51 protein-coding genes (1 of these 51 cut by a window edge) are annotated in these 57,671 nt (G+C 39.7%); 15 read left to right on the top strand and 36 right to left on the bottom strand.

What is annotated here, in order from left to right:
• On the bottom strand, positions 1-198 hold the 5' portion of the coding sequence (gene ssb / locus AACU25_RS36070) for a single-stranded DNA-binding protein (protein WP_096585356.1). 186 nt of this gene lie to the left of the window's left edge; 198 of the gene's 384 nt are visible here — the first part of the coding sequence; its start codon is at positions 196-198; its stop codon lies off the left edge, out of view.
• A gap of 235 nt (positions 199-433) precedes the next feature.
• Here ssb and AACU25_RS36065 point away from each other — a divergent pair, with 235 nt between their 5' ends.
• The 3 genes from AACU25_RS36065 (at position 434) to AACU25_RS36055 (ending at position 3,910) form a co-directional block, all read left to right on the top strand.
• The gene (locus tag AACU25_RS36065; RefSeq protein ID WP_096585353.1) at positions 434-1,609 is read left to right on the top strand and encodes a hypothetical protein; all 1,176 of its coding nucleotides are present in this window, start codon (positions 434-436) and stop codon (positions 1,607-1,609) included.
• A 41-nt stretch (positions 1,610-1,650) separates the two neighbouring features.
• Positions 1,651-2,349: a hypothetical protein gene (locus tag AACU25_RS36060; RefSeq protein ID WP_096585351.1), complete on the top strand. Its 699-nt coding sequence runs from the start codon at positions 1,651-1,653 to the stop codon at positions 2,347-2,349.
• Positions 2,350-2,644: 295 nt separating this feature from the next.
• The gene (locus AACU25_RS36055) at positions 2,645-3,910 is read left to right on the top strand and encodes an IS701 family transposase (RefSeq protein WP_096585348.1); all 1,266 of its coding nucleotides are present in this window, start codon (positions 2,645-2,647) and stop codon (positions 3,908-3,910) included.
• Here AACU25_RS36055 and AACU25_RS36050 read toward each other — a convergent pair.
• From AACU25_RS36050 to AACU25_RS36030, 5 genes are all read right to left on the bottom strand, one after another.
• On the bottom strand, positions 3,895-4,386 hold the full coding sequence (locus AACU25_RS36050; protein ID WP_321206608.1) for a hypothetical protein: 492 nt from the start codon (positions 4,384-4,386) through the stop codon (positions 3,895-3,897). The genes AACU25_RS36055 and AACU25_RS36050 overlap by 16 nt on opposite strands.
• 78 nt (positions 4,387-4,464) lie before the next feature.
• On the bottom strand, positions 4,465-5,340 hold the full coding sequence (locus AACU25_RS36045) for an AAA family ATPase (protein WP_096585345.1): 876 nt from the start codon (positions 5,338-5,340) through the stop codon (positions 4,465-4,467).
• A complete protein-coding gene (holA, locus tag AACU25_RS36040; protein ID WP_096585342.1) occupies positions 5,337-6,296 on the bottom strand; it encodes a DNA polymerase III subunit delta in 960 nt (319 codons plus the stop codon). The genes AACU25_RS36045 and holA overlap by 4 nt, the downstream gene beginning before the upstream one ends.
• Positions 6,297-6,417: 121 nt before the next feature.
• Positions 6,418-7,200 (bottom strand): hypothetical protein, encoded by a 783-nt coding sequence (locus AACU25_RS36035; protein WP_096585339.1) that lies wholly within the window; start codon positions 7,198-7,200, stop codon positions 6,418-6,420.
• Between the two features lie 88 nt (positions 7,201-7,288).
• Positions 7,289-9,106, bottom strand: a complete 1,818-nt coding sequence (locus tag AACU25_RS36030; protein WP_096585336.1) for a 3'-5' exonuclease — start codon at positions 9,104-9,106, stop codon at positions 7,289-7,291.
• Between the two features lie 141 nt (positions 9,107-9,247).
• On the opposite strand from AACU25_RS36030, the gene AACU25_RS36025 reads away from it, so the two are divergent.
• A complete protein-coding gene (locus tag AACU25_RS36025; protein ID WP_096585333.1) occupies positions 9,248-9,874 on the top strand; it encodes a nucleoside/nucleotide kinase family protein in 627 nt (208 codons plus the stop codon).
• Between the two features lie 109 nt (positions 9,875-9,983).
• Here the strand turns inward: AACU25_RS36025 and dnaX are convergent, their stop codons facing one another.
• From dnaX to AACU25_RS35955, 14 genes are all read right to left on the bottom strand, one after another.
• The gene (dnaX, locus tag AACU25_RS36020) at positions 9,984-11,273 is read right to left on the bottom strand and encodes a DNA polymerase III subunit gamma/tau (protein ID WP_096585330.1); all 1,290 of its coding nucleotides are present in this window, start codon (positions 11,271-11,273) and stop codon (positions 9,984-9,986) included.
• A 62-nt stretch (positions 11,274-11,335) separates the two neighbouring features.
• Positions 11,336-12,706 (bottom strand): DNA polymerase III subunit beta, encoded by a 1,371-nt coding sequence (gene dnaN, locus AACU25_RS36015; protein WP_096585327.1) that lies wholly within the window; start codon positions 12,704-12,706, stop codon positions 11,336-11,338.
• A gap of 79 nt (positions 12,707-12,785) precedes the next feature.
• Positions 12,786-13,778: a DUF5895 domain-containing protein gene (locus AACU25_RS36010; protein WP_096585324.1), complete on the bottom strand. Its 993-nt coding sequence runs from the start codon at positions 13,776-13,778 to the stop codon at positions 12,786-12,788.
• Positions 13,779-13,889: 111 nt separating this feature from the next.
• Complete coding sequence (locus tag AACU25_RS36005; RefSeq protein ID WP_096585321.1) at positions 13,890-14,177, bottom strand: hypothetical protein; 288 nt, start codon at positions 14,175-14,177, stop codon at positions 13,890-13,892.
• A 220-nt stretch (positions 14,178-14,397) separates the two neighbouring features.
• Positions 14,398-15,453 carry a DNA methyltransferase family protein gene (locus tag AACU25_RS36000; RefSeq protein ID WP_242046095.1) on the bottom strand — a complete coding sequence of 352 codons (1,056 nt, stop codon included), beginning with the start codon at positions 15,451-15,453 and terminating at the stop codon, positions 14,398-14,400.
• Positions 15,413-15,763 (bottom strand): hypothetical protein, encoded by a 351-nt coding sequence (locus AACU25_RS35995; RefSeq protein WP_096585315.1) that lies wholly within the window; start codon positions 15,761-15,763, stop codon positions 15,413-15,415. Before AACU25_RS35995 ends, AACU25_RS36000 begins: the two co-directional genes overlap by 41 nt.
• Complete coding sequence (locus AACU25_RS35990; protein ID WP_096585313.1) at positions 15,760-16,443, bottom strand: hypothetical protein; 684 nt, start codon at positions 16,441-16,443, stop codon at positions 15,760-15,762. Before AACU25_RS35990 ends, AACU25_RS35995 begins: the two co-directional genes overlap by 4 nt.
• Positions 16,444-16,487: 44 nt before the next feature.
• Positions 16,488-17,345 (bottom strand): ThiF family adenylyltransferase, encoded by an 858-nt coding sequence (locus AACU25_RS35985; RefSeq protein WP_096585310.1) that lies wholly within the window; start codon positions 17,343-17,345, stop codon positions 16,488-16,490.
• On the bottom strand, positions 17,333-17,929 hold the full coding sequence (locus AACU25_RS35980) for a Mov34/MPN/PAD-1 family protein (RefSeq protein ID WP_096585307.1): 597 nt from the start codon (positions 17,927-17,929) through the stop codon (positions 17,333-17,335). Before AACU25_RS35980 ends, AACU25_RS35985 begins: the two co-directional genes overlap by 13 nt.
• Before the next feature lie 2 nt (positions 17,930-17,931).
• Complete coding sequence (locus AACU25_RS35975) at positions 17,932-18,654, bottom strand: prokaryotic E2 ligase family D protein (protein ID WP_053458036.1); 723 nt, start codon at positions 18,652-18,654, stop codon at positions 17,932-17,934.
• Positions 18,651-19,379 (bottom strand): hypothetical protein, encoded by a 729-nt coding sequence (locus tag AACU25_RS35970; RefSeq protein WP_053458035.1) that lies wholly within the window; start codon positions 19,377-19,379, stop codon positions 18,651-18,653. The genes AACU25_RS35975 and AACU25_RS35970 overlap by 4 nt, the downstream gene beginning before the upstream one ends.
• 43 nt (positions 19,380-19,422) lie before the next feature.
• Positions 19,423-19,845, bottom strand: coding sequence for a hypothetical protein (locus tag AACU25_RS35965; protein ID WP_053458034.1), 423 nt, complete (start codon positions 19,843-19,845; stop codon positions 19,423-19,425).
• 4 nt (positions 19,846-19,849) lie between these two features.
• On the bottom strand, positions 19,850-20,332 hold the full coding sequence (locus tag AACU25_RS35960; protein ID WP_096585305.1) for a hypothetical protein: 483 nt from the start codon (positions 20,330-20,332) through the stop codon (positions 19,850-19,852).
• Between the two features lie 2 nt (positions 20,333-20,334).
• Complete coding sequence (locus tag AACU25_RS35955) at positions 20,335-21,327, bottom strand: PriCT-2 domain-containing protein (protein WP_096585302.1); 993 nt, start codon at positions 21,325-21,327, stop codon at positions 20,335-20,337.
• A gap of 471 nt (positions 21,328-21,798) precedes the next feature.
• Here AACU25_RS35955 and AACU25_RS35950 point away from each other — a divergent pair, with 471 nt between their 5' ends.
• Positions 21,799-22,989 carry a hypothetical protein gene (locus AACU25_RS35950; protein WP_190445659.1) on the top strand — a complete coding sequence of 397 codons (1,191 nt, stop codon included), beginning with the start codon at positions 21,799-21,801 and terminating at the stop codon, positions 22,987-22,989.
• A gap of 283 nt (positions 22,990-23,272) precedes the next feature.
• Here the strand turns inward: AACU25_RS35950 and tnpC are convergent, their stop codons facing one another.
• The 4 genes from tnpC to AACU25_RS35930 form a co-directional block, all read right to left on the bottom strand.
• Complete coding sequence (tnpC, locus tag AACU25_RS35945; RefSeq protein ID WP_096585296.1) at positions 23,273-24,808, bottom strand: IS66 family transposase; 1,536 nt, start codon at positions 24,806-24,808, stop codon at positions 23,273-23,275.
• Positions 24,809-25,088: 280 nt separating this feature from the next.
• Entirely contained in the window at positions 25,089-25,835 is a 747-nt protein-coding gene (locus tag AACU25_RS35940) for a hypothetical protein (protein WP_096585293.1), read from the bottom strand.
• Positions 25,836-25,935: 100 nt separating this feature from the next.
• Positions 25,936-28,656 carry a DEAD/DEAH box helicase gene (locus tag AACU25_RS35935; protein ID WP_096585290.1) on the bottom strand — a complete coding sequence of 907 codons (2,721 nt, stop codon included), beginning with the start codon at positions 28,654-28,656 and terminating at the stop codon, positions 25,936-25,938.
• A gap of 322 nt (positions 28,657-28,978) precedes the next feature.
• The gene (locus AACU25_RS35930; protein ID WP_096560779.1) at positions 28,979-29,332 is read right to left on the bottom strand and encodes a four-helix bundle copper-binding protein; all 354 of its coding nucleotides are present in this window, start codon (positions 29,330-29,332) and stop codon (positions 28,979-28,981) included.
• Positions 29,333-29,653: 321 nt separating this feature from the next.
• On the opposite strand from AACU25_RS35930, the gene AACU25_RS35925 reads away from it, so the two are divergent.
• The 7 genes from AACU25_RS35925 to AACU25_RS35895 all read left to right on the top strand — a co-directional run bounded on the left by AACU25_RS35925 (position 29,654) and on the right by AACU25_RS35895 (position 41,012).
• Positions 29,654-30,370, top strand: coding sequence for a DUF305 domain-containing protein (locus AACU25_RS35925; protein ID WP_096585286.1), 717 nt, complete (start codon positions 29,654-29,656; stop codon positions 30,368-30,370).
• 284 nt (positions 30,371-30,654) lie between these two features.
• Positions 30,655-32,322, top strand: a complete 1,668-nt coding sequence (locus tag AACU25_RS35920; RefSeq protein WP_096585283.1) for an efflux RND transporter periplasmic adaptor subunit — start codon at positions 30,655-30,657, stop codon at positions 32,320-32,322.
• Positions 32,323-32,324: 2 nt separating this feature from the next.
• Positions 32,325-35,450, top strand: a complete 3,126-nt coding sequence (locus AACU25_RS35915; RefSeq protein WP_096585280.1) for an efflux RND transporter permease subunit — start codon at positions 32,325-32,327, stop codon at positions 35,448-35,450.
• A 202-nt stretch (positions 35,451-35,652) separates the two neighbouring features.
• A complete protein-coding gene (locus AACU25_RS35910) occupies positions 35,653-38,763 on the top strand; it encodes an efflux RND transporter permease subunit (protein ID WP_096585277.1) in 3,111 nt (1,036 codons plus the stop codon).
• 110 nt (positions 38,764-38,873) lie between these two features.
• Positions 38,874-39,362, top strand: a complete 489-nt coding sequence (locus AACU25_RS35905; protein WP_096585274.1) for a hypothetical protein — start codon at positions 38,874-38,876, stop codon at positions 39,360-39,362.
• A 411-nt stretch (positions 39,363-39,773) separates the two neighbouring features.
• Entirely contained in the window at positions 39,774-40,244 is a 471-nt protein-coding gene (locus AACU25_RS35900) for a hypothetical protein (RefSeq protein ID WP_096585272.1), read from the top strand.
• Positions 40,245-40,526: 282 nt separating this feature from the next.
• Complete coding sequence (locus AACU25_RS35895; RefSeq protein WP_096585269.1) at positions 40,527-41,012, top strand: DUF2808 domain-containing protein; 486 nt, start codon at positions 40,527-40,529, stop codon at positions 41,010-41,012.
• 582 nt (positions 41,013-41,594) lie between these two features.
• Here the strand turns inward: AACU25_RS35895 and AACU25_RS35890 are convergent.
• The 12 genes from AACU25_RS35890 to AACU25_RS35835 form a co-directional block, all read right to left on the bottom strand.
• Entirely contained in the window at positions 41,595-42,509 is a 915-nt protein-coding gene (locus AACU25_RS35890) for a hypothetical protein (RefSeq protein WP_096585266.1), read from the bottom strand.
• A gap of 169 nt (positions 42,510-42,678) precedes the next feature.
• Entirely contained in the window at positions 42,679-43,086 is a 408-nt protein-coding gene (locus AACU25_RS35885) for a heavy metal-responsive transcriptional regulator (protein ID WP_096585263.1), read from the bottom strand.
• Positions 43,087-43,242: 156 nt separating this feature from the next.
• Entirely contained in the window at positions 43,243-46,422 is a 3,180-nt protein-coding gene (locus tag AACU25_RS35880; protein ID WP_096585260.1) for an efflux RND transporter permease subunit, read from the bottom strand.
• Between the two features lie 36 nt (positions 46,423-46,458).
• Positions 46,459-47,769, bottom strand: coding sequence for an efflux RND transporter periplasmic adaptor subunit (locus AACU25_RS35875; protein WP_096585257.1), 1,311 nt, complete (start codon positions 47,767-47,769; stop codon positions 46,459-46,461).
• Positions 47,770-47,875: 106 nt separating this feature from the next.
• Positions 47,876-48,070 (bottom strand): heavy-metal-associated domain-containing protein, encoded by a 195-nt coding sequence (locus AACU25_RS35870; RefSeq protein WP_096585254.1) that lies wholly within the window; start codon positions 48,068-48,070, stop codon positions 47,876-47,878.
• 292 nt (positions 48,071-48,362) lie between these two features.
• Positions 48,363-48,989 carry a class I SAM-dependent methyltransferase gene (locus AACU25_RS35865; protein WP_096585251.1) on the bottom strand — a complete coding sequence of 209 codons (627 nt, stop codon included), beginning with the start codon at positions 48,987-48,989 and terminating at the stop codon, positions 48,363-48,365.
• A gap of 17 nt (positions 48,990-49,006) precedes the next feature.
• Positions 49,007-49,420 (bottom strand): heavy metal-responsive transcriptional regulator, encoded by a 414-nt coding sequence (locus tag AACU25_RS35860; protein WP_096585246.1) that lies wholly within the window; start codon positions 49,418-49,420, stop codon positions 49,007-49,009.
• 150 nt (positions 49,421-49,570) lie between these two features.
• The gene (locus AACU25_RS35855; RefSeq protein ID WP_096585243.1) at positions 49,571-50,485 is read right to left on the bottom strand and encodes an NAD-dependent epimerase/dehydratase family protein; all 915 of its coding nucleotides are present in this window, start codon (positions 50,483-50,485) and stop codon (positions 49,571-49,573) included.
• A 451-nt stretch (positions 50,486-50,936) separates the two neighbouring features.
• The gene (locus tag AACU25_RS35850) at positions 50,937-51,392 is read right to left on the bottom strand and encodes a DoxX family protein (protein ID WP_096585240.1); all 456 of its coding nucleotides are present in this window, start codon (positions 51,390-51,392) and stop codon (positions 50,937-50,939) included.
• 32 nt (positions 51,393-51,424) lie between these two features.
• Positions 51,425-51,844, bottom strand: a complete 420-nt coding sequence (locus tag AACU25_RS35845; RefSeq protein ID WP_096585237.1) for a VOC family protein — start codon at positions 51,842-51,844, stop codon at positions 51,425-51,427.
• A 10-nt stretch (positions 51,845-51,854) separates the two neighbouring features.
• On the bottom strand, positions 51,855-52,526 hold the full coding sequence (locus tag AACU25_RS35840; protein ID WP_242051343.1) for a cupredoxin domain-containing protein: 672 nt from the start codon (positions 52,524-52,526) through the stop codon (positions 51,855-51,857).
• A gap of 129 nt (positions 52,527-52,655) precedes the next feature.
• Positions 52,656-54,917, bottom strand: coding sequence for a heavy metal translocating P-type ATPase (locus AACU25_RS35835; protein WP_096585235.1), 2,262 nt, complete (start codon positions 54,915-54,917; stop codon positions 52,656-52,658).
• A gap of 359 nt (positions 54,918-55,276) precedes the next feature.
• On the opposite strand from AACU25_RS35835, the gene AACU25_RS35830 reads away from it, so the two are divergent.
• From AACU25_RS35830 to AACU25_RS35820, 3 genes are all read left to right on the top strand, one after another.
• Positions 55,277-55,792 carry a DMT family transporter gene (locus AACU25_RS35830; RefSeq protein WP_096585231.1) on the top strand — a complete coding sequence of 172 codons (516 nt, stop codon included), beginning with the start codon at positions 55,277-55,279 and terminating at the stop codon, positions 55,790-55,792.
• Between the two features lie 24 nt (positions 55,793-55,816).
• The gene (locus AACU25_RS35825; protein WP_096585229.1) at positions 55,817-56,278 is read left to right on the top strand and encodes a DMT family transporter; all 462 of its coding nucleotides are present in this window, start codon (positions 55,817-55,819) and stop codon (positions 56,276-56,278) included.
• 66 nt (positions 56,279-56,344) lie between these two features.
• Positions 56,345-57,538 (top strand): phytochelatin synthase family protein, encoded by a 1,194-nt coding sequence (locus tag AACU25_RS35820; RefSeq protein ID WP_096585226.1) that lies wholly within the window; start codon positions 56,345-56,347, stop codon positions 57,536-57,538.
• Positions 57,539-57,671: the final 133 nt, after the last annotated feature.

Raw genomic sequence — 57,671 nt, 5'->3', positions numbered from 1 at the left:
TCCTTTACGAACGTAATTTCCAATCACTTCTGCTTGATTTCCCCAAGCGACTAAATCAAACCAAAGAGCTTGTTCACTTCTGTAGGGGGGTCTTACTGCAATAGAGATTGAAGCCTTAACTGCACCGGACTCGAAATATTTCAGATCGGGTTCTTGTCCACATCTGCCAACTAGCATGACTTTGTTGATATACTTCATAACGCGAGAATTTATATATTTCTCTTATTGCTGCGTCAGCATTAGTTCTTTTAGGATTTATCATTTTGACGACTTGTTTTATTTAAAGCTCATCTTTTGCTTCATACTTATGAGTTATTTTTGATTCCTGTTTCTCATTACATTGCGGTTTTTACTAAGGAACGGCCAATTATCCTGTGCTATGGTGGGATCGCAATTATTGTCGTATGTATCTAAAAACTATAAGTAATGACTTATGCTTGAATATCTTCTCGTGAAGCGAGTAAGTATTTGTAAGCTGATACTCTTGGCTCTGATGTGGATACAGTTCGATGAAGACAGCCAAAGTCAGCTAACTCCTGACTACTCTTCACCTTTGCAAGTAGAAAATCTTACGTGGTTAGGAGAAACATATGTTGGAGAAGAGGTTGAGCATTTTTGTGATGTTTCCAATACCGCTAGGATAGGCGTTTGGAGAGAAATTCTAGAACTGAAGTTAGTAGATTTAATTGCTGATTTACCAACTTGTTTGCACGATGCTTCATGGTTTGCTCTACTGGCAATTACTATGATGTTGGTGGATAAGGAATTAGAGGGGATATGCGTACACCCACAAGATGAGTATTTTGCCCGGACTCTTGCGCTTGAAAGTTTGGCAGATTTGGGTGATTCTTACTTAGCCAAAGGTCATCCTTATTTAGATTTTCCTTTATCGTTAGAAGACGCTCAATCATTACTACCAGTTAATAGAAAGCAAGAGTTAGAAATCGAGTTAGAGAAATTTATTGTTAATACTTATGAACATGATTTTGATGATGAAGCGCCAAATATTAATGAGTTTTCATCCATCTACTTGCAAGATATTTTAAAAGAGTTTTTTGTTGAATCTGACTGGCAAGGTGATATCAATCAAGAAGCGGTTGTACAGCTTCAAGAAAAGTATGGTTCACAGTATTCAGAAGGTGCATTCTCTCCTAAAACTAAGGAACACGAACGTTGGGGCAAAACGCTTGTTTTTCTTAAACAGTTTATAGGTCTGGATTCTAATTTTATCGAAAGCCAAAGCGATTTGTTCCTTGATGAATCTCAAGCAGCTGATTTACCTGATTACTTCCGTATCAAGACCCGTTTAGAACGTTGGCAAGACCGAACAGTTGTCTTACCCCGGTTGGTTCATACTTTAGTTCATTTTTTACTGGTAGGACAAAATTATCATCCTAGTCATATACAAGATTTGATGGCTATTCCAGTTTCTTCACGGGCTATATCCAGCCTACAAGCTTGTTTAGGTGTAGCTGCTTACAGAAGTAGTTATTACATGGCTGCTTCAAATATTCCCGAATCAGAAATTGGGCGGAACTGGTTGCTACAAAAAGCTTTCCCTAACCTTCTTGAGTTTTATCAAACAGGTCGTTTGGATGGAAAACAATAATTAATATTCTGCTATCGGCTAATAAAGACAAATTTATATTTATGAAAAAATATTTATTTATAGGATTATTATTCTTAGTGGTTGGATGTTCATCTCCAGAAAAAGAAAATAAAGTTTCAGCTATAGAATCAAATCCTTCACCTACGCCTTCATTATCTTCAGCTAATATTAATAATGCTACGCCGTCGTTAAATTCAGAAGTGTTACCTGATTTATCAACTAAAGAGAAGCTTGGAGAAGTTAGTGCAGATAACGACTTAATTGACTCGTTTTATTTTGATGGTAATGGTGTAAAAGTGAGTTTGACTGTAGCGGCTGATAAAGCTTGTTTTATCTACGTGCGGCGCAGTACTCCAGACCGAGTTGGTGAGGTTGAAATTGAGTCACTACGGCGCGAAAAGTTAGGTCTATGGCGTTCGTATAATACCCAGCGTCTTCTAACTCAACCTGCTGGTAATAGACTAAGCGTTTATTCATCAAGTGAGGAACTTTATTCTACTTATGAAAATCCTGCCTTATCACCAGAAATTCTTGTAGCAGCAAAAGAATTGAAGGAGCGTGAAAAATCATTTAAATTACTTTTGCGTCAGGACTTGAGGGCAAGTGAATCAGCAAGACGAATTTATGTCAATCAGTGTCAGAAATTAGGCAATTTTTATTACAAGGAAGAACTTCCTCCTCTCACGGACAAAGAGAGGAAGGAATTTGGGAGGAGTGTTGAAAAAAGTACTAACAATTAGTTATTAAAACAGTGACAATTGCTCCATCTTAGTATTACTCTCAGTTGAAGTTGCTGTAACAGGGTGTTTGTTGTTATTTGAAGACTTCTTACCCCATCCCTCTTTCGCTGCGTGTTTGACTACACGAGAACGAATATCAGTAGCTAGAGTTTCATAATCAGAGCGAATTTTATTATACGAAACCGGAGTTGTACCAATTTTCTCCCAGAGGTTTTCGTAGCGGGACTTAAACAAAAATCAGGCTAAAAAATAGTATAATGCTTAACTAACATAGCTTTCACGTTAGAAAAAGCTCATGAAAGAAACCACTCCCACAGCGATGCCACCATGCTTTGAAAGATGGTGTCAAAGATTTGATGATGTGTTTACTAATAAAGCGCAAAAAAGAGAGTTTAGGCACTATCTAGGGGGTTTATTAGGTGAAAGTGAGAGAAAAAACCTGTTTCAAATGGCGGATAATGCTGTAGGTGTAACGTACCACCGATTACATCACTTTTTAACCGAAGCACCTTGGTCTAGTGGGGAGGTGAATGAGCGTCGATTAGAAATCATGAATAAGTGCAGTCAAACGAGAATTAGTAGAGGTTTTAGCTTAATAATTGATGATTCTGGTCACAGAAAGAGTGGTAATTTTACTGCTGGTGTGGGGAGACAGTATATTGGAGAAATCGGCAAAACAGATAATGGAATCGTAGTAGTAACAACGCATTTATATGATGGCAGAAAAAGCTTACCGTTAGATATAGAGTTATATCAACACGCTGATTCTTTAGCTCAAGGGAAACAAGACCCTCGATTTGAGAAAAAACCAGAACTAGCAGTCAAGTTAATAGATAAAACGCTTAAAAGAAAATATCAACCTGGGATAGTAATTGTAGATGCTGGATACGGCAACAATACGTCATTTTTGTTAGAGTTGGAAAAACGGCAGTTAAAATATTTAGGAGGGTTAGCTAAAAATCGAAAAGTAACAGTTAATCAAACAGATGATATTCAACAAACAATTCGGTTAGATGAATTAGCTCAGAGCTTATCTAAAGAGGCTTTCACGGAAATTCAAATAGAGTTAGATAAACCCAAAACATTATGGGTAGTAACTTGTGAAGTAGAAATATCAGGATTAAGTGGAAAGCGAAATATCGCTATCGTTATGAATGCTCCGACTTTCTCAGCAGCCACTGATATCGACTATTTCATCACCAATGTTTCACCGTCTATTGTTACACCACAATGGATAGTTGATACATATTCTCAAAGGAATTGGGTCGAAGTTTTTTATAGGGAAGCTAAGGGATGGTTAGGGCTTAAGGAATATCAAGTTCGAGAGCAAAGGAGTTTACTGCGCCATTTTATTTTGGTTTTTTGTGCCTACACTTTTATTCTTTGGCATCGGTTGACTGGAGGATTGAGACGACGATGGGCTAACAAACCTTTGAACACTTTTACTGAAGCTTTAGAGGCATTTAGAACCGCTATGTCTTTCCGATTTATTGATTGGTTGAACTTAAATCGTGACGTGTTTGCTGCTTATAAAGCTAGTTTAGGCTACATTTGGGCTTGATTTTCGTTTAAGTCCCGGTAGTTGAAATTCTTGAAAGGTCTGTGTCTGACAAGGGCATCATAACTTGCCCAGAGGTAAACATCTGTCCATTGGGATGATAGCGGCACTTCAAAAGCAATTGGCATCATCAATGCAACAACTTCGCTACTAGAGGCGAGTTTACCTACTTCTCCCTTGTCTATCTCTTGTAAAGCTGCATCTAATCTATCAACTGCGATCGCGCGCCAAACCCAGGACGGAACTGTCTGTTGCCAGCCGTTCTGCTGAGTGACAATTGGCCCGGCGATGTATTGAACAATTTCACGACTTGCGCCTGCTAGATCGAGTAGGCTGGCTGTTACAGCTTTGTTAATCCCTTGGCTGGTTAGTAGTTGAAGTATCTTTCTAGTGCTGGGGTTTAATATTTCGCTGGTTTTTTGGTTTTTACTGTTACGGATGGTTTCTTCGACATCGAATAAGCTGTGCTGCTGGTTCATATTATTTATGTGTAAACTAATACTGCCAGCTAGAAATACTTCTAACTGGCAGTGCTTTTTGATAATGAGTGTGTTTTGCTATGGCAGAAGTAGGCTATCCCAAACGCTTCTGGGCGTAACGTGATGCAGCAATTGCTGTCTTGCTTGGCTGAATTTAGCTAGTAGCTTAGTGCTTTTCAATTTCTGCCACCAGTTATATTGCAGGTAGGTAAGCAACCATAACTGCGTCTGGTGATTCCAGCTTGAGATGGAGTTACTTAAACTGAGTGCGTTGAGGATATCGTCAGGAGGCACTTCCAGTTGACTTGTGATTTCTTGTGAGATGGAAGCTAACATTTTAATATTGGCGATCGCTTGACCAGGACTGCCAGAACTGATAGCTAGTATTTTTTCTGTTACCTCAATTTGTTGGTCTTTAAGGACAGAAATAACCTCCTCATCAGTTAACCTTTGGAAAGGTATGATTTGACACCTACTCTTGATAGTGGGTAATAGCTTTTGAGGATAGGATGATATCAGAATAAACGTTCCAGTTTTAGGTTCTTCCAGCGTCTTGAGAAGTTTGTTAGCGGCAGTAGGGTTGAGCATATCTGCTTCGTGGATAATCACCACCTTTTGCTTGCCCTCGACTGCACTAGTTGAGAGAAATTCAATTACCTCGCGCACCTGTTCTACTCGGATAGCAGGGACACTTTTCTGCTGAGAGGTGTTTTCGGTATAGCTTGGTTTGATTTGTAAGATGTCTAGATGTTTAGATTCTCCTGCGATCGCGGAGCGACTTCCTCTTGAGAGTATTGCATTTGCGAATGCCAAAGCAATTTTTCCTTTGCCTACTCCCTCAACTTCGCTGCTAAATAGGTATGCGGGAGCAATTTGATTACGTTCGATTGCTTCAGTTAGTAGAAGCTTGGCGATATGCTGTCCGATAATTTCTGTAAACAAATCATTTTTCATACTGTGCAAATTTCGATAGTTCGACTAATTAAATTGTTAGTGCCGCTTTTGAGTTCCGTTTCGAGTTGTAAAAGTAAGGTAAGGCTGTTTTTCAGTTTTTGAATGCCTACAGACTTTACTTCATCTTTGAGGTAATACAATCTTTTAGGGTTTTTTAGTTCAGCTATTTCTGCAATCTTGATGTCAGATAATTTAGCTTCTACACCAGCTTTAGTTATTAGCCAAGTGCGAAAAATTGACGTAAGCGTTGCTACTATTTTGAGTGGATGTTCATTACTATCTAGTAGTTTATCCATCTGCGCTATTGCCAAGTTTAAATGATTTCTTAACATAGCCATAGTAAGCTTTTTGTAGTCAGTATTGTGATTACTAACTAATTGTTTTATCTCCTCAAGGGAAATAATTTTTTCACTTGCATAGACAGCAAGTTTAGCAAATTCGCTATCGGCTCGTGCAGTGTTATTACCAATTGCTTCAACTAGATAATCAGTCACATCCGGTGTAAGTTTAACTTGATGGATAGCTGCATACTTCCCTATTAAATTAACTATCCCCTTTTTATCCCAGCAAGGAACGAGAGGAAACTCTTCTTGTTGAGCATATTTTATGATAGTTTTTACTACTGCTCTGCGGGAATCTGGCTTTTTGTTACTAGTAATTAGAAGAATGTTACTTGCAGGTATTCGAGAAAGTTGATTTTCAAGTTCTTGGTTATTATCCTCATTTAATAAGCTTCCAATTAAATGATCGCTGTCTGTATGAACAATTTTGTTACCATCTCCAAAGGGTAAAGTCATAACCTCAGTAAAAACATTGGCAGCAATATTTTTCTCATTTCCAGATAGCTTGATGTAGTTGAAAGCTTTCCATTCAGTATGAACATTTTGATTCACCAAATGGTTTATTTTTTGATTGAGCGAATAGGTATCTTCGCCGTAGTATAGGTATACTGGCATTGCAGATTAGATAAACATCTAATTATCATGCGTTAGTTATCAGCAGTGGTTAAAAAAAGAAGAGTTAGTATTAACTCTTTCTGCTTGGTATTTATTATGTAGTGACCAGTAAATACCTTACTTAAGTTTGTGCTGGTTGTACGAAATTTTGAATTGAATCTTTATCAATATGGTTCTCTACTGGTTTATTACCCAAGTATTTGCGCCAAGAATCTAACTGTTGAAGGTACTCTATTACTCCACTATAACCAGCTACCTCGTATAGTGTAATAGCTGTTTCCCATTCCTTTAAGCTGGCTTGTTTCTCTGAGAGAATTTTGACTATAGCTTCGGGAAGTTTAGTGTCTTGACCAGTATCTAAATTTAGGTGTGATGTGTTTTCTAGTAATATTTCTTGTCCACATAGAGTAACACCATCATCTTTTATATTTGTAGTATGAATTTGAACATTAATCTCTGATAAAGGAAGAGTATATTGAAGAAATTTTTTAACTTTTTTGGTTTTAGTATTTCTCCTTTTTGATTTAATGATAACTGGGTTGTTTGGTTCTGCAACTTCGTAACATTGAGGGAGTTCTAGAGAGAGTTGACCTGTTAAGTGCCATGATGCGCTTCGTTTTTCTGGTGGGGTAATGCGATAAGAGAACTCAGCCGTTTTCCTGGGATCGCCAGACTTTCTTAGTTTAACCCACATGTTGTAGCTGATAATTCCTTGGATGTAACTTTTCGGGTCTAATATTACTGGGGTTGTGTTTTCCCACCACTCAATTTGAACTACGCGATCGCCATCCAATTCGTAGATAGTTCTAACTCTGGCATTAGGATGAGACGAAAGGAATGAGTTTACCCAAGCCCTTTGCTTTTTATTAAGCCTGGGCTTGCGAGAAGAGGATTTATTTTTCATTAGTTACAGACAAATCAGAATGTATGAATTTGAAAAACATTCATATTTATTAGCTTTGAGATTTACGTAAAATCTCAACTTTGTTCGTTTAGAAAAGAGATAACTGACGTTTGTTACTTTCTAGTGTCGCAGGAGCAGCTATCTTAAGAATTTCTTCTCGCCTTTTTTCAATTAAGTGAAGATAGTATTGGCGTGAGTAATTTTCATTACTGCTGATATTAGTTATGCCGCTAATTCCGTAATAGTAAGTTACTACATCTCCAGGTTTCCCTAATTTGAGGATTTCTTTTTCGCCCTCTTTAATTTTGCGTGTGATTGCAAGTTTTTCTTTTGGATATTCCCTTGATAAAATCTGGGATTTAATGTGTGCATAATAATCTTCTGCTGCTGATACATTTTGAATTAGCAGGGTTAAATACTCAATAGAAAACTCTTTCTCTAGTTGAGAGCGATCGCGGTTGCGCCAGTTGCCTTTAGTGATGATTTTCCCGTCTGGAAGCCATAAAAGGTAATTTTTGGTTCCCCGTTCTGGAATAAACATAGCGTCAGCGATAAACTCTAGCTTGACAGTTATCCCTTTAGGCAATTGAGATTGAAGTAAACTACGTACCTCTTCTGGGTTGGGATGGGTGAAAAACACTCCATCGGTGTCAACTTCCACAGGAGTACCACCGTGCTGAGTGATAATTTCAATCATTAGCTTGAGTACTTTTCGACTGTAGGCTGTAACTAATGCAGCAGCCTCCATATCATTGAACGCGAGTTCAGACGTGCCGAAGAATCCAAACTCAGAGTTAGCTAAAACCTTGATGGATTCTCTTTTTTCCTTAGCAGCAACATCTCCAGCAGATGCAAGTTGTTCCAGCCTAGATTTTTCATTCACCAAATATTGCAGAATACTTAGCCCAATACGTTCTGTATCTTTAATTGAGCAAATACCCTTATCTAGCATTGCCCAAGGGTGCATTGAGCTAATATCTGCATATCCAACTCTTCTATACAGTCCAGGAATAGAGTAGGCCATCCCTCCTTGGAATTTGTACTTGCGATCGGGTTTTGGTTTATAACCTGGATAATGATGCTCAAATATTCGTTCCCATTTAGTACCATTACCAGCAAGTGTTAGCTGCTGGAGATTCATTTCCGGTACAATTAGTGCTTCGTAATAGTATGAGGGTACAAGTCTATTCGCAATTAGCCGGGTGTCTTCAAGGTCGTAGACAAGATACTCTTTCAGGCGTTTCCATCCCTTACTGTTGGGGCCATCTTTCCAACAACTGAGGATTTCTTCATAGGGAAGAACTAGCCTAGTCTTCTGGCGCAGTCCCATGTCCAATACAGCCTTTTTGAGCGATCTGCCGTTAGTTAGCTTTTTGGCTATGAAATCCCACCTCAGAACGCAGATATAAATGTCTACGTGTTGGCTATTTTGGATGAACACCTCCTGAATTTTTAGTGGCTCGCCCCGTACTTGGGCAGTACGAATAGTCCGAGATTTAGATGCAACTTTAAATGGGTGTTTTATACCGTGCAAGTTGCATCGAGTAATAATAAATGGAATATCAAATGCCATCCCGTTATAGGTGAAAATGACATCTGGATTTCTTTTACTGAGATGGTTGATAAATTTGGTCAGTATTTTAGCTTCTGAGATATCCATGAAAATAGTAGAATATCCCCTTGAATCCATACAACCAATAGCATAGATACGGCTTTCAAAGGGGTTTATTCCTGCTGTTTCGATATCGACAAATATTTGTGAAAGTTCCTGATACGGCTTGAGTTGTATTTTGGGCTGCCAAGGTTTTATTGGAGAGGGGTCTTTCCAATAAATGTTTAGTTTGTCTTCATCAACAACGATTATTCCTCTAGATTTTTTTACAAAATCTCTGTGGTTATAATTCATTAATTAGAGATTTTCCTAATTCATGTTGATATTAATTTTTAACTATCAACTTAACTGCGTATGCTGCTGTGGTAGTAAATGTTAATTTATTTGGTTATTTGATTAAATAAATATAGAAATAAGTAAGGTTAATCAGTACTTATGAATGAATTAAGCAATGAAACACGAGTGATTTTAATTGGTGGCTCCTCTCATGTAGGCAAATCCACCCTTGGCCAATCTTTGGTGGCGAGGCTTGGTTGGAGTTATCGTTCTACAGACAAACTCGCTCGGCATCCTGGACATCCTTGGGTGGGTGCAAATAGAAATGCTATTCCAGAACACGTAGCAGAACATTATGGAACTTTGTCTGTTGACGCTCTTTTTGTAGATGTATTATCGCATTATGAGAAAAATGTGTTACCGCAAGTCGAGATTATCGTTCATTCTCATGCGTCTGATTTATCAACGGAATGCCTTATCCTTGAAGGCTCTGCATTATGGCCTGAATTTGTAGCGAATTTAGTTAGCGAAAATGGTGTTAAAGCGATTTGGCTTACGGCTAGTGACCAACTCTTCTCTTACCGAATCTTTAGTGAAAGTAATTTTTATAATGTAAGTGAGGATAAAAAGCACCTAATTCAAAAGTTTTTAGACCGTACCTTATTATATAATAAACGCATGAGGGAGAAGGTTGAAAATCTCGGATTTATGTGTATTGATGTAGAATCTGTGTCAGTGGCAGACGAACTTTCAAAGAAATGTATGGAATTAATGCAGGTTGCCTAAATGAGAGTATTTTAATAAATATTAAGCCCTTTAGTAGTTTGAGCATTTTAACTGTTACTAGAAAACTATAAAAGGAGGGTTATTACTATAGTTATAACCCTCCTTAAAGTTAAGCTTGCTGTAGTTGTTTTTGTTGCAGCTTTTGGACAGCTTCTACCCAAGCTGGTGCCTTTTTACCATTAATAGGTGTCAGCTTTTGCCAGTGTTCTTGTAACTGCGCTTGTGTTAAGTGGGGTAACTGTTCCTTGCCCCAGTTAATCGCATCTTGAGCAGTTTTCCAATCTTTCCAGGGTTGTGATTGGTGACTACCCTTGTTGGTTGGCACTATCTCGACAAGTGTAGCTTCTAACCAAAGGTGCGCGTCTTCATCCCGCATGAGATTTTGGCGTGCCATTAAAAGTGCGATCGCGTTTCGGATCTGGTCGATATTCCACAACTGCGAGATACTTACTAATTCCTCCCAGGTGTCCTCTTCTAGCTGTGTAAGATATCTGCCATTGGGATTAGTTTTGCACACAAGTAAGTCTTTGAGGAAGTTGACAAGACTTGTATGGATGGCAGTTGGCTGTTTACCAGATTCAATCCAATCTTGAAGGATGCCTAAATTGCCCGTAATTTCTCCTTTGATGATATTTTCACAGACGGTGAGTAAATCGTATTCGGGAATAGTGCCTGATAGTTCCCAAACCCAGTTAGAAGTAATTTCCTCTTCACCTAGTAAAGTTAACTGATCTAAAAGTTTGAGTGAGTCGCGCAGATGTCCCTTGTTTGCTTTAGCTACGGCGGTAACTGCTGATGGCGCAATGTTGATACTTTCTTGGTGAGATATTTGTTCTAGGTAGCTTGCAACTAGCGAGACAGGAACTCTCTTAAAGTCAAACTTTTGGCAACGGGAGACAATGGTTTCTGGAACTTTGTGTAACTCGGTTGTGCAGAAGATAAATACTACATGACGGGGAGGGCTTTCAATGGTTTTGAGGAGTGCTTGCCACGATTGGCTGCTTAGAGCATGACATTCATCAATAATGAATATTTTGAATCTACCTTCCACTGGTGCAAACTGGATAGTGGATATAAGCTCTCGGATCAGTTCTACTCCACTATTGCTTGCTGCATCCAGTTCGGTTACATCAACAGAAGAAGATGCTGTAATTCCCTTGCATGAATTGCATTCTCCACAGGGCTTGGTTGTCGGCTCATTGCTTGATTGACAGTTGAGGGATTTAGCGATGATGCGGGCGGTACTGGTTTTGCCCGTACCTTTGGGGCCACTAAATAGGTAAGCAGGTGCAATCTTTTGGAGAGCGATCGCATTTATGAGAGTGCGAACGATATGTTTTTGTCCAATAACTTCACTAAGAGTCTGGGGACGGTATTTGAGATGTAGTGGTTGGTACATAGTTCTTTCCAATAATTTATTTTAAATTCCTCCTACCAGTTATCTGGTAGGAGAGTTTGCTTTTATACAGAAGCAGCCTCTTTCTTAGCTCGTGTACGCGAACTTGGCTTACTTTTGTTACTAGCTTTGGCCTCAGCTGTTGATGTCTCTACTTCCGAGGTTTCACCATTGCTTTCCGTTTGAGAAGTCTGAGTATTATTTATGGCTTCTTCTAGTTCGGCTACTACAGTAGTTTCTGTTGTTTCTAATGCTTCAGGAGTTTTCTCTGCTGTTGTCGTTTTGCTTGGGGTGGATTTATTTTCAAACCCCTGCTTAATTTCTACAGGCATTACCAGATACAGCTGATTGAGCAGTCCTCCCATCGGGCAGATAATAACTGGTTGCGTGGGTTTGTTACACCGCACCACGATTTCATCAGTACTGATGTGCTTTAATCCTTCGAGAAGGTAATCGATATTTAATCCAATACTGATGTTTTCTGAATGACTAGTTGCTGGTTTCATCAGTACCGAGTCAACTGCATCCCCGATATCAGTAGCTTCAGTGTATAGTGTTGCCTGTGTAGCTTCCAATTCCCAGAGAATTTTGACAACCTTTTGCTTGCGTTCGGCTAGATAACTTACCCGCTTCAGTGCGCTCTCAAATCCCTTGCGTTCTAATGTAAATTCATACTCAAATGTTCTGGGAATCAAACTATTGATTTTGGGGTATTCTCCCTCTAAAAGTCGGGAAATGACCTTTGTATTAGGAAGACTAAACTCAATAGTTTTATTTGATAGAAGAATATTGCATACGCTTGTATCGGCACTTTGAGAGAGAATTTTGTTTAACTCGCTAAGTGACTTACCTGGAACAGTAAAGTCAATTGGGTCAGAATATTCGCTATCAAGTATTCCTGTGACTAATGCTAATTTGTGACCATTTGTACTAGCAGCTTGCCACTTGTTGGTATCAATTTTGAAGTTGACACCAGTTAAAACTAACTTTGTTTCGTCACCATTGGTGCAATAGAGTGTCCCTTCAAGTGCGGCTTGGAGTTTCTTGGCACTTAAATTTACCTCTATTGGATTTTCTCCCTTGGGAAGAGTTGGAAACTCGTCGGGTTTTCCGCCAATCAGACGGCATTTACCGCTATTGTGAGTAATTATGCAGGCTTGGTTTTCTACCTCTAAGGTAATTTCTCCTCTGACATTGTTAATAGTGTCAGTTAATAGTTTGGCTGGTAGTGCTACCTGACCTGAAGTTTCTACATTAGCGGTCGTTGTAGTATGAATTGTAAGGTTAAGGTTTGTTCCTGTTGCTGATACTATCCCATCTTCATTTGCTATCAGTAAGATATTTCCTAAAATTGGGTCAGTGGGCTTAGAACTAATTGCGAGATAAGCGGTTTCTAGAATTTCTGCGAGTTTAGATTGTTCAATGTTTAGTTTCATTTGTTACTTTGCTTTTAGTAAATGATGTTTTAACGGGTGCTAGAAATAGCACCCTTTTCGGTTAAATGAGATAGTTTTTTTAGTAGGGCAATTCTTCCATCTCAGTACTGTATGCTGTATAAGCCTGACCTGCTGTACTAGGAGGAAGTGCTGCTACTGGCATATCAGCTGCACCTACCAAGCGATTATGTTCTGCTACAACGGTTGATGTTTTACCGATGCGGTGAGAGAATTCGGGATTTGCCTGCATTGTTGTTTGGATATCGATTTCTTTTCCTTCTGAGAAGAATTCGAGAAAATCGCTTCCATCGGAGTTTGGTGATTTGTAGGAAGTGACAACTGCTACCCAAGATTTATCTCTTTGATTGACTGCTTCTTTAGGTTCAAGAGATGGCGTAAAGGTGGGTTGAAATACACCGAGGCGATGAAACTCTGCACGTTTTTCAGCGACAGTTGTATTAGTAAATCGGGCGAATGCAACCTCTAGTTCGCGTTGGAACTGTTTATAAGCCTCGCCAAATTTTGATGATGCAACGCCTTTAATTGATAGGACAATTGGTACTGAGTGCAGGTTATTATTATTTTCATCAACAAGTTGCAACAAGTAAAACCTTCTCAGTACTGCGGTATCTTTGCCAATTGCTTGGTACATTTCGTACCCATCAGGTGATTCGTACACTCCTACGATTTTGCCATCATCGCGCTGTTCAATATATCTGGGAGAAACATCAAGAATGTGCATCCTGGGCGATTGCAACAACACTCCCATTTCTGGCGTGCCACTAGAGAAGGTGTGCTTGTGTGTAGGTTCTTGTCCTTGCCAGTTAATTGCTGCTAAGTATTTATCTTTGATAAACAACCCGACTTTTTCTGCTTCCATGTGATTGATTACTTGGCAGATGCAGATATTACTAATCGGCGCATTGTACTCAGGATTTGCAAATTTAGAAATAGCTAATTTACGCTTTTGTATTTTTGTACTATTTTGAACTGTTTGTTCAGGGGGTTCAGACTGGGATACTGTGCTTTCTTCAGTAGCAGAATTAGTAGGCTTTGTTTGACTTTTTGGCATAATTTTAATTAATTGAAATCAATCTTTAATGCGTAAAGCAAAAAGTCGTTGTAAAAAATAAAAGTCGTCTGTTGTTAAGACGACTTGAAAGATTGATTGATGCTTAGTTATTTAGATGAACTTTTCATCACACTCTCCCCTTAAGTCTGTAAAGCTGTCAATGAAAGTATCTCCCTGAATAATTTCAGTTTTAGTATTTATAAGTGTCTGGTATATTTGCTGAAGACTGATGATAATTTGTCTAAGAACAGATGTGTTTTCAGTTGTGAAAGTCAGTGACACAGATGCCATGCTTGAATTATGAATTGCGACTGTTTGTTCTTCAGGAGATCCATAACTGGTTATTTGACTGTCTTTACCAGGAATAAATCTATAAGAAGCAATAGTTTCAATTGCCATATTTATCTCCTTGTTCGTTGGGGTTTAATTTCAAGCATTTTATTACTAAGTTTGGTGATATTACTGACCTTCCAACCAGCAAGCTTGCACTTATTAAGTGCTACTTCTAACTCTTGCTGTGTAAGGATTTTGTATCTCATATATTGTCCCCATATAGGGAAAATATACGTGACATATTTAGTTTGATCAATTTGGCAGTATGCCATACACTTGTAGTACACTATGGTTTAATGAGTTTAATGATTCTGGTAGCTACGTTTGTAGGATTATTTGAACTCAAGAAGGCATCTTTATCTACCATTTCCACATAGCTATTATTGGCTTGTAGCCAGCCTTTGAAGGTTTTGTACTTACGATTGAAGAAAACTGATTCAGGTATAACTGAAACTAATACACCACCCGGTACGAGTAACTTCCAAGCCTGGTAGATATGTTGGACAAGTTCACAAAATGGAGGATTCATGATACAGGCATTGTACAAATGACTGGGGTTAAACTCCAGAAAATTTTTCCCTACGAGATTAAATCCTTTGAGTTCTAGAATTTGTCGTAAATCGTAATTAATCTCAACCACCTCTAGTTGAACATTAGGATAGGTATCAGTGATATACTCAGCAATATTTCCACTACCAGCACTAGGCTCTAAAATTTGCCAATTTGGTTTAATATCTGCCAGTTGAACAAGCCGTTGACAGACTAGTTTAGGAGTAGGGAAGAAATCTCCATCTTTCATCCCAATGATTTCTAACTCAAGCTTATTGAGTAGTTGCTTGGTAGTATCAATTGCTTCAGGTTTTACTACCCGTTGAATTTCTGTTATTGCGGATATGATTTCGCTTGGTGTATGTAATCCGGCGCGACTCAAAGACTTTACCCAGTCTCGGTAATATTCGCCTGCCAATTTTTCTTGGACTTTCTGAATTGTTTCTCCCATTTGGGAAATTCTAAATAGGGCTTCTACTTGCGATTTGTGAGATATACCGCGTAGTATTGGTGCGATATTTCCTGCTTCCCACATTTGTGCGATCGCAAATAACCAAGATTGGATGATTTCAAGTTCAATTCCTTCTTGGATTATCCCTTGAGCTATAGTTTTACGATGCTTTGTTACCCTTTGATTTCCAATAGCAGGATTTTTCTTTTGGTCGATTGTTGGCTGCATGGAAGCAGCTAAATTACGGAGGGCTTCTGCTTTTTCTAAATTAGGAATATTGAAAATATCTACTATAGGTGAATTATCCTCGTTGTAGGGTAGATTGAGTAGAGATAGTTGCATTGCTTGATTCCTTTAAATCTTTGACAGCGCATTCAAGAATTAGGGAGGTTGGCACATTCCAAGCTTTTACCTCCCATTCAGTGGCTAATCGTTCTGAGTGACGGATAACTGCACTACTACATTTGTTTTTTCTGACAAGCCAATTTCTAAACTTTTCGGCTTGTTCTTTGGTATCGAACCCGAAGTAGCTGGTTTTTCTATTTCCCAAGGGGTCGGTAATGGTTGCTACCCGACGCGAGAGAATATTGAGCGTCCAACCACTGTTAGGAGTGAGTTCGATTTTCGTGATATTTAATTCTGTTGGATTCATATTTCAACTTCAGGAATTGCTGCTAAATATTCCATAGTTGATATTTCTTTTGCTAGCCATTTATCATGTGCTTCTTGAGGGGTCATTTTGTGGGTTAAAAGTTTTTTCTCCTTATCATCTTCTACAAAAGGAGCTAGTGTTTCTTCTAGCCGGGCTTTGAAATTCAAATGTTTATCTTCAGAATAAGTAAACTGGTAAATACTATCAGTGTTAACGAACAAGTAAACCAGGCTAATTTGCTCCAATGGTATTCTAGTTTGTTCGTATAGGAGAAATAACCTCAGTTGAGTTTGCCATTTGCTCTCAAGAATTTCAAATTTAGGAGGTTTTTGAATTGTCCAGTCAAAACCAACTACTTGATTTTCACCGTAGATAATCAGGTCGCACTCGCTGTAGAGAAGAATATCGTGATATAAATATTGAAGTTGGGCGTTCCATTGTTTATTGCCAGGAATATTTAGAAAAGGTTTTACCTTATCAACCCAGTTATTAATTTGGGGGTATGCCTTCAATAAAGCTTCGACTGGTAGCCCTAACCCAATTTGTTGCATAATGAGGTGAAACTGACCGCCAGCAACTTCAGATTCACTTTTGACAGTTAGATTACGATAATTTATCGTTGATAAACATTCTGGATTCTGTTCAACTAGTTCAAGTGTTTTGTGATTAAATCGATTCATGAAAATATATCCCAAATTTAGTTTTTGGGATATATATGCGTAAGCTATTTGTGGTAATTTGTTTGCGGAATATAGTATTTTTTAAGTTGGTCGATGCTTGTATATAAACTTCGGGTTGACATTGCTTTGAGGTCAAAATAACTGGCGAACTTTTTCAACCCCCCAGTGAGGGTTAATTCAAGTAAATACTGGGCTGCGATCGCACTCGTCATTTTATTGACGAATAGTGATTGATAATTCCGTGCTTGAATTTCTGCACATGAAAGGTTGTTGTCGCTAAGTTCTTCTGGCTGAGGAACTAGCAGTTCTGGGTGAACCAGCACCGGGGAGGGAAGATGCAACCAGAATTGAGGTTTGTCTGGGTTATTGGAAGCTTGGACTATATCAAAATTAGAGTGCGTTCCAATGACTACTTGTCCAGAATAGTTGCTGTTTCCACAATCCAGCCAAAATAGAGATGCTGGCTCATTTGCACTGTTTATTTTGAGAACAGAGTGAATTTTGCTCCTGGCGGCGCTGTTATCGACACAGCCAATGATTACCGTTAGAGTGTTCCACCAACTCGCCGTGCGAATCATGTCTTCTTCAAACCAGTCGCAAACAGCTGTAATTTCTATTCCATACTTGGCACTGCATCTTGCAGCCAGTGTTTCTGCCTTTGGTAGCCCAATTTCAGCTGGTTGATAATTTTGGCGGCTGATATTTTTGAGTTCGACAGTATCGCCATCAACGATCGCAAAGTTAATTTCTTTCCTAGTGCGCTGGAGTTGCAGAATAATTCGACATAAATCTTCTGCCAGAAACCCGCCTGTTCCTCCTACTCCTACTAAGACGAAGTTGATACGAGTATGATTGCGAGGTAAGACGGGTAAAGCTTGTTGGTAAGTAGTTAATTCGAGCATTTTACCTGTGGCGGCAGTTCAAAAATTTGATTGGGGTTGATATCGAAAAAGTGATTGTATATCCCGATGCGGGTATAGATTGTAGGAATGGTATTCAGTGTGCCAATAATCGCGAACACTCGAAATTTGCCTTTTTCTTCCTGATTATCTGCACTTGAAGGATAAGCAGCTAGAGTTCCATGACTGTGCATTTCCACTAAGCTATCTGTATAGTTTTTATTGAGTGCGCTTTCTAAAGATAAGACATGAGTAGAGGACGCGGTTTGCAGTGGTGTATGACACCACCATTGGTTGTTTGTCACTCCCAAGTAGAATAGGATTTCCTGTTGGGGGTTGATACTAGCAGCATTGATAATCTCGGCGATCGCTTGGCTGGGGACTTTTGGGACTTTCAGACGAAAGTAGGGTTCAAGGGGTTGGAGTCCAGCGACTTGAGTTTGAGTTAGTTGCAAGCAAATCTCTAACTCGCGGCGGTGCGATCGCAAGAAAAGCCCATTTGCAGCCAGCCAGTATTCCTGGAGTTTTTGGCTGTAAGGAGGAAAGTTATTACTTGTAGCGAGGTGATAACCGATAAAAGGATTCATGGTTAACTGAACAAATGATTGATAATGTCTTCTGGGGTTGTGACTTTCCAGCTATGAACGGGAACAAGGTCACTTGAAGGGTAGGATTTAGCTTTAGATTCGTGTAATTTGATTAGCTGATTGCAGATATTATCGGGATGAGTTTTTGACTTGCCTTGAGACAAATCCTTGTTAAAAGGTGATTTCCAGAACAGATCCCAAACTTGGCTTATGGTTGCAGCACTGCACATACTGAGAGAATTTCCCCCAAAGCAAATGCTAGAATCTTCCCAAACGTTAGGTAGAGGCGGCTTGTACAGTTGTGCGTCTGGTTTAAATACCCTCCCTTTAACTGCCCACAGGTAATATCTACTACCGCATCCAGCAAATAAGAATGCAGGCATAGGGACAGTCATTACTTCAGTTTCCTGTCCCATAATTTGAATTTGATATTTTTGGGGAGAGTAAAACTGAATAATGGCTTCTCCCTCTGGATTTTTACCCCACCAAATCGTGTTGCTAGAAAGCCATCCAGATGCGGCAGTTTTACTTGTAAAGGCTTTCTCTACTGCTTCAGGAGACAAGAATTTATATTTAGACTCTTTGCCTTCGCGTTCGACTAAAATAAACTGTCCTTTGAGGATAATTAACTGCCCTAGTAAATCATCTTGGGGAATATTGGCTAGCAGAATTTGGGAGATATTTTCTAAGTTAATTATCGGTAAGATATTTGTGTCTACATTCATGCTTTTGATGCTTGATTCCAAATTTTCACTGCTGCTTTTCGAGCAGAAAGAGATGTTTCTAACAAATGGCTAACCTCATTTGATTTCTCTATCATCGAGACGGCTTCTTGCCACTTTTGAGCGAGAAATATGATATTCTCATAAGTCCATTCCAGCCAATCGCTTGTTTCACACGTAATATCTAGCCAAATATTTTCAGTCGAGTAATCTATAATTCGTATGGCTATATCTAAATATTGCAGGGGACTTTTGTAACGACGACACAGCTTTACAAATTTCTCGAAGTAAATTTCTTCTGTTGGAGCAATGTAGTCAGGAGTAAAACCAAAATTTAGTTTCCATTGGCTGATATTGTACCCTTGCCCCATTAATGAAAGTAGGAACTTCTCCGAGTATACCAGTTCCTCAAAATCTTCATTCCACCACTCAAGTCTTTGTGGTGAAACTAGAATACTATCACGTTCGGGATTAAACTCGATTTCATCGATATATTCTACTGGAAATAGATTTTCGTTCACTAGATTAATAAATTCAATTTCTCTATCTAGGTAAGCACTAGTTGGATGTGATTGTTTATTAATAGGTATGGTTGATTCTAACCATTTTTCTGGAAATAATCTTTGATACAGACTTAAAATATTCACTCGTTCGGAAAGATTTTCTAGGTAATTAATTGCTGTTAGAGAAGTAATAGGTATTTTGAATGAGTGGATGTTGCCAAGCATAATGAATCAGCCGCTACGAGTTATAGCGGCTATAAATTTGTGATTACAGTACAGGATATTTACTCGTAATAGCAGGTTGCTGTTTAAGGCTTTGAGCAACTTTTTCGCTGTACGTTTCCCAAGATTGACCGAGCTTGATAGCTTTATCTATCTCAGGTTGTAAGGTAATTAAATTTTCGAGGCTAATTTGACTGTTTATCTCTAGAAGCTTTATCTGCCATCCTAACTTTAGTGCAGGATTTATTTCTTCAAAACTGTTTTTCAATTCTCTAAATTGACTTCCTTTAGTACCTGCTTTTTTTACTAAACGAATTGAAATTGTATCATCAGTTGTTTGTCGTTCAATTTCGGCATTAGCATACTCTGGAAAGTAGACGCTAATAGCTGTTTTGAGAGTATTGTCATCCTGGGCGATCGCCTCATCCAGAGGAATTTCTTGTCCTTCAATAATAGCAATGTACTTCATGGTATTAAAATAGTGACAGTTGGTTGTTAGGTGCAGGATTTTTATCTTTATCTTCAGGTAGGTTACGCTTTTGTACTTGTCTGGATTGCTCCTGTCGATTCTGCTCTGTAGTCTGCTTTTCCATCCTTTGTTTGCAGATATTTAACATTCCTGGGAGAGATGTTTCTAAATCCTGTAGCCAGTTATTTATGATAGGCTGAGATTTAATCTCAGCTAGAGGAATTATCTTAATAATCGGAGGTGCATCTTGAATTCCAATTGTTACAATTGCTTTCTCAGAATTTGGTGTTAACTGAATTGTTATTATGGCGGTTTTCGTAAAAACTATCCCGCTAGATGAATCTTGACTTATAACTTCAGTATTTACTGATTCATCTAATGTTTCTTCTAAACTTGTATTATCCTGAATATCAAGATTAAAATCTTTACTGCTATAGCTATCTTCAAAGCCAGTTGCATTATCGTCAGGTGATGTTTGATTACTCATGATTAAGAGAGATTAGCTAATCTAAATAAGGTGCGGATAGTGATACCTGTCTTGTTAAAAGACTGCCATTTGTAGGCGCATTCGCCTGGTTTGTACTTAGGAGAAAGTTGGCTCCAGGTGTCCCATGCCTTAAATAAAATGGGACTAACACTATGAAGTGCCATCCCGACTTGAATCCACGAATGGTAATCATCTGCAAATCGAGGGTGGATGACTTCGAGTAGCACAAGTGCGGTTTGAATATTGGTTTCTATTGACGGAATTAAATGAGCGTACCTGTCTACCCCATATCTGCGGTTATATTTTTCTTTGGGTAGGTTAAACTTTCTTGTTTTCTCCTGTTTGGCAAGCATTTGGGCAATTACCCAATCAGGAGCTATTTCTATTTGGCGTTCAGATGGACTACAGCCGGGAAGCCATTTGTAATTTCTACCTTCTGGGTGAAAGGACGGGGGGAGGATTGAAGCTAGGTTTTTGCCTCGAAATTCCAGGTGTTCGTCCTTCCCAGTTTTGATTTTGCGAGATTTGACATCGCAAGCTTTTGAATTTGGGATGAGGTATAAGCGTTGGCTGCGATATTTCCTCCCAGAGGTAAATGCAATTGTGGGAGGGAGATATTGTTGAGCGCGATCGTGTAACGATTCCGTAGGAGTTTCGCTGATGGGTGTTAGCTGGTTAAGTTCTTTTGGTTCTAAGTGTTCGTTAATTTGGATGATTTGTCGCCAGGATGTTTCCCCATCGCAGTCAATAGCTACTAAGTACCCTTGGGGATGATTGAAACCGCAAACCAAGGCTACACCAGTGGGTGTGATAAATCTGTTATTTGTCCAAACTTTTAGCCGACGGCGGATGAGTTCAGTTTGTAGTTCTTTGGGAGAGTAAGTGTTTTTTTCCCATTCTTTCCCTAGAGGACGTTTACCAAAGGTAGGGACGATTCGCCATTCTTCGGGTAAGTTGTCAAGTGAAGATACCAAATGACGGATTTGGGCGTGCATGAGTTCATAAAACTTTTTATTAAATGACTCCTGCACGCTTATTGCGTTAGTTTATGTAGTGGTTTTCATTTCTGTTGGCTCTGGTTCTACTTGAATGATGCGAACTCTACCCATCATTTGTTTTATATTTCTCTTGACGTAGAAATTACCCCCAATTGCCAGTCCTTAATGGCACATATAGCAAATTTCTTTGACAATTTTATGTTGAGCATATCTCTTGCCGATGATGCTCCCAGCACCATCCCAACAACCAGTCGTTTTTGTTGCTGAATATGTAGTATCCCTGCCTTGTTTAGTCTATTTAACTACGGAGCTATACTTAGTCGTGCTTCTTCAACTGCTGTAATATTTTGCTATCTTCATTTGTTTTTTACGTGTTTACCTGACTAGGTGCAATATCTGAGTTTAACCTTCTTTTTTGTACTCATTTTGAGTATAATAGTTCAAAATGAGTACAAAAAAGAAGTTGTTATGATGGCACTTTCACGCCCTCGCTTACAGGTTGTCCAGAATGACGAGATTGCCAAGGCAATTGAGACAATTCGCAAACACCGTCCCGGACTCATCAATGATTCGATGGTAGTTACATCAGCCTTGGTGGAATATGCGCTGGCTTTAGAGTCAGACAAGCCCCGACAAGCCAACTATCAAACCCCCTACGGCATGACGATCGTGAAAACAGGTAGTGTAACCTGTGAAACCGGAATCTTCCGGTTTCTAATTCGGAACTTCAACCGCATCGCCGCCATTTTCGCGCATATTGAGAATGAAGATGATACGTTCATGGATTACATTTCACGGGGAGATAAGCCTGTCTATACCTTTGTTTTCAAGGGAAAAGGATTTACTGATTTTGAGTTTATCCATATCGCAACTGATGGCTCGTCGCTGTTTGAGGAGTGCCTGACGCTGCTTGTATTAGATTTCAAACATCATCGCGATGATATTCGCTTTAATGTTATTTACGCTAACCAGTTTGAGGAGAGATGGGGGCATAAATCTGTTAGTGATTATGTTCCATCCCTTGATGAAATGGCTAGAGCGTTTTTTCAAGATGAGAACTACTTGTTTGGCGGTGGGGGTGGGAAAACTTCATGTACCTGGGATTTAGACTGGGAAGCTAATACCACCCCATATAAGGGGTTTGAGGTGAAAGATACACGGTATATTGACTATTCTTATGCACTCGTAGGGTTGAAACCGTCTTCCCTTGCAACAAAAAAATATGGTGTAGAAGTCTTAGTCCGTTCTGGTGTGCTAGCTGTCGAGCGAGATTTGCTACATCATCGGTATCGATGTATGTGTGATGGGTGGACAGAGGAACGACAGGATCTAGATTTTTACGAACTGGGGTGCATCTTTGGTCAACACTTTGGATATAAAGCTATTTTTTCACCTGCAAGATTTCTTAGCGAGATCGCTAGCAGCATTATCAAAACTACACCTAACGCAACTGTGTATGTTGAGAAGGGTAAGCGGATCGAAATATTGCCCATGAAGTGGGAAGATTCATGGTTTACCTGCACTGTTGACGGAAAAGCTAGCAATCAGGGATGGAGTCTCTTACATGATGACCCTAACCCTTTTAGACTCTACGATATGAATGATTTTTTCCCTGACCATTTAGAGCGGTACAAGCAAAAGAAAAAGAACCCCAAATAATTATCGGCGGGACGCTTAGCTCGACTTTATCCAAATGCTAGAACCTTTACATAACAATGGTTCTGGCTTACCAGATTTTTTCTATAATTTTCTGGATGGCGGTATAACATCACATGTGTGAAAAAGTTTAGCTCCTTGGCTGCAATCCAAACACCGTTGAGAAGTAATAGATCACGGGGATAACACAAAAAATAAAACCGCAAAACGCTTCAAAATCAAAGAGTTAAAGATGAAAAGAAGGCTGATTCAATTCGGAAAATAAATCTGTATAACTTCGTGTGTATTAAGCAGCATTTTTGACAGCAACAACCGCAACCGGGACATGAGGAAGTAAAGAAGGAGTTGGTTGACTCTGGCGTTTAGCACTAACGGCTTGAGTCATGAATTCCAAGACATTTCGACGTTGAGACTTCAGTGTTGTCACAACGGTTAACATTCGGGCGACAAAATTACTGCCCCCTTGAGTTTGAGAACCAAAACTAGTACGCCGCCAAATGACAGCAGGTCTAATGGCTCTCTCAGCAGCATTATTGGTTGGTTCGACACCTTCAACTGTCACAAACAACCACAAAGCAGGTTCAACTTTTAAAAGTTGACGACAGGTACGGACAGTTTTAGCCAGTGGAGTTTTTTCTTGAGAACTAATCTTATAATCGGCAGCCTCTTGTAGAGAAGATTTGATGGCATCACGAATCGGAGTGACTAATTGTCGAAACTCATCACGGCTCAATGTTCCATCTCGAATCCGATGCCACAGTTCAAATAGTTTTTCTTGTTGTTGAACCAGAGCATTGCCAATATCGTGGGATACTCCAGTCCGCTCCGATATTTTGATGAATTCTCTCTTCAAATGTGCCCAGCACAATTGTCGTTGTTCCAAACTAACCCAATTGTAGGATGCATATCGATCTGAGTTTAAAATCCCCCCAAATTTTTCCCCCAGTAGATTTTTTGCTGTAACCGTACAACGAGACAATGTAATTTGAAAAAATGTTACTAGTGGAGTAACTGCTACCCAGAGCCAAGCTTTTCGGTTTTTTTGATTAAATCCATCAACGTTTCCTTGGCTAAAGCTTGTTTCATCGGCTCCAACTACAGGAGAGTTTTGTACGTATGTTTTTGCTTCCCATACCGCAGATTCAATTGCATCGCTGGCTTCTTTCTTGAGTTTATTGACTGTACCCAAGCACATCGTGATTCCAAAAATATCCTGCATCGCGCTTTGTACCATCCGGGTACTATGGCGGTATAGTCCACTCAATACTGCCACTAGAGCGACTACCCTTACACCATAGCCACGGGTTGCCACATCTTGTGGTAATTTCGCACGGGTTAAAGTGCCACAATTTCGGCATTCCAGTTGATGCAGACGGTGTTCTACGATTATAGGATTTATCGGTGGAATTTCTACTATCTGATGCCGATAGGGATTGCTATCAACTCCGACTAACTTCTCCCCACAACAATTACAAGTTTCTGGGTGGTGTTCTAAAACGCTCTCACATTCGGACACCTCATACAGATGGCGACTATGCCCCTTATGTCCTGGTTGACCGCCTCGCTTTTTATCACTCTTGTTTTTTTGTTTTTGTTTTTCGGTATTGAGTGGGTCTGATGAAGGCGCAGATGACGAGTTTTTTGAGGTTCGATTGATTTTTTCTAATAGTTCTTGGTATTTGGCTTCTAAATCTGCAAACCTTTTGTCCGATTCTTTTATGTACTGCTCCATTTTCTCCACCAGTTGTTTGACACTGGCTGGAGTTTTTTCCCAATCTGAGTCGGATATTTCTATTCCGTAGGCGAGGCAGTTTTCATCCATGCCCCTTAATTTACCATCTATGTGTACTTAAAAGACTTGGTAACACTTTCAATCCTGTGAACTACTACGTTGAGAATGGCTCCAACTTCAAATGGATAAAGTCGAGCTTGGGTTGTGTTGACAAATCCAACATTTGCGATAGCCGAAGGCTTAAGCTTCGCTTATCGCACTCTCAGATGATACACAAAGCGTCATCTGAACATCTTTTTTATTACTACCAGTAATTTACTGGTAGTAATTGATTTTTTATAATATAAATATTTCAGATGGTGATTATGTTTTAAGCCAATCTTTTGTTAAGTGCATTTTCGACTTGATAAGTCCCAAGAGTACAGTTTGCATTGCAAGGAAAGGTAGGAAATTCAAGATGGTTATTCATAGTTTTTGTTACCTTGCACAGTACCATTATCCCCTCCCTACCCTTCTTTTTTTGATTGTGATAGTAGCTGATAACCTCAAACTCATTATTGCCAGCCTCAAATCTACTTCCTCTATATTGAGAGATAGCATTGTTCCAATCTGGTTGCCAGAGCATGAGTGTATCTATTGCCATTGCTCTCACAGTTGGGTTATCTAATTTCATTAGGATATCTGGTAAGTAATGACATTGTTTGGCAATTACTTCTCGTGCGTAATTTATCAGCCAATACTCTGCTTCTCTTAAAAGAGCTTTTGATTCAAGATTTTGGCACACTTCATCGTAAACCTTAGACATTAAATATGCCCTTTGTTCAAAAACCATCCCATTAGTTCGCAGTTTTAAGTCTGATGGATAATTAATTATCAAATCAGCTAGTTCATCACTGATTTTGGGAAGAGGATATTCATTGTATTGTGGGATTTCAGGATGGGTTATTTTCACCTGATACCCTAGATTAACAGCATAATTTATAATAAAATCAATATTGTTAGAATCGACAAAATCTCCTATTTGAAAATTTGTTTCTGTAAGTAAATATGATGGTGCGTGAATAATTTGAAATCTTTTAGAGTTTGGATTTGAATCAGCTAATAGTTCGACGTACATCGCTTATTCTCAAAACTTTCATCAATCTTGTGCGTAAGCGATGTATGTGGTTGAATTACTAAAAAAATAATCCTACCCAAGCTGGATAGGATTATCTTAACTATTGATTAATAGTTCTTGTCTCTGTTGGATTGATTATTTCCTTTAGTAGAGATAACCCAACTGATTTAAACAGTGCTTCGTTATCATCAGGACAGCGTTGAATTGTTGTACAAGAAGAGCAGCCGTATTTACAAGGACAATTATCGACTAGAAACTTTGCCTTAATAAAGGCAGTCTCTAAATACTTGATGAGGGTATCGCACATACCTGTACCATGTTCACAAGCATCAAAGAAATAACCAACTATCCTAGTATTAGATGGCACTTCTACTAACATGAAATCTATATCTCGACTGTTTGCTCCATGTTCGACAAGTGGTAAACTGAGTATAAGGTGATGAGCGAGAGTATGAACGCAAATTTGGGTTTCATTGCTTTCAAATAGTTGTTTCTCCTCATTGGTAATATATTTCTGTTTATTAAGTATTTCTTTTCTGTGATTTTTGACCAAAACTGAAAAATATTTTCGTGCGTCAGCGTTAATTTCAACTCTGACGCAGAATGTATTGTAGTTAAGAGCAAGTGATTCTTCGTATTTATTTTCCTCCAAGAGTTCGACAAATTCTCGTTCAACCAGTTGGGTTTTACAAGCAGGACAAGTTTGTAAGTGTCCAGGTAAATTTAAATTGAAGTTGCGACATCTGTTACTACTGCAAGTCCATTTTTGTTCCAGCCTGTACAAGTTGTAGCCAGAAATTTCTTCTTTGATTTTGGCTGAAACAGGTGTAAATCTAGCAGCCCCTTGGGGAAGATTGATAATTTTGGCTTCCCCGACAATTTTAATTTCCTCGAAATTTAGGCTTCCTTCAGGACGACTAAATAAATTGGTTGCTTCAATTGGCTTGAGAATTGCTTTCCCTTCGGTTAAATTTAGTTCTTGTGATTTATACTGTACGGGGTTGCCGTCGAAATCTTGAGCAAGATATATTGCACCAGGGTAAACTTCTCTTAGTGCAGAAGATGCCGAACTTTCCTCAAACTCTTCTGCGCTATCTTGATTGATATAACTGATGTTTTGGTCAGTGTTGCCTCTAACTTTAATTTTTGAGTGGACATAACCGAGATTTCGATTAGTTGTCAGTCTTTGATTGTAGCTGAAGATTAGTTGATTATCACCGATTAACTGTCGCGCGATCGCATTACCAGAACTACCAAAATGTCGGGCAATTTGAGCTTGTGTCGGCTTACTTTCTTTGCAACAAGCGAGAATATGCTGCGCCAAAGTTGTTTCATAATTGTGGTTAAAGTTGATAATTTCTGGAGGATCGGATAAAAGGCGTTCTGGGTAATTGGCGTAGTAAGAATCCATAATCGACCTTTTCGACGGAATAAACACCAATAGTCCTGCTTCCTGCCTCCCCGCACGTCCTGCCCTTTGGCGAAAGCCAAGAATTGAGCCGGGGTAACTATGTACGATAGTTGCATCAATACACCCAATATCTAGACCCGCTTCCAAAGCACTTGTGGATATAATGAACTTGACCTTCCCGCTTTGTATATCTGCAATAATTTTGTTACGCTGATTTGCCTTCATGCTCCCATAAAATGCTGAGATGGTTTCTCCCAGATGGGGCAGTTGCATCTCGATTAAAGCTTTACGGATGGCATTAGTTAAAACCTTAACTAGTTCTCTACTATCGCAGAAACAAATCCCGACTATGCCTTTACTTACGAGCATAGCTGCGACTTGGGCAGTTTGGTAAAATGTATTGTTCCGTGGTTTGAGGCTAATAAAAGTAATCTCCGAGCGTTTTGCCCCACTTTGGTCAATAATAGCAAGGTTACTTTGTTCTTCTCGATTAGATATCTTCTGGGCAATTTCGCTGCTGTTACTAATTGTTGCAGAAGCGAAGATGTATTGTAATTTTGAAATATCATTGCCGACAGACTCTATCATAAGTTGAGTTCGCCGATTAAGTAGTGCAAAATGCGAACCAAATATGCCTTGATAAAAGTGCATTTCGTCACAGACAATGATTGAAAGTTTTCTGATTGTTTCTCTAAATCCCCAATTTGAATCAAATTGAAAGTTGTTAAGTTCGTGGTTCCATACATCGGGAGTCACGCATAAAATTGAGGGTTGATTGCTGTAAAGTTGTTTGCGCTCCTGGGGAGGAATATCACCATTAATATTGAGAATTTGAGGGCGAATATTTTCATCTAAGTGGCTAACAAAGGAACGTATTTTCTCTACCTGGTCAAATGCAAGTGCTTTCAAGTTAAAAAATACTAAAGCTGATTTACCCTTTAGACACTCGTGAATGATTGGAATGAGAAAAGAGATACTTTTACCACTGCTGGTAGGAGTTTGGAGAATTATATCTTCTCCTTTTTTGTAAGCTTGCCATGCCTCGACTTGATGAGAATATAATTGACTGATTCCTGACTTGCTTAGGGCTAGTTTAACTAGAGGGTGAATATCATCTGGGATGGGATAAAGTTTAGCTTCTTGAGCAGGAATTACTTCGCAGCTTTGTAATTTTCCAGATCCATTAAGAATAGCAGCTATCTCTTGGTAGAGAATACTTTTACCTATTGGTGCTTGGTTTAGAGGTAATAAATTACCGCTATTTACTTCATGCTCCCAGTCGAAAATAATTTGGTTTAAACTACCCTTTTTAAAGTAAAGATTTTTCTCTATGATGGCGGCGATATGGATAACACCATGTTCTTTGGAATAAACCTGCTTGTTTGCTTCTAACCATTCAGGCTGGTTCATAAAAAGATACCTACTTGCTGTTTTAGCAAATAGGCGTTAGTTAAAGTCGTAGTTTCTATTATCACGACTTTTTTATAGTAATTTATGATAGGTAGTTACAGCTTCTAATAAGAAATTTAATTACATATTCTATTTGAGTAAATTTCAATATATCTAAATTTATTTAAAAAATAAAAAGTATTTGTTTAAATATAAAATATTTGTATCTTAAAAGTATAAGCAGTAAAAAATATAATAATGCTGTTTAGTACTTTTATTTAAATTGCGATCGCTGACCACAGCATAAATAAATTGCAACGCAGCAGTCAGCAATTATACATACTTACACCATAGCTGTTGCCATTTGGCGACAAGACTCGGCGCAGCGACGACAAGATGCAGCACAGCGTTTACAATGGTCGCTATCGTGTTTTTCACATTCGCTAGCACAGCGATCGCAAGCTTCCGCACAGACTCCACACATTTGAGTATGGAGATCCGAATTGCGCGACATGAAACGGGCGCAGAGAGCGCAGGTATCAGCACAGTCTCGGCATAGCTTAATACATTGAGCCATCATCTGTACCATATTGCTATTTAAGCAAGCATCGGCACAGTTTTCACAGTCGCGTAGGCAAGTAAAGCAAGCCTCTATGCAAGTTTCAAGCAAGGATTGGTGAGATTGAGTTGTCGTCATAGTTAGACCTCCGATTTCAGGTTATTAATTTTACAAGAGGTAGTATTCGTACCTCTTCGCCCTTAAGTTAAAAAATTACTAATATGCTTGCCTCTGTCTCGTGATATAAAGAATATTTATTACTAATTAGCTATAACTATTTCATCCTAATTTCATTTAAGTATCCATAAGTATTTTTGTAATTAAAAACCTTAGTACAAATTTCTATCTTTTAGAACTGCTGCGTGCCATAAACAAGATTAGATTTCATCCTGATTTCATTTTTGTCTGTCAAACTATATAGTGGCAATAGTGTATTCTAAATAATTAGTTATTTTGCAAATGTTTAATTTAATAAATAGATTTTTGTCATTAGCCTTAGTAGCGATTACCTCTTTGAGCATTAGCGTGTTAACAGCCTGTTCTACAACCAATTCTCAAAACCAAGCATCAAACCCTAATACCACCGCTACTGATACTAGTGACAAGCAACCGATGAATCATGACGGTGGCATGATGAATCATGGTGCTAGCACGATGAACCACAACATGACAATGAATTTAGGTTCAGCCGATGCCAATTATGATTTGCGCTTTATTGATGCGATGATTCCGCACCATCAAGGGGCGGTAGAAATGGCAAAACAAGCACAGCAAAAATCGAAACGTCCTGAAATTAAAAAGCTAGCTTCGGAAATCATCAAAGCTCAAGATCAAGAAATTGCCCAGTTGAAACAATGGCGCACAGCTTGGTATCCCAAAGCAAGTAGTACTCCAGTGGTTTATGATGCGAAAACAGGTAAAACAGTCCCAATGCCTCACGAGCAGATGCAAGGCATGATGATGAATATGGACTTAGGAGCCGCCGATACTGAATTTGACTTGCGGTTCATAAATGCAATGATTCCCCACCATGAAAGTGCGATCGCAATGGCTAAAGATGCATTGAGTAAGTCTCAGCGTCCTGAAATCAAGAAATTGGCTCAAAGTATCATTGATTCGCAGCAAGCAGAGATTAACCAAATGAAACAGTGGCGCAAGTCTTGGTATAACCAGTAAGCAAAATTATCTGTATTAAGCATAAAGTAAGTGTGCAATACCAATAAAGGTATTGTTTCGCCTTTAAATTCCAGATATGTGTAGGGTGATTTCAGCAATTGTTCAAGCTTGATTTCATCCTAATTTCATTTCTCAATGAAAGACTAGTAAAAGAGTGCATTTGGTGAAACTTAAAAGCACTTTTGAGCGATTGCAAGGGAGCGCAGTACCTTTCGGGTAGCGTATCCGACAGAAGAAGGCGATCGCAATTCCTTCCATCCCATATCCAAGGGCTTTTAATAGCGATGTCTAACTCTCTGCGTTCTCAAACATCTACAGCTATTGGTTGTGTTTCTAGCACATTACTGAGCCTGCTGTTATTAGCAAGTCCTACAACTGTTATGGCTCATGGCGGACATGGAAATGAATTTCAAGGAGGAAGTGAAGCCACTTCAACTAATAATTCTATTCAAGTTGATGCTGACACAGCCAAACGGCTAGGGATTAAAGTCGAGCCAGTTCAACGTCAAAGGTTAGCCATTGGCATTAAAACTACTGGGCAAATCGAAACTCTTCCTAGCCAAAAAGTAGAAGTAACTACTCCAATACAGGGGGCGAAAGTAGTTGAATTGTTGGTAGAACCTGGTGCATCAGTCAAAAAAGGTCAGCCTGTTGCTGTTGTTACCAGCCCAGATTTAGTAACATTGCGCGTAGAATCTCAGGATAAATTAGCACAAGGTCAAGCTGATTTAAAGCAGGCAGAAGCCGACTTGAGACTGGCTCAACAAAATTATCAAAGATATCAACAAATAGCCGACTCGGAAATTGCCCAAGCACAAAGTCAAGTTGACTTTGCTCAGGAAAAGTACAACAAAGATAAGCAATTAGCTGATGCTGGCGCTTTACCCCGTCGCAATGCTTTGGAATCTCAAACTCAGTTAGCACAAGCAAAAGCCGAACTCACTAAAGCCAAAAGCCGCCGGGATGTTATCGGAGCAGAAAATCAACTCAAACGCGCTCAAGCATCTGTCGAGCTAGCAAAGTCAAATATTAATCGTAGTAATACTAGTTATCAAACTCGACTTGCTCAACTGGGAAATCTCCCCAATTCTCAAGGATTAGTGACAGTAACTGCGCCTATCTCCGGTAAGGTTGCTGATAGAGAAGTTACTATTGGTCAAACTTTCAATGATGCGGGTGGCAAATTAATGACGATTGTCAACGACAGTCGGCTTTTTGCTACAGCTAACATTTATGAAAAAGATTTAAGCAAGGTAAGAATTGGCCAGAGAATTAGTTTAAAAGTTGTTAGTATGCCAGATAGTACATTCTCTGGACGAATTTCCCGAATTGGTACGGTGGTAGAAGGAGAAACAAGAGTTGTACCAGTTCAAGCAGAAGTAAATAATTCAAGCGGACAACTCAAACCAGGAATGTTCGCAGAGCTAGAAGTCTTGACAGACCAAACGTCCTCTGCCACTTTAGCCATTCCAGCTTCAGCAGTAGTTGACGCGAATGGTAAAAAAGTTGTGTATCTGCAAAATGGTAATGCTTATCAGCCTGTTGAAGTCACCTTGGGTCAAACCTCTGGAGATACAGTTGAGGTCAAGAGTGGCTTATTCGAGGGGGATATGATTGTGACTGTGCGCGCACCGCAACTTTATGCACAATCATTGCGGGGTGATACTAAGACAACAGCAGACGAACATACACAAGCTCTATCCCAAACAACAGAGGTGAAATCTACCTTACCAGTAACGTTGTGGTTGTTAGGAGCAGGTGGAGGAGTTGCAATAGTTGTTGTAGCTTTCATGGCAGGTCGTCGCAGCAAGCCTCAACTGGTTAAAGTAACGCCAGAACTTGCCTACAACATACCAGAAAATTCTGCCAATGATTCGATAAACCTAGATGATAACCATCGTGCGCCTGAAGAATCAAAGGTCATAATCATCACTAAAAATACTCAACAATAAAGATGCTGAGTGCAATTATTAAATGGGCGATCGCTCGCCGTTGGTTAGTTATCCTGGGTACAATTATCCTGACCATTTGGATATTTCGGACGATTATCCAAATGCCTTTGGATGTTTTTCCTAGCTTTGCACCGCCCCAAGTCGAAATCCAAACTGAAGCACCAGGACTCGCCCCTGAAGAATTGGAATCTTTGGTAACTTTACCAATTGAAAGTGCAATTAACGGTACTCCGGGAGTTACAGCAGTACGCTCATCTTCAGCAGCAGGAATTTCTGTTGTCAAAGTCATTTTTAACTGGAACACTGATATCTATCAGGCTCGCCAGTTGGTAACAGAGCGATTACAACAAGCGCAAAGTAAGCTGCCATCAGGGGTAGAAACTCCGCAAATTTCCCCTACAAGTTCTCCTATCGGCACTGTATTACAATACGCTTTTACATCAGAAAATACTTCTTTAATGGAAGTGCGGCGAATTGTTGATTGGCAAGTGACAAATCGCCTGTTAGCTGTGCCTGGTGTCAGTCAAGTTGTGGCATATGGTGGCGATGTTCGCCAATATCAAGTATTAGTCGATCCAGCAAAACTAAGAGCCTTTAATGTCACTTTAGAAGATGTAGAACAAGCGGCTTCTGCTGCTAATATTAATGCTCCTGGTGGCTATTTAATTACTCCAGACCGAGAAAAGTTAATTCGAGGAATTGGGCGAATTGAATCTATCGAAGAATTACAGCAATCAGTAATTACTGCTCGTAATGGTACGCCTGTCAAAATTTCTGACGTTGCTGATGTGCAAATTGGTGCAGCTATCAAACGGGGTGATGGTAGTTTTAACGGTGAAAAGGCAATTATTGTAATGATTAATAAACAGCCTCAAGCCGATACTCCTACTGTGACTCGTGCGATAGAACAGGCAATGTCAGAGATTCAAGCAGGATTGCCCAAAGATATCAAAGTTACACCTACTTTTCGTCAAGAAAACTATATTGATTCTTCTATTGAAAATGTTCGAGAAGCTTTAATTGAAGGTAGCATTATTGTTGCTTTAATTCTGATTCCTTTTTTAATGAATTGGCGGAATCTAGCTATTTGTTTAACTGCGCTTCCTTTATCTTTATTATTAGGAGTGCTACTACTAAATTGGCTCGGACAAGGTTTAAATACTATGACCTTGGGAGGGTTAGCAGTAGCAATTGGTTCAGCCGTTGATGATGCAATTGTCGATGCTGAAAACGTCTACCGTAATCTGCGAGAAAATAAATATTCACCCAACCCGCGCCCGGTTTTAGATGTTGTATTTGACGGTTGTCAAGAAGTACGCGATTCGGTATTTGGAGCTACCATCATTACCATAGTTGTGTTTTCGCCAGTATTTGCTTTAGCTGGTGTAGAAGGTAGCATTTTTATCCCTATGGGATTAGGGTATATGGCAGCAGTTATCGCCTCAAGTATCACAGCATTGACGGTAACTCCAGCTTTATGTGCCATATTACTACCTCATGGTCGCTTGCCAGAGACAGAACCTTGGGTGGCGAGATTTTTTAAGCGACTTTACTATCCTGTACTCACATTTTCACTCAAGCGATCGCAAATTATTTTAGGTTTAGCGATCGCTTGTTTGGTGGCTGCGGCTGTAATTGTTCCCTCTTTCGGCAGAATATTTTTACCAGAGTTTCAAGAGCAAACTTTAGTAAATACACTCACTCTTTACCCAGGGGTATCTCTGGAAGCTACTAATGCTGCTGGTGAAACACTCCAGCACGCACTTAAAGGAGATGCTAGATTTCCATATGTGCAACTGCGTTCTGGACGTGCGCCGGGAGATGGAGACGCAGCTGGAGTGAATTTGGCACATTTGGATATTGAGTTAAGCGAAGCAGGGATGAAAGACAGGGAGGGTACGATTGAGAAGTTACGGCAGGAATTCGCTAAATTACCAGGAGTAGCACCAAATATTGGCGGTTTTATCTCACATCGTATGGATGAGGTGTTGTCTGGGGTGAGGAGTGCGATCGCTGTCAAAATCTTCGGCCCCGACTTAGAGCAACTCCGTACCATTGGGCAACAAGTTGATAATGTAATGAAAACCGTAAATAGGATTGTAGATTTACAACTAGAACCCCAAATACCGATTGAACAAATACAAATTAAATTCAATCGCCTTGCTGCTTCACGCTATGGTTTAACAATAGGAAAACTGTCAGAAATTATTGAAACCGCCCTCAATGGACGAGTAGTATCTCAAGTTTTAGAAAAACAGCAAACTTTTGATTTAGCTGTGTGGTTAAAGCCAGATGCAAGGCAAAATTTAGATACAATTCGCAATTTATTAGTTGATACTCCTAACGGTCAAAAGATTCCTTTAGCACAAGTTGCTGCAATTGAAAATGGTACTGGGCCTAATACTATAAATAGAGAAAACGTATCCCGTTTGATTGTTGTTTCTGCCAATGCTAGTGGTAGAGATTTACGCTCTATTGTCAATGAGATTCAAAACAAAGTTAACCAACAAGTACATCCACCTGCTGGTTACTATATCCAGTATGCTGGACAATTTGAGGCAGAAGAAAGAGCAACTCAAAATATCTTAATTTCGAGTGCTATAGCTTTTGTAGCAATTACAGTCATCATGTATCTGTCAGTTAAATCTATTCCTTCTACTGCCATGATTATGATTAATTTGCCTTTAGCATTAGTAGGAGGAGTATTTTCTGTAGCTTTGACAGGTGGAGTGATATCTATTGCTTCTTTAGTTGGTTTTGTCACTTTATTTGGTGTTGCTACCCGCAATGGTTTGTTACTTGTGGATAATTACAACACCAAATTTGCTGAAGGTATACCACTGAAAGAAGTTTTGATTAAAGGCTCGATGGAACGCCTAAATGCTATTTTGATGACAGCCTTTACCTCTGCTTTAGGATTAGCACCTTTAGTAATTGAGAGTGGCCCGGGAAAGGAAATTCTTCAACCACTTTCGATAGTTGTATTGGGTGGTTTATTTACTTCTACGGCACTAACTCTAGTCGTTCTACCAGCTTTATATGCCAAATTTGGTAAATTCTTGCTACCTAAGCGTATTACGTCAATTGTAGGGGATATCAAAGTACCAAAAGCAGTTTTTGAGCGATGACAATATCACAGAAAATTTATCTTTTAGCATATCTATGTGGGAACAGCTATAAGAGCGACCAAATCATAGCTACACTATGCCATAAATATTCAAACTAGATTTCATCCTGATTTCATCTTCATTTGAGAAATTAAATACAGTGTCAGATTATCCCAAACGGGTTCAGTGTATCGTCAAGCAAAACCCTTGATTGGTCTCAAAAATGCTCAATTCCATTGTTAAATGGTCGATCGCTCAAAGGTGGCTAATCGTTATAGCCTCAATATTAATTAGCCTGTGGGGATTCCACTCTATCGGGCAAATGCCCCTTGACGTATTTCCGGCTTTTGCGCCGCCACAAGTAGAAATTCAAGTGGAAGCTTCTGGTTTCGCACCAGAAGAAATTGAGTCTTTAGTGACTCGCCCCATTGAAAGTGCCATGAATGGTACACCTGGATTGGAATCATTGCGGTCTTCATCAGCTATTGGAATTTCTGCGGTTAAAGCCGTTTTTAGCTGGGACACTGACATTTACCGGGCGCGTCAACTAGTAACAGAGCGATTGCAAGGAGTGAAACTACCACAAGGAGTTGAGCAGCCGGAAATCTTGCCTGTAAATTCACCTTTGGGATGGGCTGTCAAATATGCTTTTTCATCTGAAAGTACCGACTTGATGGAGGTATGGCGCATTGCCAACTGGGATGTGAAAAATCGCTTACTAGCTGTCCCAGGTGTGAGTAATGTATTTCTTTATGGTGGCGATGAGCGGCAGTATCAAGTCTTGGTAGATCCAGATAAGCTCAAAGCGTACAATGTATCCTTGCCCGAAGTCACCAAAGCAGTACAGAATGCTAACGTTAACGTGCCAGGAGGATTTTTGATTACTCCTGACCAAGAAACCCTAATTCGCGGAATTGGGCGGATTGAATCCATTGATAAGCTTAAACGTTCGGTTATTAAAGCAGTTAAAGGAATACCCGTATTACTGGAACAGGTAGCAGAGGTGAAAATTGGCCCAGGGCTAAGACGAGGAGATGGGCTATTCCAAGGCAAACGAGCAGTGATTTTAACTGTTTCTAAGCAACCTGCGGCAGATACTCCTACTGTTGTCAAAGCTGTAGAGGCAGCAATGGAAGAAATTAAGCCGGGGCTACCCCAGGATGTCAAGGTTACTAAAACCTTTGACCAAGATTTATTCATCGAAGCTTCGGTTAAAAACGTTGAGGAAGCTCTGCGTGATGGCATCATTATAGTTTCAGTCATCCTGATTATCTTCCTAATGAACTGGCGCACGGTAATTATTAGTCTGAGTGCGCTGCCTCTGTCATTACTGTTGGGGATGATTATTCTTAGCTGGACTGGACAAGGCATTAATACAATGACCTTGGGTGGACTAGTAGTTGCCATTGGTTCAGTGGTAGATGATGCGATCGTTGATATGGAAAATGTCTACCGCCGCTTGAGGGAAAACCAAATAGTAGGTAACCCGAAAAATCCTTTACAAGTTGTGTTTGACGGCTCAGTAGAAGTGCGTGTTAGTGTTCTATTTTCTACAGTTATTATTGCCGTAGTCTTTGCACCAATTTTCGTCTTGTCTGGGGTCGAAGGTCGCATTTTCACGCCGATGGGAATGGCATATTTACTATCGATTCTTGCTTCTACCTTGGTTGCATTGACACTAACTCCAGCATTATGTGCCTTACTACTGGCAAATCGCCGTTTACCAAGTACAGAAACTTGGCTAGAGCGTAAAGCACATCAACTTTATCGTCCGGCGCTGAAGTTCTCAATTCGCTACCCCAGGATGATTTTAGGAATTGCCCTTGCAGGCTTAATCGCATCAATGATTATCTTACCTGGGTTAGGAAAAGTCTTCTTGCCAGAGTTTCAAGACCGCTCTTTGGTCAATTCGATGGTGCTTTTACCTGGGGAATCCTTAGATGCAACTGACCAAGCAGCTTTAGCGGTAATGGATTCATTGAAAAACGATCGCCGCTTTGATTTTATTGCCTTGCGGTCTGGGTTTGCTCAAGGAGATCCAGAAGTTGCAGGGGTAAACTTTGGTGAGTTGGATGTGCAGATTAGCGAAGCAGGCGCGAAAAATCGCGACAAGACTGTTGCAGCACTCCGCAAAGAGTTTGAAAAACTTACCGGTGTCGCAACTAATATTGGTGGATTTATCTCACACCGCATAGATGATATTCTTTCAGGCGTAAGAAGTGCGATCGCTGTCAAAATTTACGGCCCCGAACTCGAACAACTCCGCATCCTTGGAAAACAGGTACAATCCGCCATGAGTGGTATTCCCGGCATTGTAGACCTGCAACTAGAACCCCAAGTCCCAGTTAAACAAATTCAAATTCAATTTGACCGCGATGCAGCAGCTCGTTATGGGCTAACTGTGGGGGAACTGGCAGAAACTATAGAGACTGGATTGAATGGTAAAGCAGTTTCCCAAGTCTTGGAGAAACAACAAACATATAATCTGGTTGTCTGGTTGCAAGAACGCTATCGTAATAATTTAGACGTAATTGGTAACTTGTTGGTAGATACACCCAATGGGCAGAAAGTCCCTTTATCTCAGGTTGCCAAAGTTGAGTATGGCACAGGGCCAAGTACCATCAATCGTGAAAACGTTTCTCGGCTGATTGTAGTTTCTGCTAACGTTTCTGGAAAGGATTTGGGTTCTGTAATTAAAGATGTACGCGATCGCGTCAAACAAATTCAACTTCCTGGAGGCTATTACATCCAATTTGGCGGTCAGTTTCAGGCACAGGAGCAAGCAACGCAGACATTAATTATTGCGGGTGCGGTTGCGATCGCGGTAATTTCTGTATTGATTTACTTTGCAGTTAAGTCCATTCCTGCCACAGTCATGATTATGATTAACTTGCCACTGGCATTAATTGGCGGTGTCATCTCTGTAGCCTTGAGTGGTGGGATTATTTCCGTTGCCTCTATGGTTGGTTTTATCACTCTATTTGGTGTAGCTACTCGTAATGGATTGTTATTAGTGGATAACTATAACAATCGCCTAGCAGAAGGGATACCACTCAAACAAGTGATTGTTGATGGTTCGATGGAAAGATTAGTAGCAATTCTCCTGACAGCACTTTCATCAGCACTAGGTATGGTTCCCTTAGTAATTGGTTCTGGTGCAGGCAAGGAAATTTTGCAACCTTTGGCAGTTGTAGTGTTAGGCGGCTTATTTACCTCTACTGCTTTAACACTCTTAGTTTTGCCAGCCTTATATTCACTATTTGGCAGATTCTTGGTATCAAAAAAGACTACAGAATTACAAGATATTCAAGTCACTCCAGGTTCAGTTATATGATGCTTAATTTATTAATTCTTTCCAGATATCCCCCTGGAAATATAGAGATATCTATGCAATTACCATATAATTGCTCGCAATTTTCCTCATAACCAATCAGGAGTAAGTTCATGCAATCATTTAAAGTAGGTTTTATTGTTTTTGCAGGTACAGGGTTGTTATTCTTAGGAGCTTGTAGTAATCAAGCATCTGAATCCCGTAGTAATCCTTCAAGTCCTGCTACAGAAAATACTAATAAAACTGAACCAGCCACCAAAACTGAAACATCTGCTCATGGCGGCTCACTTCGTAAAAACTCTCAAGTCGTCGAAGTAGGAAAATATCACTTAGAGTTAGTACCTGAAAAGGAAGATAACGCAACTCACTTAGATTTATATTTGCAAACAGGTGACAAACACGAAGCAATTCCAAATGCTAAAGTTACTGCTGATATTCAGTCACCAGATGGAAAGCAAAAAACTGTTCCCCTAACATATGATGCTGAGGGTAAACACTATGCTGCCAAATTAGATAAAATTGCGGCAGGTCAATATCAAGTGAAAGTTAAAGCGAATATTGGCAGTGAAAAAGTCAACGGTCGGTTTAGTTTTAATCAATGATTTGAGTACCAAAGTCATGCACTCGTCGCTACTGAAATGGTGCCGGGTGCTATGACCAAATACCTAGCGCATTGAGCATTTTGAAGAGAGTTGCCTATCCTTTAGGTATCTTGCTTCCTCCAACTTTAGCAGCAGTGTTCATGAGTGCTTCAACTGTCGTGGTATTTGTTAATGCAATGCTATTGCGATGATTACAGTTAGGTTAAGCAGAGTTTGTAACAGCATTTTCTCTGAAGTACTTTTAGACACGGTACCTGGTTAAGTCAGTACTATTTTTGTAGAAATTCACTAAGAATTTCATCTTAATTTCATAGTGACCTGTCAAACTGGTTTTATAAAGGTTTATTTGCTAAAAATAAATCTACAATCTAGCTGATATATTTTCTTAATTGAATGATCCAAACAAAGAGAATGCTGATTTATGTTGCCGTATGTAATCTAGCTATCACATCTCTGAGCTATGCTGACTATGCAATTGCGAAAACTGATAACGATAAGCTAGGTACTATTGAGGATAGTTCGCAATATATTCATACTGGTTGGCAACTTGTAAAACAGACATTCCAGCTACACATTCCTAAAAATGGCAAGGCTATTTCCCAACTAATTATAGACGTTCCACCCAAAGTAGCTGTAAGTAATGATGTTGACGTATTGGATGAGCAAGGTCAAAAAATTAAAATTAATATCTTAGCAAGTAGTCAAAGAATTATTATAAATTTTCCTGAACCTGTTACTTCTAGCACTAATAAGTTACAAATTAACTTCAATAAAGTACTACAACCAATTACTGGTTCTCTTTCTATTTACCATCTATCGGCTAAAGTTGTTGGTAGCAGTGTAGAGATTCCTGTAGGTGAAGTTCAAATCCCTTCATTCTAATTTATTTATAAATTTTAATTATAACTGCTTAAATTTCATCTTGATTTCATTGTAAGTTGTCATGCTAGTAGATAGAGGTAGTATACCTCTTCAACAAAAAGATCACTAACAATTTAAACCTGATAATGGTAAGCTAACTGGCTACTTCTCTTGATTAATGACTATGCAAATGAGGGAGTTAAATTTAGCTTTGCTAAGTTTAATATATCTATCAAGAGCAGATTAACTCATAAATAATGAGATGTAATTTAGCTAATTTATTTGATTATTGTAGAGGTAAATATGAAGAGTTTATTCGTTTACACTGTTGTCTTAGCTCTAAATAGCATAGCTATTATTGCTCCTAGCTATGCCAGTGCCAGAACAAATGATGGTAAGGTTCCTCATATTGATTCAAATACACAATTTCCTCCCACTAAGTGGGGAATATTCAGGCATACTTTCCGATTGCACATTCCGCAAAATAGCAAAGCTGTTACTCAACTAATTGTAAAAATTCCAGCAAATATAATTATCAGTAATAATATTCAAGATATCGATGCCGTCGATGAAAAGGGACAAAAAATTAATACTAATGTAACTGTCACTGGTAAAAGAATACTATTATTTTTTGCCAAACCAGTTGCCCCTAATACTAAGTTTGATATCGACCTTAACAGGATAAAAAGACAAAATCTTGGTAATGGTTCTGTTTACAGTTTCTCAGTTAGAGAGGTTGGCATTGATGCAGAAATACCTATAGGTGTTGCTTCATTTCATACTTACTGATTAAATGTTTTTTTACTAATAAGCTAAAGAGTTTCATGAAACTCTCATGTATAAATGTGAAACTAATAATAAAAGAAAAATGTGTAGAAAGTGTTAGAAGAAACAAAATAAAACAATAGATTTATGTTAATGTATGTATTTTAGCAGTGACATATTTTTCGGTTTCTGCTGTATGAACAAGTGGAGAAACAGGTGATTTTATAACTTCTCATCTGTTTAAAAGTGTTGTCATTCTTATTACTACTTATCCCACAGATGCTACTCATAAATTTAAAGTTAATGTATAGGTTAACCTTTGGTATAACTTGCAATTAAGTTACCTGACGTAGTAGAATTCAAGTTAAAAATCAATCAGGGCAGATAATTCCTACAACAGTTTCTATTAATAGACAAAAAGTTACTGTATGTAGCTTTCTCATAACCAATAGATCTTGAGATAATACTCTTAGTTTTAATAAGAAGAGTTAAAAGCAAGAATTCACCACCCGTTTAAGGTGGTGAATTCACCTATATACTATGGACATACAAAGTAAGAAGCCAAAAAGTTTTGTACTCTTGTGTTACTAAGAAGTATAAGCTAAATTAAACCACATTAATCCAAAAATCAGCAGTAATAATTTTCCCGTTACGATTGAATTGTCCCCAAAGTTTATACTTGCCTGCTTGCGGAAAGCTAGTCATAAAATGAACCTGTCCAGTTGGGGTATTTTTGAGTGCGTGAGCATGGATGTAATCTGCTGCTGTTAATGAGCTTGACTGTCGCAGGATAACCAAATGTCCTTTTTCTCCCAAGTAAGGTTGCAAGTCTGTTAACGGTTGATTGTTAGCAGCATCTTGTAATTTAAACATTAAAGTCACTTCTTGACCTGCTTTTACAGTGGGTTCAGAAAGAGCGAGATTGACTTGAGTATCATTGAAAGTTTTACTACGCTTAATGTCAATTTCTGGAGCAGCAATACTGATTCCTGGAACTTGTGTTTTCAATACTGAAATTTGCTCTGTTTGACCAGTAGGTTTGTAGTCACTAAAAAATGTGTAACCACCTGCTTGGGGAAAACTAGCTTCTACTTTGAACTGACCATTATCTTTATATGTAGGATGAAGATGGCTGAAAAACTGAAGATCGTCACTGACAATAATTAAATGCATGAGCTTTTCTTGAAAAGTGTCAAACTTGGCGATCGCCTTCCCTTCTAAATCTTCAACATCAATCAATAGCGAAATATTTTTATTTGGGGTGATTTCACTGGAAACTTTAAGTTTTGCTTGAGTCACTGCTTTCTTCTCACCATGAACTGTGCTACTTGTTGAATGTTCTCCATGATGACTTTCATTGATTGAAGGCTCTTCATGATTATGACTTCCGCTCGTTAAATGCTCCTCATGCTGATGTGTACTAACAGACATTGCTTTTTCTTCAGCGTTAGGTAATGATGAACAAGCTTGAACTATTACCAAAGTAGTAGTGATAGCGATCGCATTTATAAATCTATTCATTGATTTTCTCCTTTACTCAAGATAAAGTGAGTTTAAATTGTCTAGTTGAGTGGAGAGTCAAGAGGTAAAATCAAGAAATTTTTAGTTTTTTGATTTGAATTAATAAAAAATACGTTCATTTTTGAGTGAGCGTATTGTTAAAAAATATTTTTTAGATTAACACTGATTTTTAATTAATAATGGGGCAAATTGTTGGATGATATGTTTCGGATTGAATTTCCCAGCCAGACAGCATCTCTGACAAATCTTGTCTCAAAATAAGTAATTGCTGAATTTGATCATCAATAGCTTGTACCTTATCCTCAAGCTTGATTTTTATATGTTCACACGGTAATTCTCCCTCATCATGAACATTCAAAAATTCTTTGATTTCGGCTAAAGTTAAACCCAGACTTTGGGCGCGTTTAATAAAGTGCAGGCGAGCTAAAACATCAGTGTTAAATAATCTAAAACCACCCTCAGTTCTGCCTGATGATCTGAGTAGACCAAGCTCTTCATAGTAGCGAATGGTTTTAATTGGTACTCCACTTTCTTTAGCAACTACACCAATCTGTTTTGACTTTTCTTGAACTAGCATAATTACTTCTCTTAAATTTAATCGTCTACTTTATCCTAGATTCTCCAGTCAGATGGAGAGTCAAGTATCAACTCGATTAAAAATAATGGGGTAAAGTGAAAACCCCCTAAGCTCAAGCCAGGGGATGTACGCCAAGCTAAGAATTCTCGGTTATTTTCAACGGAGTACGTCAATTCCTGATTGTTTTGCTAACTTACCCGCTTGATTCCTTAACTTTGGTACACCTACAAACAGTAAGCGAATTTGGGTAATCACGATATACAGGATAGGTACTACAAACAAACTCAAGAAAGTTGCAACGAACATTCCACCAAAGACAGCCGTACCCAGAGATTGCCGGCTGGCCGAACCTGCGCCTGTAGCAACAACAAGCGGCCAAGTTCCCAATAGAGTAGAAATAGCAGTCATGATAATTGGTCGTAAGCGTTCTCCAGAAGCTTTCACGGCTGCTTTGGTAATTGAAAAACCTTGTTCACGTAATTGGTTAGCAAATTCAACAATTAAAATTGCATTTTTACTAGCTAACCCAATTAACATGACTAAACCAACCTGACAATAAACATCGTTATACAAGCCGCGCCATGATTGGGCTAACAATGCTCCTAAAACAGCTAAGGGAACTGACAATAAAATAATCAAAGGGTCTACGAAGTTATTGTATTGAGCAGCTAGCACTAAGAAAACAAAGAAAATTCCTAGACCAAAAATAATTGGTGCTTGACCACCTGATTCTAATTCTTCTAAGGTAATACCTGACCATTCGTAACCTATGTTTTTTGGCAAGACAGTAGCGGCTAAATTTTTCATCGCTTCTATTGCTTGTCCAGAACTGAAGCCAGGAGCGGCTGCGCCATTAATTTCAATTGAGCGATATAGATTGTAGTGGTTAATTGTTTGCGGCCCGGTGGTTGGTGTAACCTTCACCAAACTACTGAGGGAAATCATCTCACCCCGCCCGGAACGCACATATAGTTGTCCAATATCTTCTGGGTTAGCGCGAAACTGTTGATCTGCTTGGACATAGACTCGATAAGTGCGACCAAAAGCATTAAAATCATTGACGTAGCGAGAACCGATGAAAGTCTGCAAGGTGCTAAAAATATCTCTGACAGGGACTTGTAAGGCTTCGGCTTTTTCTCGATCTACTTCGATAAGTAACTGTGGTGCATTGGCTGTGTAGGTACTGAATACTCCTTGCAATCCTGGTGTTTGATTGGCTTTGCCGATTAAATCGTGGCTGATTTTGACTAAATTATTGATGTCGCTATTATTTCTGTCTCCTCTATCTTGCAGCTGAAACACAAAACCACCCACACTGCCTAAACTTTGGATAGTCGGAGGATTCACTGCAAACACGGCTGCGTCTTTGATTGCTGACAGTCCACCTCTAGCTTGATTAACAATTGCTGATGCTGTTTGTTGGGCTGTTTTTCGGACATCCCAAGATTTTAGCGGTGCAAATATCAAGCCTCGGTTGGGAGTATTACCACTAAAACCAACACCACCCATTGCAAAAGTACCTTGAATCTCTGGTATCTTCAGCAGTGCTTTTTCTGCTTGCTTCGCAACTTCACGGGTGTAGTTGAGTGAAGTGCCATCTGGCCCCTGTATTAAGTTAATAAAATAACCTTGGTCTTCTTCTGGTAAAAATGCTGTCGGGACGCGCAGGTAAAGCCAGCCTGTCCAAACCAAAGATGCAATAAACAGTACCACAACAACGATTTTAAAGTTGATCAGCAACCGGAGAATTTGTTGGTATCCTTTTTGCATCCAGTCAAGTAACCAATTAATCGCTCCAAAAATCCAGCCTAGTAAACCGCGTGGTTTTTGAGTTTTCCGCAACAACATAGCTGCCAGAGCTGGAGTTAAGGTAATAGCAATAAAAGTCGAAAGTACAATTGAGAAAGCGATCGTCAGTGCAAATTGTTTATATAGTTGTCCCGTTGTTCCAGGGAAGAATCCCACAGGAATAAACATAGCCATGAGTACGAGGGATGTGGCAATTACCGCCCCAAACAGTTCTGTCATGGATTCACTAGCCGCTTGGCGCGGATTCATCCTTTTACTCTGGATAAAGCGGTTAATTTGTTCGACGATGATGATTGCATCGTCTACCACCATCCCCGACCCTAAAGTCAAACCAAACAAAGTCAAGCTGTTAAGTGAAAAATCGAAAATTTTTACAAAGGCAAACGTTCCAATTAAAGAAATTGGAATTGTAATTGCGGGAATGAGGGTAGTGCGCCAGTCTTGTAAGAAAACAAAAATTACTAAGACAACTAGCACAATCGATTCCAATAAATTTTTGACAACTTCCTGGCGAGATGCTTCAACAAATAGTGAAGAATCATAGGGAAATTCATATTTCAAACCAGGTGGAAAGTCCTTTGCAATTTGCTCCATTTCGGCTTTTACCGCATTAGCAATCTTTAAAGCATTGCTTCCAGGAATTTGCAGGATTTGATAGCCAACAGCAACGTGACCGCTATAGCGAGCAAAGGAACTATAATTTTCTGCCCCAAGTTCAGCACGACCAACATCTTTAAGCTTCACAAGTGTGCCATCTGTACCCGCTTTGATGACCATGTTTTCAAATTCGGCAGCTTCTTTTAACCGCCCTTGAGTTTGCAACTCAATTTGATACATTTGCCCATTTGGTGCAGGTGGCTGTCCAATACTACCGATACCTAACTGTAAGTTTTGTTGATGAAGTGCGTTAATTACGTCCTCAGTTGTGAGCTTGCGATTAGCAAGTTGAGTCGGGTCAAGCCACAACCGCATTGCATAGCGGCGATCGCCAAACGTCGCAATATTACCTACACCTTTGATGCGTCTGAGACGGTCTAAAACATACAGGTCTGCATAGTTACTAATAAAAGTGTCATCGTACTTATCGCCTTCACTATATAAAGCCATCGCTAAGACGATACCGCTGGATTGCTTCGTGACAGAAACTCCCGTTTGACGGACAACTTCTGGCAATTTCGGTTCTGCAAGCAAGACTCGATTCTGCACATCAGCCGCCGCAGTATCAATGTCATAGCCTTGGTCAAAAGTGACGATAATGTTGCTAGTACCGTCACTGCTGCTGGTTGAGGTGATATATTTCAAGCCTTCGACACCATTAATTTGGCGTTCTAAAACTGTGGTGACAGTATCTTCTACAACTTGGGCGCTAGCACCAATGTAATTAGCGGTAACATTGATTTGCACAGGACTGATATCTGGGTACTGCTCTACTGGTAGTAAGGGAATGCTGATGATTCCTACCATGAGCATGACGAGAGCGCAAGCGATCGCAAATACAGGTCGCTTAATAAAAAAATTCGCAAACATAAACTTATTTCTTTCTGGGTGAAAATCTAGATTTAATTAAGGCTCAGGGATAATCGGAGCGCCATCTCTTAAGTTGAGTAAACCGGAAACGATAATTTTCTCTCCTGCGGTTAACCCTTTTAGCAATTGATACTGATTACCCTGGATGCTACCTAGTTCTACGGGTTTAAGCCGTGCTACTAACTGCGATCGCTTGGGTGATGATTCAGCTACATAAACAAAGGTTTCTCCAGCCAAACGGATGACAGTTGTTGTGGGAATTAATACTCCTGGGCGTTTGTCCCAAATCACTTTCGCTTTAACAAATTGGTCGGCTCGCAAATGTCTGCGGGAATTATCAAACAGTGATTTTACTAAGACTGACTGCGTATCGTTAGCGGTGTTGGGAGCGATGAAAAATATGCGACTGCTTCCGAGATTTTTACCTCGTTCGTCAATTAATTGCAATGTCATTCCCGGACGTAATCGGGTTGCTTGCTGAACTGGTATGGAAATATTGACTTCTAGAGTTTGATTTTCGGTAATAGTTGCCAATTGAGTAGAGGTATCGACAAAATCACCGATTTTGATGGGGATGTCGCCTACTTTGCCAGTAAAAGGCGCGGTAATTTTGTAGTATTTCAATTGGACTTGTTGTTGTTTGGTAGCTGCTTGAGCTTGTTGTACAGCTTTTTCGGCTTGAGAGATAGCAGCTTTTTGGGCTTGAATTTGGGCCTCAATTGCACTCAAGTTGGCTTTAGCTGTAGCTAGTTTGTTAGCGTATTGATCCTGAGTTTGACGAGATATCGCACCTTCCGCAGCAAGGTAAGAGTACCTTTGGTAGTCCAACTGATTTAACCTGACATCAGCTTGTTTGGATAAACGTTCAGCTTCTATAGATTTGAGAGTTGCTTTGGCATTTTCGAGTTGCGATCGCGCCGCCATTGCAGCTGCATCCACACTGCTAACTGCTGCTTTTTGTTCTTCCGCATCGATTTGCAGAATTGGTGTACCTGTTTTTACCTCATCGCCGGATCTCACAAAAATCTGACCGATCTGACCTTGGATTCTGGGACGGAGAGTAACTGAACGACGCGATCGGAGGTTAGCAATAAAATTGGAACTTTGTTCAATTGTGCTTGCTTGTAGTGAGGATAATTTTACTTTAATTCCTGGAGGTGCAACAGCTGTCGCTACTGGAGATTTTTGACTGGGAGTCAGCACACGCCAAACAACAATACCTCCACCTACCAAGAGTAGGGTTAGCAATAGCCAAAGCCAAGGTTTTTGTGAGTGTGGTGACTGCAATTCAATCTGGAAATCATCGTCTAAATCTAGAATAGGAGTCTGGCTTTCCAAGGGGTTCATATTTGAGAAATTTCCTGTAAACTAAGTTGAGCCAAAATAATTTTTAATAGAAAAATTTCTATCAACAGTTAGCAAAACAATAACTGTTGATATACTTTTGAAATTCCTAGATAGATGGATAGCCAACAGAGGCAAACGCTTCTTTAACAACTGTCTCTGATGCTTGAGTTTCAATACTAACGGTTTTAGTTTTTGTGTCAGCTTTGACAGTGGCAGCAGCATCAAATTGTTGAATTGCATCGGTGATGGTATTTACACAAGCTGAACAAGCTAATTTAGGAATAGTAAATTGTAATGTCATCTTTGAAAACTCCTGACTTTTACTACTAAATAGTGGTTTGTTTGAGTAAGTTTTTAATTTTTTACTCAACCTGGAATTAGCTTAAATTCTCCATCTGCCTGGAGAGTCAAGAGGAAAAATAAAAAAATAACTACAGATAAAAATAGATGTACACAGATAAATCATCACTGTTTATCTGTGTGCATCTGTGGTTTTATATAAAATTGAAATTTTTGTTCTTGTAATTAGTGAAAATCTTTTAAAAGTATTAATTTTAGTAAAATTAAAAGTGTATAAGCAGCAATAAAACAACTTAATTCTTGAGAATTGCTGTAGCTACCATCAACCCCCATACAACACCAAAGCGAATTCTGGTTGCGCGATAAACCGCAAAATTTGCATCTTCAAGCAAGCGGTGAAATTCATTTTGGGTATAACACTGCTGATGAGCCGGATCGAAACCTTTAAGGATAATGTCACATATTTTACAAAGTAAATAATCTCTACACCAATCCAGGATCATAACTTTACCATCAGGCTTCAGGACTCGTCTCATCTCCTTTAATGCAGCAAGTGGATCGTCAAAGTAGTGAAACGCATTGGCAGACACAATCACATCAAAACTATCATTGTCAAATGGCAAATTTGATGCACTCGCAATCTGGAATGATACTTGAGGATAAGCACTACATTTCTGTTTGGCGATCGCCAGCATTTTATCTGAAATGTCTATCCCAACAATTTGTTGTGATGAATATTCAGCTAGCAGTAAATGTTCAAACTCACCAGTACCACAGGCAACATCAAGTATAGTATCTGTTGGTGATATCTCTGCCCATTTTTTGAGGAAAGATAGTGTATTAGTTATATAACTTTTCCAACGTAAATCGTAAACACCCGCTAACTGGTCGTACTGTTTGCGAACTATAGTTTCACTCATATTATTTTTTGTAATATTTATTCATGTTCAATAATTGGACAAATTGTTGAATGATCATTATCAAGCTTTATTTCCCAACCAGATAGCAATCCTGATAATTCTTGTCTCAAAATCAGTAATTGCTGAATTTGTTCATCAATAGCTTTTACTTTATCTTCTAGTTTAGTTTTTATATGCTCGCAAGGTAATTCTCCACTATCATGAATATTTAAAAAGTCCTTAATTTCTGACAAGCTTAATCCTAAGCTTTGAGCGCGTTTAATAAAGTGCAGTCTTTCCAAAACATCAGAGTTAAATAATCTAAATCCGCCTTCTGTTCTTCCGGATGATTTGAGTAGATCAAGTTCTTCATAGTAGCGAATAGTTTTAATTGGTACGCCGCTTTCTTTGGCAACTACACCAATCTGTTTTGCTTGTGCTGGAGCTAACATACTTACCAAACTTCAGTGAAATATGATTACTGAATCATATCCTAAACTCTCCATCTAACTGGAGAGTCAAGGATGAAAAATATCATTTTTGAAAAAACTGCTCTCTAATGATTTGGGCTTCTCTGGCTTATACAAGTTAAAAGCCAGAGTTTAATCTAGCCATTGGAGCGATCGCGGCTGAAACTTCAATTCCTGCTTGGCTTTGAGATTAGATGCCCCTCGCAGTTGAGTGGCATAGTAAACTGCATCTGCTCCTTGAGTTTTGAGTGTGTCTTCAACGGATACCCTTACAGGTGGCTTTGCACCTAACCAATCAGCATAGGCAGATAGCCATATTCGCAATTCTAAAGGGCGATCGTCAACGATGTTATAAACCCATGGTTTACCTTGCTCAACAGCCGCAACAGTGGCAGTAGCAGCATCTTCAACGTGTATCCATGACCAAACACCCTGTCCGTCATCAACAATGGGAAATTGCTGTTGTCGCACAAGATTTGCCATATCTCCGTCTGATGCGTACCAAGTTCCTGAACCATAGAGAAAACCATAACGCAGGACAACACCTTCTAAAGTATTTGCAGACAAGAGGCGATGTTCTATATTTGCATACATCCGTGTTCCTGCTGCTATGGCAGGTGTGCTATCAAAGGCAAAGGGCGTTTCTTCATCAGCTAAACCTATACCTGGAGCATACCAGAAAGCACTGGACTGGAGAATGTAACGCCGGACTCCTGCTGCTTGAGCCGCTATTTGCAGGTTTGCTCCTCCTTCTCTGCGGGTGCGATGGTCTAGGGCAGTTGCAGCACTCATTGACTCAGGAGTATAGTTTTTGGGTAAAGCAGTGAGTAGGTCAATGACAACTTCAGGCTGAATACGGCTAAGGGTAGTATGAACAGCATCAGCATCAAAGATATCAATGATTTCGGATTTTGCTCCCTGCTGAGTAAGAAAATTGGCGTTTTGGGGAGAACGAGTCAGGCCAGTTACATCATATCCAGCTTGAATTAATTGTGTGATGAGTGGACGACCGATCACACCGGTAGCTCCAGCAATTAATACTTTCATAGTCATCTCTGAACTAGAATGTGTTGAATTAAACGAGATGAAAAATTAATTTGTGATACCTAATTACTCACCGTTCGCGTAATCGATTCAGGAAATAAAGAATTGAGCCAAATGGCTAAAAGCTTTGTCATACATGAATGAAACGCATTAAGCATTGGGATATCTAGACTTTGGAGACTTGGACAATCAATACTGCGATCGCTCTCAACAAATCTAGATTCCTGGCAATATGTTTTGTGAAAGTTGGTATGCAAGAGACTTATACCCTGGTTTAAAATATTAAAGCTAGACATAGCAATACTTTCAAGTAATTTTCGGGAATTAATTATTTCCTATTTGGATTACGCGAACGGTGAGTAATTAATCTAAAGTTGTAGATAATAAGATATCAAGAATAATTAACCGCAGATAAACGCATATGAGCGCAGATAAAGACGGCTAATTAAACCCATTAACGTGGTCGCCAAGCAATATTGCCAGAACCGTACTGAATGACCATTAGTAACCCACCGATGATGCACAGATTTTTCATGAACATGATCTGCTCAATTGGGTTAGTAAAGTTGCTATGGAAAATAAAGGTAGCGATGAAGGTGAATATGGCTAAAGCCGCAGCTCCTAAGCGTGCATAGAAACCCAGGAGTAAAGACAGTCCAGCCGAAATTTCTAGGGCGATCGCTACTGGTAAAAATAGCCAGGTGAAAGGCATCCCATAGGCGGCCATATATGCTTGTGTATCAGCTGGGTGAAGAATTTTATTGAACCCTGACCACAAGAATAAGCTAGATAAAAGAATGCGGGCAATCAATGGCAAATAATTGCGAGTTGCATGAAGTCCGGTATTGTATGGTTTTTGTGGTTGTAAATTTGTAGCTTGGGTAGTCGAGCGCAGATGATCGCCTTTCATAAAAATTCTCCTATTATTTTCAAAAATGTGTGCTACGTATTCCCCTGCTCCACCGTTAGACCAATCTCTTGGCCGTAAGACAATTCCAACGTGTGACCATCTGGATCTCGCAAGAATGCCCAATATCCGACCGGATACCCAGAATCTTTGGGTTCGTCAACCAGTACCCCCGCTTGACGAGCCTGATCACACAAAACATCCATTGCTTCACGACTCTTACAGCCAATTCCCAGATGTGCTAATGGCGAGAGAACAGGATGTATTGACTTAGTTTCAATGAGAACAATTGCAAATGGGCGAGTATGGTCTGTCAGCCAAGCAACCGCAACCCCTGTGTCAGTATCAATGCGACGATGAGCTACTTGCATTTGAGCATAGGTAGCGTAAAAATCAATACTTTTTTCAATGTTTGACACAGGTAGGGCAATATGTGTAAGTCCAATATCAATCATTTGATGTTCCTCATTTGATGTCAGCTTCAATATTGATGCTGGCTTTTTGAATTCCTTGATCTACAGTTGTTTCATGCTCATCGATTGAACTGAAGGATTTGGGTTGTGGTTCTTTCATCGTTTTTTCTTCCTTTATGACTGTTGATTGAATGTCTGAAGCTTCGGCTTGAATTTCACCACGAAACATATTCATGCCACAGGTAAAGAGATAATTTCCGGCTTGTTTGGGTGTAAATTCCACAGTGGTTACTTGATTAAGCGGTAAATCTGCGGCAATGTGAAAGTCTGGAATCACGACTTTTTCTAAGCAACTGCTGGGATCTTTGCGTTCAAATTTAAGCCTTACTGGTTTCCCTACTTGCACCACTATTCGACTTGGATCATATCCCCCATCAACGGTGACAGTGACTTCTTGGACATTTCCACCTGTTGCAACTGCTTTTTGAGACTTAGGTTTACTGAGTAAAAACCACCAAAGTTGTAAGCCGATTAGTCCAAATCCGCCGAGAGTCACGGCTATTTTGTTCCCTAGTGGCTGATCGATACGTTGAAATTGATTAGTTTGGACTGTTGTGGATGAGTGCGTATCATGGGATTTTTGTGCGATTGCTTCACCCGATGCAATTGAGAATACAATTCCTAAACTGGCTATACTACCGATGAGTGCTGTTTTGTTTACCATTGAAAAACCTCCTACTTGAATGTGATTAATTTGCCAACTAAACTAAAATTCCTGAAATCACTCCCAGCAGAAATCCAAATCCTGCTAAAGTTCCGAAAAATATGGTTTGATTGAACATTTTTATTTCCTCTATGCGAGTGTTTTAGGTTGGAAGTTACGTAACCGCAGCGCATTGGTGACTACAGAAACTGAACTAAAGGCCATTGCTGCACCGGCGATAATAGGATTGAGTAACCAACCGAAGAAGGGGAACAGAATCCCGGCGGCGATGGGAATACCAGCAACGTTGTAGATGAAGGCGAAGAATAAGTTTTGGCGAATGTTGCGAATTGTGGCGCGGCTGAGTTGAATTGCTGTAACTATGCCTTGTAAATCGCCAGAAATCAGAGTGATATCACTAGCGGCGATCGCCACATCTGTACCAGTCCCAATGGCAATTCCCACATCGGCTTGAGCTAAAGCTGGTGCATCATTGATACCATCACCAACCATTGCAACAATTTTGCCTTCTGCTTGTATTGCTTGCACTGTCGCGGCTTTTTGGTCGGGGCGCACTTCTGCCAAAACTCGTTTAATACCAACTTCATGGGCAATACTTTCTGCGGTGCGGCGGTTATCACCTGTGAGCATGACAACTTCTAAACCGAGTCTTTGTAATGCTCTCACAGCCTGGATGGAAGTGGGTTTAATGGCATCAGCAATCCCCATCAATCCTTTGATTTCGCCGTCAACTGCTAACCAAACTGCTGTTTTACCCAGGTATTCTAAGCGTTCTTTATCTTGTTGCAAGGCTTGAGTGTTAATACTCAACTCTTCCATCCAGTGTTGTGTACCAATTTGCACAAGACGGTTAGAAACGATACCTTGGACACCGCTACCTGCGATCGCTTCAAAATCGCTGACATCTGCTAATGGTACTTCCTGAGATTGGGCATATCTGACAACTGCTTCTGCTAAGGGGTGTTCAGAATTGCGTTCTAAGGATGCGGCTAATTGTATCAGCTTCATTTCGTTGCCGTTGAGCGTACCGTCAACTGTCAGAAAATCTGTAACTGTCGGTTTACCTTGGGTAATTGTGCCAGTTTTATCTAACACAATTGTTTGAATCTGGTGTGCTAGTTCTAAGCTTTCGGCTCCTTTAATTAAAATGCCGTTTTCTGCACCTTTACCTGTGCCTACCATCACTGAAGTCGGTGTAGCTAAACCCAATGCACAAGGACAAGCGATAATTAACACCCCAACTGTGGTAATCAACGCCAGGGTGACATTGCCCATGATGTTGTACCAGATGATAAAAGTAAGGATAGCGATCGCAATTACTGCCGGCACAAAAGCGCCAGTAACTTGGTCTGCTAGTCTTTGAATTGGGGCTTTTGAGCCTTGAGCCTGCTGTACTAATTGCACAATCTGCGCCAGTACGGTATCTTTTCCTACTCTTGTCGCCCGAAATTTAAAACTTCCAGTTTTGTTGATGGTTGCACCGATGACTTCATCCCCTGGTTGTTTTTTCACAGGTACACTCTCGCCAGTCACCATCGCTTCATCAACTGTGGATGTCCCGTCAACTACTTCCCCATCAACAGGAATTTTCTCCCCAGGACGAACCAGCACCACATCACCAATTTCTACTTGTTCAATGGGTACATCTATTTCTCGTCCGTTGCGAATTAACCTTGCTGTTTTGGCCTGTAAACCAATCAACTTACGGATAGCTTCTGAGGTTTGCCCTTTGGCGCGGTTTTCAAATAGTCGCCCTAGTAAAATCAAGGTAATGACGACAGCACAAGTTTCATAATACACATCTGGCATCAATCCCTGAGCAATAAAAAAGCCGGGAAACAAAGTAGCAAATAGGGAATAAAAATATGCTGCACTTGTACCTAAAGCAATTAAGGTATCCATTGTCGCGGCATGACGCTTAAAAGCTTTCCAGGTATTAACGTAGAACTGTACAGCACACCAAAACTGTACAGGAGTTGTGAGGACTAATTGCACCCAAGGATTATGCAACCATGTGGGAATAAAAGGTAGGTTTAACCCTGTCATCATTGGTAGTGAGCCAATCACCAGCACTATGCTAATGATGCCCCCTACTGTTACTTTTTGTTGTAAATCACGGGATTCTTTCAGGCGATATCTTTTTTCTTCATCATCTTCTCCCGCCATCAGATTTTGTTCTTGGAGGGGATAGGCAGAATAGCCTGCTGCATCTACTGCCTCTTGTATAGCTTGTAAATCTGTTTTTCTGGGGTCATAATCAACTGTTGCCTGTTCTGCCCCAAAATTCACACTACATTCATTTACACCAGGGACAGAACTAATCGCATCTTCAATACTTCTGGCGCAAGAAGCGCAACTCATACCGCGTAGTTTAAGTGTGGCATTCTCCATTTCAAAGCTCCAATTATCAAGTCGTGTTCAAGACTGATTTCATCTTGAATGCTCCAGTGAACTGGAGTGTCAAGGGGGTAGAAGAAAAAAATTGGAACTACGCAAAAAGTCCTTTCTCAACTAGCTTTGCAGCTATTTCCTATACATTAACTGAACTGGGGAAAAATTTCTGTTCAAGTCTCTTGACTCTCCAGTGAACTAGATATTTGAAGATAAACTCCAGCAAACAATAACCACCTTGATCTAAAGTTCGGAAAGCTTTTGGAATGCGCTATTGGCAAAATTTGCCTATGGTTATACCATTTCAGAGGTTCTGGCATAGTTCAGCGTCGGACTTGTAATTCACTGGACTAACAGCTATGAGCATCATCCATTTACCCTCAACAAAAACCACTGTTTCAAAATCTCCCACTGTTTCAACCTTAATTCGTCCCCCTGAACCTTCTCTGTTAATTGCTTTCTTTAATGGAGCCGTACTGCCTATTCAAGCAGCAATTAATGCTCAGTTAGCTCGGTCAATAGGTTCTTTCCCTCTAGCTGGAGATATTTCCTACTTCGTAGGCACTATAGTTCTCGTAAGTCTTCTATTAACTGGCAAATTCGGACGACCAAATTGGTCTGCGTTACCCAAAGCACCTTGGTGGGCTTTTTGTGGCGGATTGGTGGGTGCTTGGTACATAACCTCAAGTGCATACTTGACAACTAACTTGGGAACTACGCTCACAATTGCGTTGATTGTCAGTGGTCAATCTTTCATGGGGATGCTGGTAGATCATTTTGGATGGCTCTCAGTGCAGCCTCGTCGTCTCACGCCTAACCGACGCATTGCTGGAGCGTTATTACTCTTAGCCGTTTTTTTTCTCACTTTGAAATAACAATTTTTAGTTTGGAGTATTAGTATGGAAATTTTGCTAGCGATCGCTGGTGCTGGTTCTGCTGGCGGACTGCTTGCTTATGGTAGTGCTGCTAATGTTCGATTAATGCAAGTAATTCGTTCCGCGATCGGTGCTGCTACTGTTAATTTCACTATTGGATTTACAACTTTAGCACTACTGATGGTGCTGGGAGTCATCGGCCCACTATCCCTCAATCAATTGTCTCAAGCTCCTTGGTGGGCTTTCTTTGGCGGTGTTTTGGGAGCAACTTACGTAACGCTCAATACTCTCAGCATTCCTAAATTAGGTTTGACAAACACAACAATGGCTGTAGCATTTGGACAGATGCTGATGTCACTGATCATTGACCAGTTTGGTTTATTTGGGGTTATGAGTCATATCGTCAGTGCGCCCAGATTATTAGGAACTGGGCTTTTATTAGCCGCAGTTATACTTACACAATTAGATGCTAAACACAACAGATAACTAACCAATGATATATCTGAATATCTGCAATAATTCAATCCATCATATTTGGGATTTTCTTTGTTCATGGATACTGAAGGATTTTATCGTCGTCCCTTACCTCCTCCTAGTATTTCTTTTGCTTCCCCTGATGGACGAAAAATCTTTCAAGAAGCGATCGCATTAGGGGGTATGGAGGGTTATTTTCCCCTTGCCGAACAATTTCATACCCAATCAGAGCCAGCTTTTTGCGGGTTAGGTACGTTGGTCATGGTTCTCAACGCCTTATCAATTGATCCTGGGCGAATTTGGAAAGGTGTATGGAGATGGTACGGTGAAGAATTTCTCGAATGTTGCCAACCACTGAGTGCAGTTAAAAATCAAGGCATTACTTTTGACGAATTTGTCTGTTTAGCGCGTTGCAATGGAGCTAAAGTACAACCTTATCGTTACGACCAAAGCAACCTACAAGAGTTCCGAGAAGCTGTTAAGCAAGCCACCTTTCTACCTCAAGGTTTACATTTAGTTGTTTGCTATTCACGACAAGTTGTAGGACAAACTGGGGATGGACACTTTTCACCAGTGGGAGGATACCATCCGGAACGTGACCTTGTGTTGCTTTTAGATGTAGCTCGTTTTAAATACCCACCTCACTGGATTCCCCTAACTGTTTTATGGGATGCTCTACAACCCACTGATACTGCAACTGGTAAGTGTCGTGGCTATATCCTTATTTCTAATAAGAATATTTCCAGTCAAAACTTCTTTCATGTAGGAGTTGATATACATCAATGGGCGATAGTTGCGCCTTATTTTAAGGATATTGCACCAACTTTACTAGCTCAAGAACAGCCAGATTCATTATTTGCGTTACTGGATACGATATTAATAAATTTGCCACCAGAGTTAACTTCTGTTCTCTGCATTACTGGAGATCATCTATCAAATGAATTTTTTGAGATATGGTGCTGTTTATTGGAAGAAATTAAATCGCATCCTTTATGGACAGTTGTTCAAGACGTACTGTTGACTAGAAATTGCTCGGAAACTTCTGTTACAGGAAAATGGCAACTCCAAGAGAAAAACTTAGCTCATTTGCTAACAATGTTTCTTTTATCTTGTCCAGAGGAAATTTATCAACCGCTAAATGAGCATTTGCGTTCTCAGATATATCAACTCCGAGAAGTCGATAGGCTGCCGCCACTGATGCGTCAGGAAGTAGTTAGCTTAAAAGAACAAATGTTAGCGTTACAGAATTTATTTCAAACATTATCAAATTAAATCTACAACAGTTTGCATATTTGTGTAATCTCTGTAGAGACCTTATACGTAAGATCTCTACATTTCTTCCTGTTTAAGTTTTTTCTCTTTTAGATGAGTGTGTCTTCATACAGAATTGGTATTACCTCTGCCT

Origin of the sequence: Tolypothrix tenuis PCC 7101 (genome assembly GCF_963874875.1) — a bacterium.
GTDB lineage: Bacteria > Cyanobacteriota > Cyanobacteriia > Cyanobacteriales > Nostocaceae > Aulosira > Aulosira tenue.
This window is presented reverse-complemented; position numbering and strand designations above follow the sequence as displayed.

Bases quoted from the DNA above. Each gene is read 5' to 3' on its own strand.
- AACU25_RS35835 (WP_096585235.1), bottom strand. From the start codon at position 54,917: ATGGAGAATGCCACACTTAAACTACGCGGTATGAGTTGCGCTTCTTGC.
- AACU25_RS35830 (WP_096585231.1), top strand. From the start codon at position 55,277: ATGAGCATCATCCATTTACCCTCAACAAAAACCACTGTTTCAAAATCT.
- AACU25_RS35845 (WP_096585237.1), bottom strand. From the start codon at position 51,844: ATGATTGATATTGGACTTACACATATTGCCCTACCTGTGTCAAACATT.
- AACU25_RS36065 (WP_096585353.1), top strand. From the start codon at position 434: ATGCTTGAATATCTTCTCGTGAAGCGAGTAAGTATTTGTAAGCTGATA.
- AACU25_RS35970 (WP_053458035.1), bottom strand. From the start codon at position 19,379: ATGCTTGGCAACATCCACTCATTCAAAATACCTATTACTTCTCTAACA.
- AACU25_RS35875 (WP_096585257.1), bottom strand. From the start codon at position 47,769: ATGAACCCCTTGGAAAGCCAGACTCCTATTCTAGATTTAGACGATGAT.
- AACU25_RS36035 (WP_096585339.1), bottom strand. From the start codon at position 7,200: ATGAAAAATAAATCCTCTTCTCGCAAGCCCAGGCTTAATAAAAAGCAA.
- AACU25_RS35940 (WP_096585293.1), bottom strand. From the start codon at position 25,835: ATGTACGTCGAACTATTAGCTGATTCAAATCCAAACTCTAAAAGATTT.
- AACU25_RS35870 (WP_096585254.1), bottom strand. From the start codon at position 48,070: ATGACATTACAATTTACTATTCCTAAATTAGCTTGTTCAGCTTGTGTA.
- AACU25_RS35885 (WP_096585263.1), bottom strand. From the start codon at position 43,086: ATGCTAGTTCAAGAAAAGTCAAAACAGATTGGTGTAGTTGCTAAAGAA.
- AACU25_RS36030 (WP_096585336.1), bottom strand. From the start codon at position 9,106: ATGAATTATAACCACAGAGATTTTGTAAAAAAATCTAGAGGAATAATC.
- AACU25_RS35850 (WP_096585240.1), bottom strand. From the start codon at position 51,392: ATGAAAGGCGATCATCTGCGCTCGACTACCCAAGCTACAAATTTACAA.
- AACU25_RS36060 (WP_096585351.1), top strand. From the start codon at position 1,651: ATGAAAAAATATTTATTTATAGGATTATTATTCTTAGTGGTTGGATGT.
- AACU25_RS35905 (WP_096585274.1), top strand. From the start codon at position 38,874: ATGCAATCATTTAAAGTAGGTTTTATTGTTTTTGCAGGTACAGGGTTG.
- AACU25_RS36010 (WP_096585324.1), bottom strand. From the start codon at position 13,778: ATGCCAAAAAGTCAAACAAAGCCTACTAATTCTGCTACTGAAGAAAGC.
- AACU25_RS35865 (WP_096585251.1), bottom strand. From the start codon at position 48,989: ATGAGTGAAACTATAGTTCGCAAACAGTACGACCAGTTAGCGGGTGTT.
- AACU25_RS35950 (WP_190445659.1), top strand. From the start codon at position 21,799: ATGATGGCACTTTCACGCCCTCGCTTACAGGTTGTCCAGAATGACGAG.
- AACU25_RS35935 (WP_096585290.1), bottom strand. From the start codon at position 28,656: ATGAACCAGCCTGAATGGTTAGAAGCAAACAAGCAGGTTTATTCCAAA.
- AACU25_RS35860 (WP_096585246.1), bottom strand. From the start codon at position 49,420: ATGTTAGCTCCAGCACAAGCAAAACAGATTGGTGTAGTTGCCAAAGAA.
- AACU25_RS35925 (WP_096585286.1), top strand. From the start codon at position 29,654: ATGTTTAATTTAATAAATAGATTTTTGTCATTAGCCTTAGTAGCGATT.
- AACU25_RS36005 (WP_096585321.1), bottom strand. From the start codon at position 14,177: ATGGCAATTGAAACTATTGCTTCTTATAGATTTATTCCTGGTAAAGAC.
- tnpC (WP_096585296.1), bottom strand. From the start codon at position 24,808: ATGGATGAAAACTGCCTCGCCTACGGAATAGAAATATCCGACTCAGAT.
- dnaN (WP_096585327.1), bottom strand. From the start codon at position 12,706: ATGAAACTAAACATTGAACAATCTAAACTCGCAGAAATTCTAGAAACC.
- AACU25_RS36055 (WP_096585348.1), top strand. From the start codon at position 2,645: ATGAAAGAAACCACTCCCACAGCGATGCCACCATGCTTTGAAAGATGG.
- AACU25_RS35985 (WP_096585310.1), bottom strand. From the start codon at position 17,345: ATGCTCGAATTAACTACTTACCAACAAGCTTTACCCGTCTTACCTCGC.
- AACU25_RS35880 (WP_096585260.1), bottom strand. From the start codon at position 46,422: ATGTTTGCGAATTTTTTTATTAAGCGACCTGTATTTGCGATCGCTTGC.
- AACU25_RS35840 (WP_242051343.1), bottom strand. From the start codon at position 52,526: ATGGTAAACAAAACAGCACTCATCGGTAGTATAGCCAGTTTAGGAATT.
- dnaX (WP_096585330.1), bottom strand. From the start codon at position 11,273: ATGTACCAACCACTACATCTCAAATACCGTCCCCAGACTCTTAGTGAA.
- AACU25_RS35910 (WP_096585277.1), top strand. From the start codon at position 35,653: ATGCTCAATTCCATTGTTAAATGGTCGATCGCTCAAAGGTGGCTAATC.
- AACU25_RS35965 (WP_053458034.1), bottom strand. From the start codon at position 19,845: ATGAAGTACATTGCTATTATTGAAGGACAAGAAATTCCTCTGGATGAG.
- AACU25_RS35895 (WP_096585269.1), top strand. From the start codon at position 40,527: ATGAAGAGTTTATTCGTTTACACTGTTGTCTTAGCTCTAAATAGCATA.
- AACU25_RS35855 (WP_096585243.1), bottom strand. From the start codon at position 50,485: ATGAAAGTATTAATTGCTGGAGCTACCGGTGTGATCGGTCGTCCACTC.
- AACU25_RS35920 (WP_096585283.1), top strand. From the start codon at position 30,655: ATGTCTAACTCTCTGCGTTCTCAAACATCTACAGCTATTGGTTGTGTT.
- AACU25_RS36045 (WP_096585345.1), bottom strand. From the start codon at position 5,340: ATGAAAAATGATTTGTTTACAGAAATTATCGGACAGCATATCGCCAAG.
- AACU25_RS36000 (WP_242046095.1), bottom strand. From the start codon at position 15,453: ATGCAACTATCTCTACTCAATCTACCCTACAACGAGGATAATTCACCT.
- AACU25_RS35930 (WP_096560779.1), bottom strand. From the start codon at position 29,332: ATGACGACAACTCAATCTCACCAATCCTTGCTTGAAACTTGCATAGAG.
- holA (WP_096585342.1), bottom strand. From the start codon at position 6,296: ATGCCAGTATACCTATACTACGGCGAAGATACCTATTCGCTCAATCAA.
- AACU25_RS35980 (WP_096585307.1), bottom strand. From the start codon at position 17,929: ATGAATCCTTTTATCGGTTATCACCTCGCTACAAGTAATAACTTTCCT.
- AACU25_RS35995 (WP_096585315.1), bottom strand. From the start codon at position 15,763: ATGAATCCAACAGAATTAAATATCACGAAAATCGAACTCACTCCTAAC.
- AACU25_RS36050 (WP_321206608.1), bottom strand. From the start codon at position 4,386: ATGAACCAGCAGCACAGCTTATTCGATGTCGAAGAAACCATCCGTAAC.
- AACU25_RS35975 (WP_053458036.1), bottom strand. From the start codon at position 18,654: ATGAATGTAGACACAAATATCTTACCGATAATTAACTTAGAAAATATC.
- AACU25_RS35825 (WP_096585229.1), top strand. From the start codon at position 55,817: ATGGAAATTTTGCTAGCGATCGCTGGTGCTGGTTCTGCTGGCGGACTG.
- AACU25_RS35900 (WP_096585272.1), top strand. From the start codon at position 39,774: ATGCTGATTTATGTTGCCGTATGTAATCTAGCTATCACATCTCTGAGC.
- AACU25_RS35890 (WP_096585266.1), bottom strand. From the start codon at position 42,509: ATGAATAGATTTATAAATGCGATCGCTATCACTACTACTTTGGTAATA.
- AACU25_RS35990 (WP_096585313.1), bottom strand. From the start codon at position 16,443: ATGAATCGATTTAATCACAAAACACTTGAACTAGTTGAACAGAATCCA.
- AACU25_RS35955 (WP_096585302.1), bottom strand. From the start codon at position 21,327: ATGCACGCCCAAATCCGTCATTTGGTATCTTCACTTGACAACTTACCC.
- AACU25_RS35960 (WP_096585305.1), bottom strand. From the start codon at position 20,332: ATGAGTAATCAAACATCACCTGACGATAATGCAACTGGCTTTGAAGAT.
- AACU25_RS36025 (WP_096585333.1), top strand. From the start codon at position 9,248: ATGAATGAATTAAGCAATGAAACACGAGTGATTTTAATTGGTGGCTCC.
- AACU25_RS35915 (WP_096585280.1), top strand. From the start codon at position 32,325: ATGCTGAGTGCAATTATTAAATGGGCGATCGCTCGCCGTTGGTTAGTT.
- AACU25_RS35820 (WP_096585226.1), top strand. From the start codon at position 56,345: ATGGATACTGAAGGATTTTATCGTCGTCCCTTACCTCCTCCTAGTATT.